Genomic DNA, 56470 nt, shown 5'->3' on the forward strand with positions numbered 1-56470 from the left:
GACGCGTCGACGAGCACCTTCAGCGCCGGCTCGGTGGCGTCGGCGAACGTGTTGCCCGCCTCACCGCCCCAGTCGCGCAGCGGCTGCAGCATCGGCAGCCCGGCCGCCTTGTAGGTGACGTACTGGGTGGTGCCGGCCACGTCTTCGCTGGACACGACGGTGGTGCCGTCGGTCGCGATGACGTAGTGCTTACAGCTCGGTTTGTCCCCGCCGCACGGCTCCACTGCCTCGGCGGGCAGCGCGGTGCGGTCCTGCTTCCGGTAGCGGTAGGCATAGGCGATGATCGAGTTCAGCAGGCCCGCAGGGTTGGTGACATACAGCGGGACGCTGGAGTTCCAGGCGTACTCGTAGCCGACGTCGATCATCTGGGCGCCGGTGTCGGTCGGGGTGGGCACCGGGTTGACGCCGACCAGCGCGAAGAACGGCAACCTTGCCGCGTAACCCCCGTTGGGGCGGTCAACGTTGTTGTCGAGGATCCAGACCGTGTCCTGCAGCATCGCCTGATCGGCCGGGTCGTCACTGCCGGCCAGGTATGAGATGACCCAACTCGCGTTCCCGGCGCCCCGACCCGAACTGAGGACTAGATTGCGCTCCCCGGTGTTGTTGTGCAGGGCGTTGTAGATGTTGAGCGGGCCCTCCCAGAACTCCACGAGCCGGAACGGCGCGATGACCACATCCTGACCGAACTGCTGGCCCCACGCGCTGTCCATGATGCCGAAGAAACCGGAGATGCCGTCGGCATTCCAGTTGGTGGCACTGCCCGGGGTGATGACGGCCTTGAGCGCAACCTGCTGCGCCGAGACGTGCGGCTCCGCAGCGACACCGGTGACGGCCACCGAGCCGGTCGTCGCTCCGACGGTCACCACCGCGACCGTGCCCACCATTGCCGGCGCGACTGCTCGCTTGACCGACGTCGACATCTTGGCCAGCCGCGTCGACCTGCGGTGCTTTGCCATGCTCTCCCCCGTTACCGCGTCGTGACGGTCCGTCGGAGCAGAAAATTACCGCATCCGTCGAGACCTCGGGGTGCACATGGCCCGTTGCCTGCTGAAGGGACGGCGCTAGTCGAGGGTGACCTCGGTGAGCTTGCCCGTGGCGACGTCGAATACGAAGCCGCGCAATGATTCGTGCTTCGTCACGAATGGGCTGGCCTCGATCCTGCGCAGCGACTGGCGGACGTCCTCCTGGACGTCGGGGAAGGCCTCGGCCGCCCATTCCGGCTTGAGGCCGATCTCGTCCTGGATGGCCCGCTTGAAATCGTCGTCGGTGAAAGTCACCATGCCGCAGTCGGTGTGGTGGATGAGGATGATTTCCTTGGTGCCGAGCAGCCGCTGGCTGATCGCGAGCGAGCGGATCTCGTCGTCGGTCACCACGCCACCTGCGTTGCGGATGACGTGCGCCTCGCCGTCGCCGAGCCCCAGCATCCGGTACACATCCAGCCGGGCATCCATGCAGGCGACGACGGCGACGTGCTTACTCGGCGGGAGCGGCAGCGGGCCGGTGAACGACTTCGCGTACTCCTCGTTGTTCTTCAGGTAGTCGTCGGTCACGGACACGGGGACCTCCTCGAATTCGCTGCGCACGCCACGCGGCTCCGAAGATAACAACACCCCGGCGGCCGGCCACGAGTCCGGATCAGCGCGATCGCAGGTCGTAGACCGTGGTCCCGCCGACGTCCGTGGCGGTGAAGTTCTGCTGCACCCAATCGGTGATCTCGGTGCCGCTGCCGCCCCGATGCCCGGGCGGGCCGCCGCGCTCGGAGGCGATGAAGTACCCGACCTCGCCGTCGGCGACGTACTGCTGGAACTGGGTCAGCGTCGGGGCGTCGTCGCCGCCGCTGAATCCGCCGATCGCCATGACGGCCGCACCGGCGGTCAACTCCAGGTCGCCCGCCACGTGCGATCCGACAGTCGCAGCGGCCCAACGGCTGTCGGTGTTGCGCAACAGTTCCCGCAGCTGTTCGTCGTCCGCGACCGCACCCCCGCCTGGGCCGAGGCCGAACCCTCCGTCGGGGCCATCCCCCGCCATTGCCGGTCCTGAGGTGGCCATCGGGCCGGTGCCGGGATGCGCGATGGTGGCCACGGTGTAGGCGCCCGTTCCGGCGAGCCCGAACAGTGCGCCGGCCACGACCACGCCCGCACCTGCCCTGCCGAGCCGGTGCACGCCGACAGCCATGACCGCGGCCGCGACGATCGCTCCGGCCAGCACGATCCAGCGCAGCGCCGGGTACCAGTCCGGGTTGCGCTGCAACAGGATGACTGCCCACACGCCGGTGACCGCGAGCATGGCGGCCAGCACCACCCGCGGGCCGGCGAACCGCCTGCCACACCACAGCTCGCGCACTGCGATACCCACCAGCGCGGCGACAGCGGGTGCGAGCGCGACGGTGTAGTAGGGGTGGACGATGCCGTCCATGAAGCTGAAGACGGCGCCGGTCACCAGGAGCCACCCGCCCCACAGCAGCAGGCTGGCCCGGACGCGACCGGTGCGCGGGGTGGTGCGGGTGAACCAGAGTCCGGCGGCAAGGCCGACCAGCGCGGCGGGCAGTAGCCAGGATGCCTCGGTCCCCATCGACAGGCCGAACAGCCTGCCGACGCCGGGATCGCCGCCGAAAAACAGCTTGGCGCCGCCGAATTCGGGTCCCGGCCCGCCGCCCCCCGGTCCCTCACCGCCGACGACACGTTCGATCCCGTTGTACCCCAACGCCAGTTGCAGCAGGCTGTTGTCGGTGGAGCCGCCGATGTATGGCCGCGAGTCGGCGGGCCAGAATTCGACCAGCGCGATGTACCACCCGGCGGACACCACCATTGTCGCGGCGCCGACGAGCAGGGCGCGGATGCGCTGCCACAGGCCGACCGGGGCGGCAACCAGGAAGGCCAGCCCGAGACCGGGCACGATCAGCATCGCCTGCAGCATCTTGGTCAGGAACGCGAACCCGAGCACGCACCCGGCAACCGCGACCCATCGGGTGCTGCCCGTTTCGATCGCCCTGACGACGCAGTAGGCGGCGACGATCAGCAGCAGGACCAGCAGCGCGTCGGGGTTGTTGTAGCGGAACATCGACGCCGCCACGGGCGTCAGGGCCAGCACCGAGCCCGCGATCAGACCCGCCGCGGGCCCGCTGCACCGACGGACCGCCGCGTACAGCATCCCCACCGCGCCGACACCCATCAGCGCCTGCGGCAACAACATGGTGAACGGGCTGAATCCGAACAGCCGTGCCGACAACGTCATCACCCACAGCGCCGCCGGTGGTTTGTCCACCGTGATGGCGTTGCCGGAGTCGAACGAACCGAACAGCCACGCCTTGAGGTCCTGTATTCCCGCCTGCACCGCGGCGGCGTAATAGCTGTTGGCCCAGCCGGCGGAGCCGAGGCCCCACAGGTAGAGCGCCGCGGTGGCGGTGAGCAACGCCAGTACCGCCGGGCGTACCCAGCGCGGCTGCGTGCCGTCGCCCAGCAGGAGCCGGGTCACCCAGTTGGTGCCGCGTCCGGGCCGATCGGCCGTCCCCGGTTCGTCCGGGCGCGAATCGACGATGAGGGTCATATCTCGAGTCTCCGAATCAGATTCGTCGGCGATGGTCAGCGGGACCGGCGGGGATGGAACACCCAGCCGCGCAACAACACGAAGCGCACGACGGTGGCGAACAGGTTGGCCAGCACCAGCACACCGAGTTCCAGCGCACGGTGCGGCTCGACGCCCGCTACGCCGGACAGGCCGTGTAACACGGCCAGGGCTCCGCTGGTGATGGCCAGGGCGATCGCGAACACGATCAGGCCTTCGACGTGGTGGCGTGCCAGGCCACGGCGGCCCCCCACGCCGAAGGTGAACCGGCGGTTGGCGGCGGTGTTGCCGATCGCCGTGGTCAGCAGGGCGATCAGGTTCGCGGCCTGGGCGCCGACCCCCGCCCGCAGCAGCATGAACAGCAGCACATAGGCGACCGTGGACACCACACCGACGGTGCCGAACCGAACCGCCTGCCGCAGCAACGAGTCCGGTGCTGTCGTGCGCGCCGAACCCAGCTGCGCCGCAATCGTGTTGACCGGTATCGATCCGCTCGCGAAGCCGCGGAGCAGCCGCCCGATGCCCTTGAGGTCGGCGGTTGCGGTGGCGACGAGGTCGACGGTGCTACCCGGGTCGTCGACCCAGTCCACCGGAACCTCGTGGATCCGCAATCCACTGCGTTCGGCCAGCACCAAAAGCTCGGTGTCGAAGAACCATCCGGTGTCGGTGACGTGAGGTAGCAGCTGGCCTGCAACGTCGCCGCGGATCGCCTTGAATCCGCACTGGGCATCGGAGAAGCCGGCCGCCAGAGCAGATTTCAGAATCAGGTTGTAGCACCGCGAGATGAACTCGCGTTTGGCGCCGCGAATCACCCGCGAGCCACGGCCGAGCCGGGTCCCGATGGCCACGTCGGAGTGCCCCGAGATCAACGGTGCGACCAGCGGGGCCAGGGCCGACAGGCCGGTGGACAGGTCGACGTCCATATATGCCAGTACCGGCGCATCCGAGGCGGACCACACCGCATGCAGGGCGCGGCCGCGACCCTTCTCGTCCAGCCGGACCACCTGGACGTCGCTCAACTCGGCGGCCAGCTGTGCGGCGATGCGCGGGGTCGCGTCGGTGCTGGCGTTGTCGGCGATCGTGATTCGCGCCGGGAACGGAAACTGTTCGCTCAGGTGCGCGTGCAGCCTGCGGACCGAATCCGCGAGTGCGGCCTGCTCGTTGAAGACCGGAATGACGACATCGAGTACCGGCACACCGGCGGCCTCGGCGGCGCGGGCGACGTTGGGCCGCGATGCGAACTGGGCTCTGCCTTCAGTATTCCCGAGATTCGCAGTGTTCCCGAGATGTTGCGGGCGCCCCCAGTCGGGTGGAGCGGCGATGTCTGTCATGACATCCATGGTTGGCCCGCCGGGTGTGTCCTTGTTCTGCAACGGCTATGCACCGGCTATGAATTCGCCGCGGCGGCGGTCAGGTCGTAGATGACGACGCCGTCGACACTCATCGGGCGGTAGTGACCTTCGACCCATTCGGCGATGCGCGACGCTTCCTCACTGCCACCCGCGCCGCCGTGGTGACCGAACATCAGGTGGCCACGGATGAAATAGTGGATCTGCTTGCCCTGCACCAGATCCTTGAACCCGTCGAGTGTCGGGGCCGGATCGGTGCCGTTGAAACCGCCCAGTGCCATGACCGGGGCGCCGCTTGCCAATTGGTAGCCGGCGGCGTTGTTGGACCCGACCACCGCGGCGGCCCAGGTGAAGTCGTCCGCGTCGGCGGCCAGCGCCGCAATGAGCGTGGGCCCGGGCGTCGGCGCGGCGAGCAGCCCGCCGGGTCCGGAGAACATCGCGCCGCGCGACGGGCCGACCGACGGGATCGACCCGGTGTGCGCAGACGCCGCCGTCGCCAGCGAGAAGGCCGCCGGCGCGCACAGGCACGCCGCAACGGCCAGCACCGCTACGCCGCGTGCCACCGCGGCGGGCAGCCGTGCCACCACCACCAGCAATGCCGCGGCGCCCACACCCGCGACGGCCACCATCGCGGGCAGCCAGGGCAGCCAGTCGTCATGGCGGGCCAGCAGCACCACCGCGAGGATCGCGGTGACCAGCACCGTCCCGGACAGCGCTGTCGCCGCCCTGATATCGAATCTCCTGCGCCACAACAAAGGTGCGCCGATGCCTATCAGCGCGGCGATCGCGGGCGCGAGGGCCACGGTGTAGTAGGCGTGCGCGATCCCGTTCATGAAGCTGAAGACCGCACCGGTGACGACCAGCCACCCGCCCCACACGATCAATGCCGCCCTGGTCGGATCCGTGCGGGGCGCGCGGCGGGTGATCAGCAGGCCCGAAGCCAGGCAGATCAGCGCGGCGGGCAACAGCCATCCGATGTCGGCGCCCATCCCGTAGCCCAACAGCCTGCCCCATCCGGCATCGAAATTCATGTTGCCCAGCCCGCCGGGCTCGTCACCGGTGAGCCGGCCAACGCCGTTGTACGCCAACGCGAGCTCGACGATGCTGTTGTGCTGCGAGCCCCCGATGTACGGTCGCGACGCCTCCGGCCACACCTCGGCCAGCACCAGATACCACCCGCCGGCGAATACCATGACGGCCCCGGCCATCAGAGCATCGGCCGCGCGGCGCCGCAGCGGGCGCTGCCCGGCCACGAGATGGGCGGCGACGAACCCGGGCAGCACAAGGAAGGCCTGCATCATCTTGGCCAGGAAGCCGAACCCCACCGCCACCCCGGCACCGATCAACCACCAACGGCTGCTGTCCTTTTCGCAGGCCCGCTGCACGCAGTAGGCCGCCGCGACCAGCAACAGCACCAGCAGCGCGTCGGGATTGTTGAATCGGAAGATCAGCGCCGCCACGGGTGTCAGCGCGAACACCGCACCCGCCAGCATCGCCCCTCCCGGCCCGCTCACGCGGCGCACCGCGGCGTAGAGCACCGCGACCGCGGCAACCCCTTCGATGGCCTGCGGCACCAGCACACTCCACGGGTTGAGGCCGAACACCCGGACCGAGGCGGTGATGACCCACAGCGCCGCCGGGGTCTTGTCGACCGTGATGGCGTTGCCAGCGTCGCTGGAGCCGAACAGCATCGCGGTCCAGTTGTCCGCACCCGCCTGCGCAGCCGCCGAATAGAAGGCGTTGGCCCAGCCGCTGGCCGAGAGATTCCACAGGTACAGCGCAGCGGTCGCGGTGAGCAGCACCGCCAGCGAAAACCGTTCGAGCATGGCGCGACTCACCGGCACGGCAGGTGTCGTCGCCGCGCGGACGGATTCTCGAAGGGCCACCGCGGTCACGGGCTCGATCATCGCCGCGGCGGCTAGGGGCGGGATTTGTTCGTGCTGTGTCTTGGCTGTGAGTGCTCGCTACGGGAGTTCGACGACGAACTCCGTGCGGCCGGGAACGCTGTGGACGGCGATGGTGCCGCGATGCGCCTTGACCACCGCGGCGACGATGGCCAAGCCCAGGCCGGTGCTGCCACCTTTGCGGGAGCGCGATGTGTCGCCGCGGGCGAACCGCTCGAAGATCTCCGGCTGCAACCACCGCGGTATGCCGGGGCCATCGTCGGCGACCGTCAGCGCCGCTCCCCCGCCGTCGCGCACGGCCAGCGACGTCGTCACCGACGTCCCCGCCGGGGTGTGAACGCGCGCGTTGGCCAGCAGGTTCGCCAGCACCTGATGCAACCGGGCTTCGTCGCCGTCGATCATCACCGGCTCGTCGGGCAGGTCCAGCAGCCAGGCGTGGTCGGGGCTGGCGATGTGCGCGTCGCTGACGGCGTCGACCGCCAGGCGGGACAGGTCGACGGAGTCGCTCTGCAACGGTCTGCCGGTGTCGAGGCGGGCCAATAGCAGCATGTCCTCGACCAACTGGGTCATCCGTTCGGTCTCCGACTCGACCCGGCTCATCGCGTGCGCGACGTCGTCGGGCAGCTCCCGCTGTTTACGCTGCGCCAGTTCGGTGTAGCCGCGGATCGCGGCCAGCGGCGTGCGCAGTTCGTGGCTGGCGTCGGCGACGAACTGCCTGATCCGTGTTTCGCTGGCATGCCGGGCCGACAGCGCATCGGCGATGCGGTCCAGCATCCGATTGAGCGAGGTGCCGAGCTGGCCCACCTCGGTGTGCGCGCTGGCGGGGTCGACGTCGACGATCGGCGACGGCAGCCGCACCTCGCCGCGATCGAGTTCGAGGTCGGCGATCTGCCGGGCCGCCGCGGAAGCCCGTGACAGCGGCGCGAGTTGGCGACGCACGATCACGATGCCGACGGTCGCGGCCGCGACGAGCGCGACCGCTGCCACGACGATGAAGATGACCAGTACCCACCACAACGTGTCGTCGACATCGGCGGTCGGCAGTCCCGTCACGACCGTCTCGCCGGGCACCCGCGTGTGCCCGGCGATGACCCGGTAGCGGCCCAGGCCGTCCAGTTCGACGGTGGACGGGTGCGCGGACGGTGTGATGGCGGCGAGTTGAGCCGCGGCCGCTGCGCTGACCGCGGCCCGCGAGCCGTCGGCGGTGATCACCCCGGCCGTGAGCGGGACGCCATGCGCGACAACGGCACCCACGGTGCGCGTGGCCTGCCCGGGCGCGTTGAGAAACGCCGGGCCCGGCCCGCCATCACGGATGACGACCCTCGGCGGTCCCCCCGGCGGGGGCCGGTCGTCGCCGGGCGGTGACGGGAATCGTGGCACCGGCGCCATCACGGACGGAGGCAGTGGCGGGGGGCCGAAATCGAACAGCGCCACCGACCGCCTGCCCGCCTCGGCCAGCTGGTCGTCGAGCTGATTGATCAGGAAACGTTGGAGGGCGAGTTCGGTTCCCACGCCGATCGCGGCGCACACCACCGCGAGCAGCGTCACCTGCGTGGCGAGCAGCCGGGCCCGCAACGACCACGTACGCGGATGCCGGATGCCCGGCCGGGTGCTCCCAGCCCGCCCGTCAGCGGGCCGGTTTGAGGACATACCCGGCACCGCGCAAGGTGTGGATCATCGGTTCGCGGCCGCTGTCGATTTTCTTACGCAGGTAGGACACGTAGAGCTCGACGATGTTGGACCGGCCGCCGAAGTCGTAACTCCACACCCGATCGAGGATCTGCGCCTTGCTGAGCACCCGTTTGGAGTTGCGCATCATGAACCGCAGCAGCTCGAATTCCGTCGCGGTGAGCGTGATGAGGTCACCACCCCTGGTGACCTCGTGGCTGTCCTCGTCGAGCACCAGGTCCCCGACGACGATCTTGGCGCCGCCGCTCTCGGTGGTGACACCGGTGCGCCGCAACAGTGCGCGCAGCCGCAGCACCACCTCCTCGAGGCTGAACGGCTTGGCCACGTAGTCGTCTCCGCCCGCGGTCAGGCCGGCGATGCGGTCCTCGACGGAGTCCTTGGCGGTCAACAGCAGCAGCGGCAGCCCGGGGATCTGTTCGCGCAGCTTGTGCAGCACGTCCAGGCCGCTCATATCGGGCAGCATCACGTCGAGCACCACGACGTCGGGAGGGGTCTGCTTGGCCAGCGCGATCGCCGTCGTGCCGTCGCCCGCGGTGACGATCTCCCAGCCCTCATAGCGCAGCGCCATCGACACCAGCTCGGCCAGTACCGGCTCGTCATCGACGACCAACACGTTGATGGGTTTACCGTCGGCCCTGCGCATCACGGCGCGGCCCGACTCGTTCTCGTGGACGGAGTTCGCGATGGGCACGACACCATTATTCGCCCCGGCGATGGGCGGTGGCTGTGGGATTTCTATGCGCCCGCTGTGAGACATGTTTCGTCATCGCACGTCGGCTCGCATCGCCCTTCATTGCCCCTAATCGGCCCCTCATCGGCGCTGAACGGCCGCACAGCCCACGCACATGTCCGCGCTGCACAGTGTGTGCTGTGACGACATCCGAGCAGCAGCACAACACAGGCCCGTCCCCGAAACCGGTCTGGGGTTCACCGCAGCCCTCGCCGCAGCGCTGGGGCCTGCGGCAGACCGCCGCCGCCGTCGGTGTCGCGGCGGTCATCGCCGCGCTGGGCGGTGCGGCGATCTACGCCGCCGCCGACGGCTCCCGCGCGATGGGCGGGCCCGGCCAGCCCTTCGGGCCGGGCCATGCCGCACCGGGCGGGCCGGGTCAGATGGGCCCTGGCGGGCCGGGTCAAATTGGCCCTGGCGGGCCGGCGCCCGCGCCGATGATGTTCGGGGCGGGACCCGACACGCCTTCGGTGCACGGGGAGTTCGTCGTCACCGACGCCAGCGGCGGATACACGACGGTCGTGACCCAGACGGGCGCCGTGACCGCGCTGTCGACAACGTCGGTCACGGTGCGAAGCGCGGACGGCTACGTCGAGACCTACGCGATGCCCGCCGGGTCGCCCAGCGCCCCGTTCGCGGTCGGTGACCAGGTCATCGTCCGCGCCACCCGGGACGGCCAGACACCGACCATCACGAGCATCGCCACCCCCGAGCCCGCACCGGGGCAGCGCTGAGACCGGGGCACGGATCAGTGCTTGCCGTAAAAGGTCGCCTTCACCGTCGGTGATGCGACCGCGATCGGGATGACGCTGGGCGGCGTCGTCGTCGTCGCGGTCGCGCCCAGCGTCATCCCGGCGCCTTCCACGCTGACGGTCCCGTCGGTGGCCTGCTCGTGCGTCGCCACGGTGACGGCGCCCATGACCACCAAGGCGGCACCGCCGATCAATGCGGCGAGCGCTCTGGAACGGGTGCGGGTGGTTGCGTCGCTCATGCCTGGATCTCCATCCGGTTGTGACGGTGGCCCGTCACAACGGTGAGACAGACCGGGTTTGATTCAGGCGATAGTGAACGATGCCAACCTTCGGGCACCCTGGACGGCAGGTGGGAATCACCCGGCGTGACGGACGAGATCGTCCTTACTCGGCCGCTTGTTCCTCGGACGGCAGCGGCGCCGGGCCCTTGATCGCCGGAACCGCCATCTGCGTCGCCTCGACGGTCGCAGGCGCCGTGGTCGTGGTGGCCGACGAACCGATGTTCATCACATTCGACTTGGCCATCAACGCCGGATCCGACTGCTGCTCCTGGGCCAGCGCGACGCCGAACACACTCATCGACAGCACCGCACTGCCGCCGACCCCGGCGAGGATCAGCTTGACGTTCTTCTTGATATTCGTGGCCATGGTGTTTGTGATCCTGGTGTTTGTGATCCTGGTGTTTGAAATCGTGGTGTTTGTTGACATCGTGGACAGCCTCCAATTTCCGGTCGCTGTTCGTGTTTCTCGGACAAAACCGCAGGTAACTTCAGGGAACGCCGCGAATCTGTGAACGTTCTGAACCACCGTTGAGAGTTGACTTGCCGAAGCGCCTGCGGCGCGCCCAGCCCGTCCGGCGGCTCCATGTGCGGCGATCTCTTAACCTGTGCGCATGTCAGGTGCGACGGCGGCGACCCAATGATCCGCTTCCTCGCGCGCCGGCTGCTCAATTACGCCGTCCTGCTGGCGCTGGCGTCCTTCCTGACGTTCACCCTGGCTTCGGCGACGTTCTCCCCTCTCGACAGCCTCGAGCAGCGCAATCCCCGGCCACCGCAGGCGGCGATCGACGCCAAGGCGGCCGAGTTGGACCTGGACAAGCCCATTCCCCTTCGCTACGCCCATTGGCTGGGCGGCGCCGTCCGCGGTGACTTCGGCACCACGATCACCGGTCAGCCGGTTTCCGAGCAGCTGTGGCGGCGCATCGGGGTGAGTATGCGGCTGGTGGTCCTCGGTGCGGTGCTCGGCACCGTGATCGGCGTGGTGGTGGGCGCATGGAGTGCCGTCAGGCAGTATCGGCTCGCCGATCGGGTGATCACGCTGTTGTCGTTGCTGGTGCTCAGCGCCCCGACGTTCGTCATCGCCAACCTGCTGATCCTGGCCGCGCTGAACGTCAACTCGGTGCTGGGGGTTCGGCTGTTCGAGTACACCGGCGAGACCTCGCCGGACGTGGCAGGCGGCGCGTCGGGGTTCGGGCACGAGTTCGTCGACCGCGTGCAACACCTGATCCTGCCGACGCTGACGCTGGCGCTGGGATCGATCGCCGGATACAGCCGCTACCAACGCAATGCGATGCTCGACGTGCTCGGGCAGGACTTCATCCGCACCGCGCGGGCCAAGGGACTCACCCGGCGCCAGGCCCTGTTCAAGCACGGTCTGCGGACGGCACTGATCCCGATGGCCACCCTGTTCGCCTACAGCGTCGGCGGACTGGTCACCGGGGCGGTGTTCACCGAGAAGATCTTCGGCTGGCACGGCATCGGTGAATGGTTCGTGCAGGGCATCGCCGCCCAGGACACCAACATCGTCGTTGCCATCACGGTGTTCACCGGCGCGGCCATCCTGTTCGCGGGGTTGCTGTCCGACGTCATCTACGCCGCTCTCGACCCCCGGGTCAGGGCGCGATGAGTGAACCCGTGACGGTCAGGTCGGGAGTGGACGTGCACACCTTCGCGTCGCGGCGCACGCTGGTGTTCCGCAGGTTCCTGCGCAACCGGCCCGCTGTGGTGTCGCTGATCCTGCTGGTGGTGATGTTCGTCGGCTGCTACGCGCTGCCGCCGGTGTTGCCGTACGACTACACCGATCTGGACTACACCGCCCTGCAACAACCGCCCAGCACCGGGCATTGGTTCGGCACCAACTCGCTGGGTCAGGACCTGCTTGCCCAGACGCTGCGTGGCATGCAGAAGTCGCTGCTGATCGGGGTCTGCGTGGCGTTCATCTCCACGACCATCGCCGCGGCCGTCGGGGCGATCGCCGGCTACTTCGGCGGCTGGCGTGACCGCGCGCTGATGTGGATCGTCGACCTGATGCTCGTGGTGCCCGGCTTCCTGCTGATCGCGATCGTCACACCCCGCACCAAACAGTCCGGAACTGTGTTCTGGTTGATCCTGCTGCTGGCCGGATTCAGCTGGATGATCAGTTCCCGCATCGTGCGCGGTATGACGATGAGTCTGCGCGATCGCGAGTTCGTGGTGGCGGCGCGGTACATGGGCGTGAGCAACACGCGAATCATCGTGCGCCACATCGTGCCCAACGTCGCCTCGATACTCATCATCGACACCGCGCTCAACGTCGGAATCGCGGTGCTCGCCGAAACCAGTTTGAGCTTCCTCGGTTTCGGTGTGCAGCGCCCCGACGTGTCGCTGGGCACACTCATCGCCGACGGCACCCCGTCGGTGGCCACGTTTCCGTGGGTGTTCCTCTTTCCTGCCGGTGTGCTGGTGCTGATCGTGTTGTGCGCCAACCTCGTCGGCGACGGGCTTCGCGACGCACTCGATCCCGGGGCGAGGCCGCTGAGGAAGGCGCGCAGATGAGTCTGCTCGCGGTCTCGGGCCTCACGGTGAGCTTTCCGACCGACACCGAACGGGTGGCGGCGGTGCGCGGCATGGACTTTCACGTCGACACCGGCGAGGTGGTCGCGCTGGTCGGCGAATCCGGCGCAGGCAAGTCGGCCACCGCGATGGCGGTGGCCGGGCTGCTGCCGGAGTTCGCGGAGGTGTCCGGGTCGGTGCGGTTGCACGGGCGGGAACTGCTCGGGCTCTCCGACAGGGAGATGTCCGGGATTCGCGGCGCGACGATCGGGACGGTCTTCCAGGACCCGATGTCGGCGCTCACCCCGGTCTATACCGTCGGCGACCAGATCGCCGAGGCCCTGGAAATCCACCAGCGGGACCTTGGCAAACGGGCTGGCAAACCGGCTGGCAAACGGGCTGGCAAACGGTCCGCCCAGGCGCGGGCGGTCGAGTTGCTCGAACTGGTCGGCATCGCCCAGCCGGAGCGGCGGGCCCGGTCGTTCCCGCACGAGTTGTCCGGCGGCGAGCGCCAGCGTGTCGTCATCGCCATCGCCATCGCCAACGATCCCGACCTGCTGATCTGCGACGAGCCGACCACCGCGCTCGACGTCACGGTGCAGGCGCAGATCCTCGACGTGCTGCGCACCGCCCGCGACGTGACCGGTGCGGGGGTGCTGATCATCACCCACGACCTCGGCGTGGTCGCCGAGTTCGCGGACCGCGCCCTGGTCATGTACGCGGGCGCGGCGGTGGAGACAGCGCCGGTCACCGGCCTTTACCGCGACCGCAGGATGCCCTATACGGTCGGACTGCTCGGCTCGGTGCCGCGTCTGGACGCCCGCCAGGGCTCGCGGCTGGTGCCGATCCCCGGCGCACCGCCGTCGCTGGCCGCGCTGTCCCCCGGCTGCCCGTTCGCCCCGCGCTGCCCGCTGGTGATCGACGAATGCCGTTCGGCCGAACCGGAATTGGTGGATGTGGCGGCCGACCACACTGCCGCGTGCATCCGCACCGACGAGGTCGCGGGCCGCAGCGCCGCCGACATCTACGGGGTGTCCACGGAACCTGCCCGGTCCGCCCCGCCCGCCGACGCGCCGGTGGTGCTGCGGGTGCGCGATCTGGTCAAGACGTACCGGCTGATGAAGGGTGTGGTGTTCCGCAGGCAGGTCGGCGAGGTACGCGCCGTCGACTCGATCAGCTTCGAGCTGCACGAGGGCCGCACACTGGGCATCGTCGGCGAGTCCGGTTCGGGCAAGTCGACGACCCTGCATCAGGTGCTCGAACTCGCGGCGCCGCAGTCGGGTTCGATCGAGGTGCTCGGCGCCGACGTTGCGACGCTGGACAGCCGCGCCAAGCGGGCGCTGCGCGGTGACCTGCAGGTGGTGTTCCAGGATCCGGTCGCCTCGCTGGACCCGCGCCTTCCGGTGTTCGACGTGCTCGCCGAACCCCTGCTGGCCAACGGCCACGTCCGGACCGACATCACCGGGCGGGTGGCCGAGCTGCTGACCCTCGTCGGGCTGCGGCACCAGGACGCCGCCCGCTATCCCGGCGAGTTCTCCGGTGGGCAGAAGCAGCGCATCGGCATCGCGCGAGCGCTGGCCCTGCGACCCAGGATCCTGGCGCTCGACGAACCCGTGTCCGCGCTCGACGTCTCCATCCAGGCGGGCATCATCAACCTGCTGCTCGACCTGCAGGAGCGCTTCGGGCTGTCCTATCTGTTCGTCTCGCACGACCTTTCGGTGGTCCGGCACCTCGCCCACGATGTGGCGGTCATGTACAAGGGCTCGATCGTCGAGCAGGGCAAGGCCGACGAGGTGTTCACACAGCCGCGCCACGAGTACACCCGCAGGCTGCTGGCCGCGGTCCCCCAGCCGTGACTTCGGTGTTGCGTCGCGGCTCCCCACCCGACGGCCGACTCGGCGTTAGAGTCTCTCCGCATGACGATGCGACGCCTCGCCGCGGCCGGCCTGATCGCCGTGCTCGCACTCGCCGGCTGCTCGGCCGGCAATCAGGAGGTCCCATCCGCCGGCGGTACCGCGCAGGTCGGGACCACCAACGACATCAACCCGCAGGACCCGGCCAACCTGCAGCAGGGGGGCAATCTGCGGCTCGCGTTGCCGGCGTTTCCCGACAACTTCAACACGCTGCATCTCGACGGCAACGAGGGAACGTTGAAGGCGATGCTGCGGGCGACGCTGCCGCGCGCCTTCCGCGTCGCCCCTGACGGATCGACGACGGTCAACACCGACTACTTCACCGATGTCGAGTTGACCGGCACCGACCCTCAGCAAATCACCTACACCATCAACCCGGCGGCGGTGTGGTCCGACGGCACCCCGATCACATGGGAGGACCTGGCCTCGCAGATCAACGCCACCAGCGGCAAGGATCCCGCGTACATCATCGCCAGCTCCGCGGGCAGCGAACGGGTGGGGTCGGTCACCCGCGGCGTCGACGACCGCCAGGCCGTCATCACCTTCGCCAAGCCGTACACCGACTGGCAGGGCATGTTCGCGGGCAACGAAGTGCTGCAGCCCAAGTCGATGACGCAGAACCCGGAGATCTTCAACACCGGGCAGCTCAACGGTCCCGGACCGTCCGCGGGGCCGTTCGTCGTTTCGGGGCTGGACCGGACCGCGCAGCGCATCGTGCTGACCCGCAACCCGAAGTGGTGGGGCACCACGCCACTGCTGGACAGCATCACCTACTCCGTGTTGGACGACGCGGCGCGGGTGCCCGCGCTTCAGAATGATGCGCTGGACGCGACCGGCGTCGCGACCCTCGACGAGTTGACGATCGCGCGCAATACCCCCGGCATCTCGATCCGGCGCACACCCTCGGCGTCGTGGTATCACCTCACGTTCAACGGCGCACCCGGCTCGATCCTCGAAGACAAGGCGCTGCGCCTTGCGGTCGCAAAGGGCATTAACCGGCAGGCCATCGTCGACGTCAGCCAGCGAGGGCTCACCGACAATCCGGTCCCGCTGAACAATCACATCTTCGTCGCCGGACAGCAGGGCTACCAGGACAACAGCGCCGTCGTGGCCTTCGACCCCGAAAAGGCCGCGGCCGAACTCGATGCGCTCGGCTGGCGGCTCAACGGCCAGTTCCGCGAAAAGGACGGCCGCCAGCTGGTGATCCGCAACGTGCTCTACGAATCGCTGCCGACGCGGCAGATCGGCCAGGTCGCGCAGGAGAACCTGGCCAAGATCGGGGTGAAGCTGGAACTGGAGGCCAAGCCGGGCACCGGGTTCTTCAAGGACTGGGTCACCGTCGGGAACTTCGACATCACCCAGTTCGCGTGGTCGGGTGACGCGTTCTCCCTGTGCTGCCTGACCCAGATCTATACCACCAACGCGCAGAGCAACTTCGGCAAGATCAGCAGCCCGGAGATCGACGCCAAGGTGGACGAGGTGCTCGACGAACTGGATCCCGAGAAGGCGCGCGCGCTGGCAAACGAGGTCGACAAGCTGATCTGGGCCGAGGGTTTCAGCTTGCCGCTGTTCCAGACGCCGGGCAATGTGGCGGTGCGCAGCACCCTGGCCAACTTCGGGCCCGCCGGGCTGGGCGATCTGGACTACACCAAGATCGGCTTCATGAAGCCGTGACGCGGTTGAGCATGCGGGGAATGGCCGAGGGCAATGCCGACTCGACCGCGGCGGCCGCCGAAATCGCCGTTACCAGAACGCGAATGGCCGCACTGCCCGGCAGGGTGTCGAGTTCGGATGCGACGTCGGGCAGGCGATGGGCGGTGCCGGTGCGCACCGCGTCGATCACCGCGAACGCCGCCTTCTCCCTGGTGTCCAGCGCGCTGTGCCCGGCGGTGGGCAGCCGCAGCAACACTGCGTCGGGAATCAGCGCGGCGACGCGCTCGGCCACCGCTGTCGGAGTGGTGAGGTCCCTGCCGCCGGAGATGACCACGGTCGGCCAGGCGAACCGCGGCATCTCGGCGAGCAGATCGTAGGGTTCGGCCTCGAAAGCCGTCTCGTGCTGCGCCATGTCGTGCACGGCCAAGGCGGGGTCGAGCGGTAGCCCGTCCGGCACGCCGGCATAGTCCAACTCGCGGAAGGCAATTCGGGACACCAGATCGGCCTCGTTGCGGTACGGCACCGTACGCAGCGACATCGCGTCGAGGCGGCGAAGCCCCCACCACAACAACATCCGCCGCCGCAGCAGCAGGTCGACCTGCCTGCCGAGTAATCGGGCCCCGCCGTAGCCGTACACCATGGTGGCGGTGTGGCCGGCGGCGCTGCCCAGCACACCCTCGTCCACCAGGCGGCGGATCTTGGGCGCCAGTTCGGCGGTCTGGGGGTCGTCACCCTCCAACAGCGCACCGCGAATCGCCATGCGCACCGCATCGATGTCGTCACTGGACAGCAGCGGCGAATCGAGCACCATAGCGCGCACCCGGCCCGGGTGCCGCACCCCGACGCCGGCGGCGACATAGCTGCCGTAGGACGTGCCGTAGATGTCCGCGGTGCCGACTCCGGCGTCGTCGAGGACGGCGGCAACGTCGTTGACGACCTGATCGAGGGTGAGCGCTTCGGGCGGCAGGTCGGCGCCGGAGTCGGTGTGGCGGGACAACCCGACGCCGCGGTGCTCGACCATGATCACGTCAACACCCTTGGCAACACCCTTGGCACCGGCTCGGCGCCGCATTCCGCGGTACTGCTGGATCGACGCCACGCCAGGGCCGCCCGGAATGATCACCACCGGGTGGGTGGTTTGCGGGCCGCTGCGCACATAGAACAGGTCGAACCGCTCGTCCGCGCCAGGGGTGATCGGGCGACGCACCGACCGCACGCCGGGCAACCCCACGAGCTTGTCGTGTATGCGCTTGTTCGCTGTCATCGCCCTACATTGTGCCCGCCGGTTGAGTGCCGCCGTGATGACCGGATTGCGCTGTGACGCAGGTCTCCCGACGTAGACGACCGCATGGGGACCCTCGAAATTAGGCTTACCTAAGCTAAACAGGAGGTAGTGCATGCGGCGCATCCGGGTCGCCATCATCGGTGCGGGTCCGGCGGGTATCTACGCCGCCGACGTCCTCACCAAGGAGTACGACGGTGCGCGGGTCGACATCTTCGACCAGCTGCCCGCCCCGTACGGACTGGTGCGCGACGGGGTCGCGCCGGACCATCCGCGCATCAAGGAGATCATCAAGGCGCTGCAGCGAGTGCTGAGTCGCGACGAGATCAGGTTCATCGGCAACGTCCGCTATGGGTTCGACATCAAACTGTCCTGCGGCACTTCTACGACGCCGTCGTCTTCTGCACCGGCGCGAGGTCCGACCGCGCGCTGGAGATACCCGGGATCGATCTGCCGGGCAGCCATGGCGCCGCCGACTTCGTCTCGTGGTACGACGGTCACCCCGATGCGCCGAGGGACTGGCCACTGACGGCCAAGAACGTCGCGGTGCTCGGAGCGGGCAACGTGGCGCTCGACATAGCCAGGATGCTGGCAAAACCCGCCGTCGAGCAACTCACCACCGAGATCCCGGGCAACGTGTACCGCGGCCTTACGCTCAACGAGGCCACCGACGTACACGTCTTCGCCCGCCGTGGCCCCGCTCAGATCAAGTTCACCCCGATGGAGTTTCGCGAACTCTCTCATTCCCCGAGTGTCGACGTCATCGTGCACCCCCGAGGGTTTCGAGATCGACGCGGCAAGCCAGCGGGAGATCAACTCCAACAAGTCGACACGGCTGGTGGTCGACACCCTGATGCGGTACCTGCAGCGCGAACCCACCGGTGCGCCACACCGCATCCACATCCACCTGTGCCAGGCCCCCGTCGCCATCCTCGGAGCCGACCGCGTCACGGGGTTGCGGACCGAGCGCACCGAGCTCATGGGCGACGGAAATGTCCGCAGCACTGGCGAATTCACCGAATGGCCGGTGCAGGCGGTGTACCGGGCGGTCGGGTATCTGTCCTCGCACCTGGCGGGACCTGCCGTTCGATCACCACGCCGGCGTGGTCCCCAGCGACGGCGGACGCGTCCTCGACATCGACGGCGTCATCATCGAAGCCACCTACGTCAGCGGGTGGGTCAAGCGCGGCCCCGTCGGACTGATCGGGCACACCAAATCCGACGCGGCGGAGACGATCGCGAACCTGCTGGACGACCTGCCGAACATTCCGCCGCCGGAGGACGGGAACCCCGACGCGATCCTGGCGCACCTGTCGAGCAACGGCGTCGACTACACCAGCTGGCGGGAATGGCAGCGCCTCGACGCGCACGAGATCGCGCTCGGTGAAGCGCAGGGCCGCGAACGCAGGGTCGTCCCCCGCGAGGAGATGATCGCCGCCGGCCGGGACGAGTGATCGGTCGCGGGGTCTGGCTTCCGTTCGCGGAGTGGGTTTTCCGTTCGCGAGCGTGCGTATTCTTCCGCCCTACACGGCGTGTCGCGCAACAAACACGCACGCTCGCGAGCGCGGGGCGGGTCAGGCCGTCAGCACGACATGGTGGGCCGCGCCGACCCCGGCGTAGCGCTGCGGACTGCACGTCAGCACGATGACCTGGCCGTCGCCGCCGACCATGTCGAACACCGCGCCCATCCTGATCAACCGGTCCGGATCGGTGAAGCCCAGCGCATCGTCGATCACGATGGGAACTCCGTCCTCCTTGGCGACCAGCGCCGCCCCCGCCAGCCGCGCCACGATGCCCAACTGCTCCTTGGCGCCGCCGGACAGCGAATCGTAGGGGACGGTGCGACCCGCCAACGTGCGGGTGCAGATCCGCAGTCTGCTGTCGACCTCCACCTCGAAGGTGTCGCCGAACACGATGCGGCCCAACCGTTCCACCTCGCCGCGGAACGGCTCGGCGTACCGTGCACGGGTGGCGTCACGATGCCTCACCACCACCTCGCGGAGCATTTCGGCCGCCCTGGCCCGGCGCTGCACCCGCTGGTGCTCCGATTCGGCGTGTTCGCGTTCGGTCTCTGCGGCATCGAGCTGGCCCTTGCGACCCTGAGTGCCGTACACCTTGAGCTGAGTGCTCGCCTCGCGCAACGCCTCTGCGGTTTCGTCGTGGCGGGCGGCGACCGCGTCGACACGGCGCACGGCGTGGTCCAGCGCTGCGGCCACCGTGTCGGGGGCTGCCGCCGCCAACTGACCGCCGAGTTCGGCGATGCGTGCGGTGGCACGGCGGTTCTCGTCCCCGTCGGCCTGCGCGGTGACGGCCAGCTGATCGTCGCTGACGGCGTCGCGCCGAACCGCGAGGCGGTCCACGCAGGCGGTCAGTTCCGCGCGGGCGACCGCCAGCTTCTCGCGCAGAACACTGGCGTGTGTCGTGCTCTCCCCCAGCCGGTTCGCGGCGGCAGCGGCGACCTTGCGATGCGTCTCGGCGTCGGTCAGCGCCTGGCGGTGGGCGCTCACCGCGGCGTCCAGTTCGGCGCGGGCGGCGGCGGGATCCGCGGGTCCGGTGGCCCCGATCTCGAAGAGAGCGCCATCGCCGGGACTATCGCCGGGAACGTCGCCGGGGAGGTCGCGAGCCAGCTCGACCAGCCGCGCCCGCAGCTGCTCGACGGTGTCCTCGGCTACGAGGGCGACGAGCGTGGCCCTGGTGCGGTCCCGGGCCGCCGCCAGCTCGCGGCGGCGCCCGTCGACGGCACGCGCGGCGGCGACGTCGGACACCCGTCCCGCCTCCAGCGCCGTGGTCAGGATCTGTTGCGCCGCCTGCAGTTCGGCACGCCTGTCCAGTGCAGGTACGCCCGGAAGCACCCGCGCGGTCAGCACGCCGGGCAGCTCGACATCCATGGGCGCGGCCGTGCTGTCCGACCACACCGTGCCCGCAGTCAGCGGGAGCGACTCACCTGCGATGCGCACCTCGACGTCAGCGGAGGCGATAAGTTCGATCCGCACCGACGCCGCGTCGAGCCGGCCGGTTGCGCGCTCCACGGCCGCCGCGGCATCCTCGATCGCGCGCATCGACGCGTCGGTGAGCGCGATGCCCGCCAACTCGGTCTCGGCGCGTTCCAGCTCGCGGCGGGCCCCGTCGATCTTGGCGAGCCTGCCCACCAGCCGGTCGGCCTCGTCTCGCAGCGCCAGCCGCTCCACGTGCAGGCGCGCCGCGTCGACCCGGGCCTGGCCCGATTCCACGGTCGCGCGCGCGGATTCGGCGATCGCGTCGGCTTCCCCGTGCACCTCCCGTGCGGTCGCTTCCGCCTCCGCGGCTTCCGCCGCGGTCGCCGCCAGCGCGGACACCGCCACGGTGCGCTCCTCGATGTCGGCACGAAGTCGGCGCCGCTCGGTCAGCGCCGCGACCGCCGCGGCGTGCTTGGCCGCGGCGGCCGCGGCGACGACCTCGGCCTCCTTGAGCTGACCGGTCAGCTGCGCCACGACTTCGGCGTCCGCCCGGGCCCCGGCGAGCAGAAGCCGGACCTCATCGCGCTCGCCGGTCAGCACGGCCAATTCGGCGGTGAGCACCGAATGCCTGCGGACCGCGTCGTCCACCTCGGAGACGAGGGTGGCGCAGCGGGCCACCTCGTCGTCGGCGTTCCGCAATCGCCTGACCGCCGCCGCCCACTCCCCTGTCGGCCTGCCGGTGGGTGTGAAGTATCGCTGGTACTCGGCATCGATGCGATCGATCAGCAGCGGTTCGGCCCCCGACAACTGGGCCGCCTGCCCGGCGGCGACGTCCAGGGCCCGCGACAGCGCGTCTGATCCGGACAGGTCGACCGCCGCAGTGGGGGCGGACTGCAGGACCCGCTGCGCATGCCACAGGTCGACGTCCACGGTCTCGGCCAGGATCGCGCGCACCCGGTCGTGGGCCTCGTCGCCGCTCAGCTCGTGACGGCGAGGAGCCAACACCGTCAGGTGGGTCTCGAAGCGCTTGTGGAACCGCTTGCGGTAGATGAATCGATAAGCGCCGGTGGAGATTTCAGCGGTGATCTCGGAGCCGACGTCGGCGTGCGTCGGCTTGACCTGCTTCACCTCCTTCTTCGTCGACCTGTCCCTGGCGTCGAACAGCAGGTCAAGGGCTTCGATCATCGACGACTTGCCGATCTCGTTGGCGCCGCTGATCACCACGACGCCACGGTCGGGAAACTCGATCTCGCGGTGGGAGATGCCGCGGTAGTTGGTGAGGGTCAGCCGGTGGAGTTTCACGCGACGCCCCTGTCCGGGCGTCTGTCCGGGCCCCTGTCCTCGACGCGGTCCGTCCTGCCGTCGCCCCTCTCCACCAGGCGTAGCAGCAGCGCCAGCGCGGCACGGGCGTCGTCGGCATCCTCGCCATCGGAGCGGGCGGTGCGGACGAGTTCGTCGACCGCCGAAGCGGCGAACCCACCGATTCCCAGGTCGTCGAATTCGCCGTCGGCCGGGATGACAGCGATGTCGGTGTGGCGGCCCCATGAGGTCAACGCACCGAACAGCCGCGCGTAGCGATCGATGCATGCGTCCAGCGTCGCCTTGTCGGTGACGGTCAGCGATCCGCTCAGGGCCAGCCGCACCACGGTGCGCTCCTTGTGCGGCAGACAGTCGAGATTCACGTCCAGGTCGGCGACGTCGCGGCTGCCGTCGACATCCCGGCGCAACGTGATGAACCGCCACAAACCGACCTTGCGAGCATCGACACCGACCGCGCGGCACGGGTCGGCCTCGTCGATGTCCACCACCAGCACGTGACCCGGGTCGGGTTCGACGTCGTCGTAGTTGGTCACTTCCGGTGACCCGGAATACCAGACCCGTCCGGTCGACCCCACCTCGGTGCGAGAATGCTTGTCCCCCAACGCCACATAATGGATCGCCCCGCGCGCCAGGGCCGCCTCGACCCGGGCCAGGCCGATGAGCGATGGCTTGTTCTGATCGGGATCGAGCACGTCCACGCCCCCGTGGGCGACGACGATCCGGGTCACGCCGTCGGCGGGGAGGTCATCGATGGCATCGCCGAGGAGATCACGGGTGGGCGCCTTGGACCGCCACGGCGCCGCCACCAGCTGCACACCGGGCCGAACCTCGCAGATGCCCGCGCTGTCGAGAACCCGGATGTTGTCGGGGCATTCGGCCAGGAACAACGCGCTGGTGTACACCGAGGACGCGTCGAGCGGGTCGTGGTTGCCGGGCAGGAGGTAGACAGGAACGCCGATGCCGCGGATGGCCTCCAGCGCCGTGCTGACGTCGCGGGGGGCGAGTTGGTTGTGCTCGAACACGTCACCGGACACCACGACGAACTCGGCGCCGACCTCGGCGGCCAGCGGCCCGAGGCGGGCCACGGCGTCGCGGCGTGCGGCCGAATACCGCGGCTGCGCTTCACCGTTGAGGAAGTGCCGGGTCATGCCGAGCTGCCAGTCGGCGGTGTGGATGAATCGCATGTCGGCCCCTTCCTCTCGTGTCTCTCGTGTCTCTCGTGTCCTGGTGGTCGGGCAAGGCGAGTGTAGGTCGGGGCGCCGACAAGACCTGGGAAGCGCCTCGGCCCGCCGAAACGCGATTGCCCCCGATGGCCATGGCCTAGCGTGAACCCCGTGAGCGACGACTACCGGACCCTGTTGTTGATGCGGCACGCCAAATCCGACTACCCGCCGGGGGTTGTCGATCACGAACGGCCGCTCGCGCCGCGAGGCATCAGGGAGGCGGGCCTGGCGGGCGACTGGCTACGCGTGCATATGGCCCCGATCGACGCCGTGATGTGCTCGACGGCGACGCGAACCCGCCAGACGCTGGCACGCACAGGCATAGAGGCCCCCACCGAGTTCGTCGACCGCCTCTACGACGCCACCCCGGGCACCGTCCTCGACGAGATCAATGCCGTGCCGTCACGATTCGACCCCGGCGTGCGCACGCTGCTGGTGATCGGTCACGAGCCGGCCATGTCGAATGTGGCGCTCGGCCTGGCCGACGCGGAGAGCAGCGACAGGACGGCGGCCGACGACATCCTGGCCAAGTACCCCACCTCGGCGATCGCCGTGCTGCGCACCGCGGAGCCGTGGGCCGAGCTCACCGTCAACAGCGCCGCACTGGTCGCCTTCCATGTACCTCGATAATCCCGCCGAGCAGACGCAAAAGCACCCCAAATCCCTGGCTTTCAGGGCAGTTTGCGTCTGCTCGCAAGGGGAACTGGCACAAGTCAGGAGCTGGTGGCCAGCGTCAGCTCCATCAGCTTGATCGCCATCCCGCAGCCGTCGATGCCCGGCGCCTGGGGATTGACCCACCAGCCCACGACACCGGCCGCGTCGCTGGCCACCCCGCACGCCCCGTTCGGGTCGTTCGGGCGCATCACGATCGACGGGACGCCGGCGATCGACCGGTTCTCGATCTGGTATTCGAGCCGCTGCGCCGTCTCGCGTTCGTTGTCCAGGCTGCCCTGCTCGAACCAAAACCGGGTGATATCGACCAGCCCGGCCGGATTGGCCGCCTGCCAGCGGCACACGGCGCCCACGAACGTGCTCTGGATGTCGAGCGGGTCGGCGCCGACGGTCTCGGCGAGGATGTCCTCGGTGAGGACCTCACACTCCTTGAGCAGGTTCGGGTACTGGCGCTCGGAGTCGTCGTTGCGCGGCACGTCCCCGGAACCCGCCAGCGCGGGCGTGCCCTCGACGGTGCGGGTACACCCCACCAACCCGAGCAGCGCCGTCACGACGGTCAGTGCCGCGGCCGTGCCCGTGACCAGGCGGCGGCCGGGTCTGAGGCTGTTTCGATGGCCGGACCGAACGCGGGTCATTTCGAGTTCACGATCGACTGGCGGGTGAGCTCGGTGGCCACATCGCACGGGTTGGGGAACGGTTTCTGCACGTAGCTGACCGACCATTCGATGAAGTCGTCGTCGAACTGAATGCCGATCTCGCACAGGTTGGCGCCCAGCGTCGGATCCTCACCGATGGCGATGAAGCCGCTGTGGCCTTCGATGGTGATGTCCTCCACGCTCGCCCGGGAAAGCTGCTCGGTCTTGCGTTCCCGCCCGATTGGGCTGCCCCGGAACCAGGTGAACGAGAAGTGCGGGCCCAGGATGCTGCCGCCGACGAGCCACTGGCAACCGACCGATGTCGTAGCGGTGTTCATCAGCCCGTTGACCTCGGTCAGTTGCCCGACCACCTGATCGCTGATGCCGCCGCACTGCGGGAAGAACGGCCCGTGCGTGATGTTCTGCGGGGCAGGCGTGGTCGGCGCGGTGCCGGGCCCCGGCGAGTCTGAACTCGAGCACGCGGCAAACACCGGGGCGATCGCTGCGGCCAGCGCGGCGACGGCCCTTATATTGCGGGTGTTGCGGGGCATGCGGCTCGCGCACGTGCTTGCGGTCACGCCATGCACTGTAGCGGCAGCGCTACGGTGCAACCACCGACATGCCGATTGACCTGCGATTTCGATATCGTCTACGCCCCCGTGGGTCACATCGAAGCTGTCGGGGGTGTATGCGACAGTAGCGGAATGCTGGTGGCACTGCTGCGGGAATTCGTGCGGCCATATCGTTGGCTGCTCGCCGTCGTGGCGGTATTGCAGGTGATCAGCACACTGGCCTCGCTGTACCTGCCGACCATCAACGCCGCCATCATCGATGACGGTGTGGCGCAGGGCGATACCGCCACCATCGTCGAACTGGGCATGCTGATGCTTGCGGTGACCGCCGTGCAGGTGCTGTGCGCAGTCGGTGCCGTCTACTTCGGCTCACGCGCGGGCATGGGATTCGGCCACGACCTTCGCGCCGCGATCTTTCACCACGTCACGGGCTTCTCCGCCGAGGAGGCGGCCCGCTTCGGCGCCCCGTCCCTGCTCACCCGCACCACCAACGACGTCGGCCAGATCCAGCTGCTGGTGCAGCTGACCTGCACGGTGCTCGTCACCGCGCCGATCATGTCGGTCGGCGGCATCGCGATGGCGGTGCATCAGGACGCAGGGCTGTCGTGGCTGCTTCTCGTCAGCGTGCCCGTCCTCGCGGTGTCGAACTATTGGCTGGTGTCGCATCTGCTACCCGTCTTCCGCGACATGCAACGACTCATCGACAACGTCAACCGGGTGATGCGCGACCAGCTTTCCGGTATCCGGGTCATCCGCGCGTTCGCCAGGGAACCCGTCGAGATCGCCCGCTTCGACCGGGCCAACAGGAAGCTGTCCGACACCGCGTTGACGGCGGGACGCTGGCAGGCGCTGCTGCTACCGGTGACCACGCTGGTGATCAACGTGTCAAGCGTCGCGCTGATCTGGTTCGGCGGCGTGCGCATCGACGCCGGCCACATGCAGGTGGGATCGCTGATCGCCTTCCTGTCCTACTTCATGCAGATCCTGATGGCCGTGTTGATGGCCACCTTCATGCTGATCATCTTCCCCAGGGCGTCGGTATGCGCCGAACGCATCACCGAGGTGCTGCAGACCACCCCGGCGATCGGCAGCCCGGCCCGCCCGGTGCGGCCCGAGCGGGTCACGGGGATGGTCCGCCTCGACGCGGTCGGCTTCAGCTATCCCGGCGCGGATCGCCCCGTCCTGCAGGATGTTTCGCTTACGGCGCGACCGGGCACCACCACCGCGGTGGTCGGCTCGACAGGGTCGGGAAAGTCCACGTTGATCGCGCTGATCTCGCGGTTGTACGACGCGACCGCGGGGTCGGTCCGGGTGGACGGCGTCGACGTCCGTGACTACGAGCCCGACGAACTCTGGTCGAAGATCGGGCTGGTACCCCAGCGCGGCTACCTGTTCACCGGCACCGTCGCCGACAATCTGCGCTACGGAAAGGCCGACGCCAGCGAGGACGAGATGTGGCAGGCGCTGCGCACCGCTGCCGCCGACGACTTCGTGGCGGCTCACCCCGACGGTCTGACCATGCGCGTTGCCCAGGGCGGCATGAACTTCTCCGGCGGCCAGCGCCAACGGCTGGCCATCGCCCGCGCGGTGATCCGCAGGCCCGCGATCTTCCTGTTCGACGACGCCTTCTCCGCGCTCGACGTGCACACCGACGCGCGGGTGCGCGCAGCGTTGAGTGACATCACCGCCGACGCCACCGTCATCATCGTCGCCCAGCGCATCAGCACCATCGCGCGCGCCGAGCAGATCATCGTCATCGACGACGGCGCTGTCGTCGGCACCGGAACCCACGACGACCTCATCGCCGACTGCCCGGCCTACGCCGAACTGGCCGACTCCCAGGCGATCGGGGCCGGCGTCGGCGGGCCCCGGGGGGATCGGGCATGACCGGGGATCGGGCATGACCACACCCATCGGCCGGCCGATTCACAACATGCTGCAGGCGCCCCCCGAACAGACCCGCGATTTCACGAGGACGGCGCTGCGGCTGCTCAAGCAGCTCACCCCCCAGCGCGGACTGACAGTGCTGGTGATCCTGCTCGGCGTCGGCGGCATCGCGATCGGCGTCATCGGCCCGAGGATCCTCGGCCATGCGACGGATCTGCTGTTCAACGGGGTCATCGGCAGGCAGCTGCCCGTGGGCCAGACCAAGGAACAGGCGATCGACGCGGCGCGGGCGCGCGGCGACACCACCTTCGCCGATCTGCTCTCCGGTATGAACGTGGTACCGGGGCGCGGTGTGGACTTCGGCGCCGTCGGACGCACCCTGCTGCTGGCGCTCGTGTTGTATCTGATTGCCGCCCTGCTGGTTTGGCTGCAGGCCCGGATACTCAACGTCACGGTGCAGCGCACCCTGGTCACCCTGCGTTCCAACGTCGAGGCCAAGGTGCACCGGCTGCCGCTGTCGTACTTCGACGCGCGCCAGCGCGGGGAGGTGCTGTCGCGGGTCACCAACGACATCGACAACGTCGCCACGTCGCTGGCGATGACGATCGGCCAGCTGCTCGGCTCGGTGCTCACCGTGGTCGCAGTGCTGGTGATGATGTTGACCATCTCGCCGCTGCTCACCCTGATCACGGTGGCCACGGTGCCGGTGTCACTTCTGGTCACGCGCTGGATCGCCCGCCGTTCGCAGCGGTTGTTCGTCGCGCAGTGGCGCAACACCGGCAGGCTCAACGCCCACATCGAGGAAACCTACAGCGGCTTCACGGTCGTCAAGACGTTCGGCCATCGAGCCCGCGCCGAGGAGACGTTCCGCGACCTCAACGCCGAGGTGTACCAGACCAGCTTTGGCGCGCAGTTCTTTTCGGGGCTGGTGGCACCGGCAACGGCGTTCGTCGGCAATCTCAGCTACGTCGCGGTGGCGGTGGTGGGCGGACTGAAGGTTGCCACCGGCCAGATCACCCTCGGCAGCATCCAGGCGTTCATCCAATACGTCCGCCAGTTCAACCAGCCCCTAACCCAGGTGGCATCGATGTACAACACGCTGCAGTCCGGGATCGCCAGCGCGGAGCGCGTTTTCGAGCTGCTCGACGCGCGGGAGATGACACCGGACGCCCCGGCGGCGCTCCCGCCCCCCAGCCCGTCCTCCAGCCCGTCCAACCCGGGCGGGATGGTGGAGTTCGACCGGGTGTGGTTCGGCTACCGGCCGGGATCACCGGTCATCGAGGATCTGTCGTTCGTCGCCGAACCGGGCAGCACGGTGGCGATCGTCGGACCCACCGGCGCGGGCAAGACCACGCTGGTGAATCTGCTGATGCGGTTCTACGACACCGATGCGGGCCGCATTCTCGTCGACGGCGTGGACATCACGACGGTGAGCCGCCAGTCGTTGCGATCGCGAATCGGCATGGTGCTGCAGGACACCTGGCTGTTCGGCGGGACGATCTACGAGAACATCGCCTACGGGCGTCCGGATGCCGGTAGGGATGAGGTGATCGCGGCGGCACGGGCGGCATACGTGGACCGCTTCGTGCACAGCCTTCCCGACGGGTACGAGACCCAGGTGCACGACGACGGCGGGGCCATCAGCGCCGGCGAGAAGCAGCTCATCACGATCGCCCGCGCCTTCCTCGCCCGCCCGCAGCTGCTCGTCCTCGACGAGGCCACCAGCTCGGTGGACACCCGCACCGAGCTGCTGATCCAGCAAGCCACCAGCGAATTACGGCGTGACCGAACGAGTTTCATCATCGCCCACCGGTTGTCGACGATCCGCGACGCCGACGTGATCCTGGTGATGGAAGCGGGGCGGATCGTCGAACGCGGCAGCCACGCCGAGTTGATGGCACAGCGTGGCAAATATTGGGCGATGACGCGGGTGTGACTACAGGTCGGGACCCTCGGCGCGCAGATCGTCGACCGTGGCCATCGCCTCGCGCAGCTTGGCCAGCCACTCCTCGGTGTGTTCACCGACCAGTCGCACCGACCAAGCCAGCGCGTCGGAACGCGAGCGGGCCACCCCCGCGTCGACGAGCGTGTCGAGCACCTGCCGTTCGGGCTGGCGCAGCCGGGTCATCACCGGAACCGCGATGTGGGTGAACAGGATCCGCTCATGCGCGTCGCCCGCGCCCACATCGACGCCCCAGGACACCTTGCGCCCGTACCGGCTTTCAGCCTCGTCGGCGATGCGCATGCGCTCGGGCCTGGTCTCCTCACGGAAGCGTGCGGCCCGGCCTGACGTGCGCGCCTCGCTTTCGCCGCCCTCGGGCTCGGGCAACCGGCCGATGACGGTGATCTCCTCACGATCGACGACGACCTCGGGGTCGCCGGCGAACCAGTTGTCGGGCAGTCGTCCGGCGAACCAGTCGGGGGCGTCGCCCGCCTCGGGTTGATTGGCCTGTTGCCAGCCGCCGGAGCGCCTGTGCATGTGATGATGTCGCATGATTACATGCTTACACTGTTACAGCGTTGGTGGGTATGCGTTCACCCAGGGCGAACGAGCTCCTTATCATCGATCCGCGGGTGCGCCGGACCCGCTTCGGAATTCCGCGGCAATCCGTGGCAATGTGGTGGCCGTGCGCAGTGCGATCGTCATCGTCATCGGCGTCTTTGGCGTCTTACTCGCGGCATCGGGGCTGGTGTGGACACTTCAGGGCGTCGGCGTGCTGGGCGGCAGCCCGATGAGCAACACCACCACCTGGTCGATCATCGGCCCGATCACCGTGGTGGTCGGGCTGGCGATCGCCTATCGCGCCTGGCGTGCGCGCAGGCGCCGGGGTTAGGCGCGTCGTCAGCGCTTGAGCAGCAGGGCCGCGCCGCCCCCGAGCACCAGCGCCACCAGGATCAGCGCGGCCCAGCCGGTGCCGAACAACCACCAGACGGCGCCGAGTGCCACCAGGGCAGGCGACGCGACGAAGAGCACCATGCCGGGGTGCTGCTTGATGACGTCGGAGGCGCTCCGCGCCCTGACCCGGTCGATTTCCTTTGCCATGAACCCAGGATGCCAGGCCAGCGGACCGTCGCGCGCCGGCCTGCGGCACGATGATCGATATGCAACCTGCCACTGACGCCCCGGGATACCGGGCGTTGGTGGTCGACGACGAGGTTCCGCTGGCCGGCATCGTCGCCAGCTACCTGGAGCGGGAGCGCTTCGAGGTCTGTATCGCCCACAACGGCGACGATGCGCTGGCCAGGGCGCGCGAGATCGATCCCGACGTTGTCGTTCTCGACCTGGCGTTGCCCGGCATCGACGGTCTGGAGGTGTGCCGGCGGCTGCGTACGTTCTCCGACGCCTACGTCGTGATGCTCACCGCGCGGGACACCGAACTCGACACCGTCGTCGGGCTGTCGGTGGGCGCCGACGACTACATGACGAAACCCTTCAGCCCACGCGAGCTGGTGGCGCGGATCCGGGCCATGCTGCGGCGGCCGCGATCGATCCCGGCGTCCAGCGGTGCCGTGCCGGCAGAGGCGCCACCCGCTCGGGTATTCGGTGCGCTGCGCATCGACGTGGCGGGCCGTCAGGTGTCGATCGGCCCCGAGCCGATTCTGTTGACGCGCACCGAGTTCGACCTGCTGGTGGCGTTGTCCTCGCGCCCGCGCGTGGTGCTGAGCCGGCGACAACTGGTCGCGGCGGTGTGGGCGGACTGGGTCGGTAACGAGCAGGTCGTCGACGTGCACATCGGTCACCTGCGCCGCAAGCTCGGCGACGACGCCGCCAACCCGCGCTACGTGGTGACGGTGCGCGGCGTCGGCTATCGGATGGGCACCGGGCAGTGAACGCGCCAGGAGGTCGATTCGGGACCGGGATCGCGACCCGGCTGTTGCTGGCTCAGATCGTGGTGCTGGTGGCCGGGGCGAGCGCGCTCTGGATCGTCGCCGCCGTCGTCGGCCCGCCGCTGTTTCGCGAGCACCTGCAGCGCGCGGGGGTGGCCGAGCGGTCGGGTGAGCAGGTCCACGCGGAAGAGGCCTACCGGTACGCGACGGCGATCTCGATCGGCGTCGCGCTGGCCATCTCCGCCGCCGCGGCGCTGGTCGTGACCTGGTACTTCAGCCGGCGGGTGGCTCGATCGGTGCGCGAGGCGGCGTCCGCAGCGGAGTCGGTGGCCGAAGGCCGATACGACTCGCGGGTGTCGCCTCCCGGCCTCGGCGATGACTTCGATTCGCTGGCAAGGGCTTTCAACCAGATGGCCGACCGTCTCGAATCGGTGGAGTCATCTCGGCGCAGGCTCTTCGGCGATCTGGCGCATGAGATCCGGACGCCGGTGTCCGTCCTCACCGCCTACATCGAGGCCGTCGAGGATGGGGTGAAAACGCTCGACCCCGAGACGGCGGCGATGCTGCGCGACCAGATGCGAAGGCTCGTGCGCTTTTCCGGCGACCTGTCGGCGCTGGCGCAGGCAGAGGAGGCGCACGTGTCGATCGCCGCGTTGCCGGTCGACGCGGACATGGTGATCGCGGCCGCGGTCGCCGCTGCGGCGGACCGCTTCGCGGCCAAGGGTGTGACGCTGGCCGCACATCCCGGCACCGCGCTCCCCCGACTCTGGGCGGATCCGCTGCGCCTGGGACAGGTGCTGGCCAATCTGCTCGATAATGCGTTGCGCCACACCAACGGCGGAGGCCGGGTCGACGTCGCGGCGCGCCGCGACCGCGACCACGTCACGATCACCGTGACCGACACGGGCGAGGGCATCCCCGCCGAGCACCTGCCGCATGTGTTCGAGCGCTTCTACCGTGCCGATGCCGCGCGGAACCGCGAACGCGGCGGGGCAGGCATCGGGCTGGCTATCGCCAAGGCACTGGTCGAGGCGCAGCGCGGCAGCATCACGGTCACCAGCGGCGGGCCGAGCGGGGCGACCTTCACCACTTTCACCATCACCCTGCCGATCGACCGGTGATCACAGCGTTTGCAGGATCTGCTTCATGGTGTCGATCTCGCGCTGCTGGGTCTCGATGATCGAATGCGCGAGTTCGATGGTCGCGGGGTACTGACCGTCGTCGATCTCGTTCTGCGCCATCGTGATCGCGCCCTCGTGGTGTTCGATCATCTGGTTCAGGAACAACTTCGTCGCATCGACGCCCTCCGCGTTCTGCAGCGCCGTCATATCCGCCTCGGACATCATTCCTGCCATGCCCGGCATGTCACCCATGTCACCCATGTCACCCATGCCACCGTGGCCGCCCATGTCGCCGCCCGGCATCGCGGGCATACCCCACTCCCGCAGCCAGCCCCGCATCTGCTCGATCTCGGGACCCTGCGCGGCCTTGATCTGGGTGGCCAGTTCGGTGACCCTCGGGTCGATCCCCTGCTTGGCCAGCAGCATGTCGCTCATCTCGATCGCCTGCTGGTGGTGGGGAATCATGTGCTGACTGAACATGGCATCGGCCATGTTGTGTGCATCGGCGGCCTGGGCTGTGGTCGCCGGCGCCGCCGTCGTCTGGGTTGTCTGACCCGATTGATCGGCGCTGGAATCACCGGCACCGCCACAGCCGACGAGCAAGGCCAGCGCCGCGAATGCGCCGACGCCTACCTGAACACTTCGCTTCGACCTCACAGTGGTATCTCCTCGTTTTGACATCCGATTCGAGCGTGCCGATCCGCGATATGCATCGGCTGGGCGTTTCATGAAGATCTGATGAACCTTTACCCATACCCCCTACGGGTATATAGTGGCGATCATGGCATTAGTTTTGCAGGTACAGGGAATGAGTTGTGGCCACTGCGTCGCCAGCATCACCTCCGCGGTGCGGCCTCTCCCCGGAGTCACCAGCGTTGAGGTCAACCTGGCCGGAGGTGTCGTCACGGTGGACGGCACCGCCGATGAGGCGGCCGTCGCCGCCGCGATCGAGGACTGCGGATACGACGTCGGCTGCGCGGCCTGAGGGGGCGACCAGCGAGAAGCGCAGCGGATCGCGCATCGACACCAGCGAGAAGCGCAGCACGAGAAGGAGGACCGTATGAGCACCCTCACGTTCTCAGTCGGCGGGATGACCTGTGCATCCTGCGCGGCGCGCATAGAGAAGAAGCTGAACCGGCTCGACGGAGTGACTGCGAGCGTCAACTTCGCGACCGAACAAGCCACGGTCGAGTTCCCCGAGACAGTCAGCCCTGAGGAGCTCGTCGCGACGGTGGAGTCGACGGGCTACACGGCGACACTGCCGACACCGCAGGCTGACCCCCATGACACCGATAACCCCGACAACCGGGGACCGGAGGAGGTCGCGTACTGGCGGCAGCGGCTGCTGATATCCGCGGCACTATCCGTGCCGGTGGTGGCGTTGTCGATGATCCCGGCGCTGCAGTTCACCAACTGGCAGTGGCTGATCCTGACCCTGGCCTCACCGGTGGTGGTGTGGGGCGCGTGGCCGTTCCACCGGGCCGCGTGGACGAATCTGCGGCACGGCGCGGCGACGATGGACACACTGATCTCGGTCGGTGTCACCGCCGCCTACCTGTGGTCGCTGTGGGCGTTGTTCTTCACCCACGCCGGCATGCCGGGCATGAAGATGACCTTCAGCCTGCTGCCGACCGGCGGCGCGGAGCCGCACATCTATCTGGAAGTCGCCGCGGCGGTCACGACGTTCATCATCGCGGGCCGCTACTTCGAGGCGCGTGCGAAGCGCCAATCGGGTGCGGCATTGCGGGCACTGCTCGACATGGGGGCCAAGGACGTCACGGTATTGCGTGGCGGCCTGGACGGCCCCGAAACCCGCATTCCGGTCGCACAATTGACGGTCGGCGACGTGTTCGTGGTGCGGCCCGGCGAGAAGATCGCCACCGACGGGGTGGTGGTCGACGGGGCATCGGCCATCGATGTCTCGATGCTCACCGGCGAGCCGGTACCCGCGGAGGTCGGGCCGGGCGACGAGGTGGTGGGTGCGACGGTCAACGTCGGCGGGCGGGTGCGGGTTCGGGCGACGCACGTCGGCGCCGATACCCAGCTGGCACAGATGGCGCGTCTGGTCGCCGAAGCCCAAAGCGGCAAGGCCGAGGTGCAGCGACTGGCCGACCGGGTGTCGGCGGTGTTCGTGCCGATCGTGATCGCCTTGTCCCTGGCGACCCTGGCAGGTTGGCTGCTGGCCGGCGCGGCGGTCAGCACCGCCTTCACGGCCGCCGTCGCCGTCTTGATCATCGCCTGCCCGTGCGCGCTCGGGCTGGCAACGCCGACGGCGTTGCTGGTCGGCACCGGGCGGGGCGCGCAACTCGGCATCCTCATCAAGGGTCCGCAGATCCTGGAATCCACCCAGCGCGTCGACACGATCGTGCTGGACAAGACCGGAACGGTGACCACCGGGCAGATGGCGGTGGCGGCGGTGCACACCGTCGAGGAGGCCGACAGCGACACGCTGCGGCTGGCCGGGGCGCTTGAGCACGCCTCCGAGCATCCGGTCGCCCGGGCGATCGCCCGCGAGGCTGCCGAGGCAGGCCCGCTGCCCGATGTGGCCGGCTTCCAGAACCACAGCGGCCATGGGGTTTCCGGCGTCGTCGAGGGCCACGCCGTGGTCGCCGGACGGCTCGCCTGGCTACGCGGCGAATGGTCCCTGACCGCGCCGGGGGCGCTGCTCCGCGCCGCCGATACCGCGCAGGCGCGTGGCCAGACACCCGTGTGGGTTGCCGTCGACGGCGCTGTTCGTGGCGTCATCGTGGTTGCCGACACCATCAAGGAATCGGCACGCGGCGCTGTGGTGGGACTTCGGGATCTGGGTCTGACGCCGGTGCTGTTGACCGGCGACAACGCGAGAGCCGCTAACGCGGTCGCAGGCCAGATCGGAATCGACGAGGTCATCGCCGAGGTGCTGCCCTCGGACAAGCTGGACGTCATCAAGCGGTTGCAGGACGAAGGGAAAGTGGTCGCGATGGTGGGCGACGGCGTCAACGACGCCGCCGCGCTGGCACAGGCCGATCTCGGACTGGCCATGGGTACCGGTACCGACGTGGCGATCGAGGCCTCCGATCTGACGCTGGTGACCGGCGACCTGCGTGCCGTACCCGATGCCATCCGGCTGTCCCGGGCCACGTTGCGCACCATCAAGGGAAACCTGTTCTGGGCCTTCGCCTATAACGTCGCGGCGCTGCCGTTGGCCGCCGCCGGACTGCTCAACCCGCTGATCGCCGGGGCCGCAATGGCTTTCAGCTCGGTGTTCGTCGTCAGCAACAGCCTTCGGCTGCGCGGGTTCACTCCGTCGCGCTAACCTCCGCCTCCCCGCGGGTTCGTCGCCACCTTCGGCCGAGCGTGCGCATTTGCACGGCCCGAGCGGCGTGTCGGCGTACAGACTCGCACGCTTGCGGGCAAGGGGTGAGGTTTGGGGGTGGGCGTCAGCGGCCGTGCGTGGCGAAGAACTGCCCGCCCGCCAGCGACGCGTCGAATGGGGAACCCCACCCCGGCCAGGTGTGCGCGCCACCGTCGATCTGCACAAAGACAACCTCGGTTCCGCCGCCGCAGCCGGCGGCGGCGAACTGGTGCACACCCATGGCCGGGGAACTCTCGCTGGGTGCCGGGCATCCGTCGACGTCGCGCCAGCGCTGCGCCAACGCGGGTGCGCTGACGATGTCGCTGAGCCCGCCGCGGCCGACCATCAGCCCGCCCCCGAATGGCACGACCGGATCGGTGGTGCCGTGCATCTGCAGCACCGAGACCGGCTGCGCCGGGTTGCAGGCGAATGCGCTACCCAGGGTTCCCGCGACCGGCACGATGGCTGCCACCAGGTCGGCCCGCTCGCAGGCCAGCCGGTTGACCATGAATGCACCGGCCGACATCCCGGTGGCGAACACCCGGCCCGGTTGGATGGCGTACTCCTCCATGAGCCGTCCGGCCAGCGCGCTCAGGAATCCGACGTCGTCGACGCCCTGTCGGTCCGGCACCGAGGCACCGCGGCCGTCGGCCCAGCTCAGGTCGATCCCGTCGGGATAGGCGACGACGAAGCCGTGCGCGTCGGCGACCCCGTTGTACCCCGTGGCCGCCGCCTGTGCGCCTCCGTTGCCGCCTGCGCCGTGCAGGTTGAGTACCAGACCCGACGGACGATCGAGCCCGGCGGGAACGTGCAGGTAGTAGGTCCGCTGCAGTCCCCCAACGCTGATCGCGCCCGGACCGTCCACTCCGGCGAAGGCATTGGCGCGGAACCCGGCAAACGGGCTGAGGCACATCAACGCGGTCATGATGGTGGCAAGCCGGGCGATGCGCGCAGCGGGCATCAGGCAAGTATCCACACGCTGCGGCGGTACACGGGTTGTTTCATCACACACGATTTCCGGCATGGCGTTGTCGTGGGTTCCATCGACACCGGGCCACGCATCGCTGACGATCGCTGAGACAGCTCAACAATCCGCGACGGCGGCGACAGGCCGGGCCGTTGCGACGGAAGAAGGTCGGCGATGCAGACACTCATTGATTCCAGTCCACTACCCCACCTGTGGAAATCGGCACTGGCCGCGGGCATTTTGACCGCGATCCTCGGCATCCTCATCCTGGTGTGGCCGACTGTGAGCCTCGTCGTCGCGGCGGCCGTCTTCGGCGCCTACCTGCTCGTGACGGGCATCGCGCAGGTGGTATCCGCGTTCGCTCTTCCGGTGTCGTCCGCCGGCGGGCGGATACTGCTGTTCCTCAGCGGGGCGGCATCGGTGGTCCTCGCCGTACTGTGCTTTCGCAGCCTTGCCGATTCGATTCTGCTGCTGGCGATTTGGGTCGGAATCGGGTTCATCTTTCGCGGAGTAGCCGAGGCCGTGGCCGCGATCAGTGACCCGTCGCTGCCCTCGCGCGGGTGGGTGGGGTTCTCCGGCGTCATCGCTGTGCTGGCCGGGTTGGTGATGCTGGCCTACCCGTTCCCGTCGTTACAGGTTCTCGTGCTGGTCGCCGGCGTGTGGTTCATCGTCCTGGGTGTCGTCGAGGTGGTCGCCGCTCTTCGGATCCGTTCGGCCGCGACGGCCGTTGAACGCGCCGGCGCACCCCGAACATGACCTCGGCGGAAGCCCGCTCGGACGACACCGCGGCGGAGCTCCACGACGATGCGCTCAGCACGTTCACCATGGAATCGAGGGTCGACAAGACGCCTGTATTCGTCCGCCGGTGGAATCCGCCGTGCGGCATCGATACCCGGGCGGTCGTGCAGATCACCCACGGCATGGCCGAACACAGCGGCCGCTATAACCGCTTGGCCCGGTTTCTGGCGGCCCAGGGTTATGTGGTGTACGGCCCCGACCTGCGCGGGCACGGACAAACCGCCGGTGCGGCCGGGCTCGGGCGGGCGGGCGTGACGGCATGGCAGGACATGTGCGACGACATCGCACACCTCTGCGAGGTCGTCCGCGCCGCCCACCCCGGCCTGCCGCTGGTCGCGTTCGGTCACAGCATGGGCTCAGCGCTGACCCAATGGCTCATCCAGCACCATGGTGACGCGCTGGCCGGCGCCATCCTGTGCGGGACGATGGGATCGGTTCCCGGCCTGACCGACGACGCATACCGAGCCGCGGTAAACAAGTTGAGCGCCGCCGCCACCGGGCCGGAAGCCGACACACCGAGCGGCTATTTCGGCGCGATCGTAACGGCGTTCAACGCCCCGTTCATCGGGGGCATCGCACATCCCACGGGTTCGGAATGGCAAACCTCGGACCCCGAGGAGCTGCGCCGCTTCACCGCGGACCCGTTGTGCGGACACCCGTTCTCCAACGCCATGGCGTACTCGGTAATCACCGGTATGCACGGTCTGTGGCTCCCGCAGAACGAAGCGCTCGTCCCAGCCGACTTGCCGATCCTGGTCATCGCGGGAACCGAGGATCCGGTGGGTGCCAACACCGTCGCCGTCCGTGAACTCATCACCCGCTACCTCCACCGAGGTCACCGCGCGCTGGCGTACCGGTTCTATGCCGGTGCGCGTCACGAGATCCTCAACGAGCCGGTCAAAGCCGTCGTTCACCGCGACATCGGTCTTTTCATCGCGCGGACGATCGGCTCCTGAACTTCACTGCCCGAACTGCCCGGTAAGACCATCATCATGTGGGGCTGCAGCCGCGGCATCGGCTTGGCGATCGCCCTGCGCTCCGCTGCCGACGGCGCCGACGTGGCCATGATCGCCAAGACCGATCGCCCCCACCCCGAACTGGACGGGACGATTCACGCCGCGGCACAACAGATCAACGAGGCGGGCGGACGGGTGCTGCCCATCATCGGCGACGTCCTGGCACGTATCGGCGTCGACGACCTGTCGCGGTATCGGCACGCGGACAACGCCCACGATCTACAGCCCGACCTGTTCCTGTGAGTGAGGGAGACCCTTGTCGAAACCGCGCGCGGGCCGGTCGCGGTCAAAAGTGGTGGTCCACCTCGAATGCCAGACACAGCTCGGCGAGTTGGCGCGGGACGCTGAGGGATCGGCCCGTCCGCTCCTCGATGCGCCGCAATCGATAGCGCACGGTGTTGGGATGGCAGAACAGCGCCGAAGCCGTCCGCTGGATCGAGCCGTCGTTGCCGACCCAGGCGCGGAAGGTGCCGACCAGCGTGTCACGTTCCTCGGCGGGCAAGTCGTTGAACGAACCGAAGGTGATCTCCGCGAGTTTGCGCGTCACCTCCGGTGCGCTGACCGCGGCCACCGTCAGCACCGAATCCTCGAATACGGTGACGTTGTCGTCGTCACGACGAGTGGCGCCCATGGCGACTCGCGCGTAACGCAACGCCCTTGCGGCATCGGCGAGATCGTCGAACGGGGGGCTGATGCCGACGGCGGTATCGGTCAATCGCCGGAACAGTTCCAGCATCCTGGTCATGGCCGTCTGCGAGGCGACGTGCACGATCCCCATCTGTAGGTCCGGTAGCAGTCGCCACGCCGAGAACACGTCAAGGCTGCGCAACAGCGGCTCGACGCCCGGAAGGGCCTGTCGGCCCAGCGCGGGAAGCGCCGCCGCGACGATCGCGTACGGGCCGTGCCCGGGCAGACGCAGCATCTGGGCGACGTCCCACAGGCTGTAGTCGGCCGACAGCCGGCCCTCGAACAGCGCCTCGGCCAACGCGGATCGCTCGGCTTCGTCCTCGATCGCCTGATGCATCGCCTGCTGCCGGAAGGCACCGGTCATCGCCTCGGTATAGCGGTCCTGGGCATTCCAGAACCGGGAGGTTGCCACGATGAGCGCGGCGCCACTGACGCGGGGATGTTCGCCGGCGAATTCGATCATGGTGTCCCACACGACATGAGAGGCGACGCGGAACGCATCCATCACCGCCGGCAATGGCGCACCCGCCGCCGCACGCTTGTGGCCCGTGGCGACCGCGGGGGACGTGTCGAACCCCGCGCCGACCTCCAGGCCCTGGAAGACGAACTTGAGATTCTCCGCCGTGGCTGACACCAGCTCGTCGTCGCTGACCACATCGGTCTTCTTGTAGAAGTCCACTTCGGCGCGAATGGCCGCGGCGACCCGTCGCGCGAGTTCGTCCACCCGCGCACTCAGCAGAGCGCCGATTTCGAGGACCTGAGCGTCCACGTCTGCGCGTGCCATAACCATCAGCCTAAGCGCGGTACGCCCGTTGAACGGTTCCGATTGTTTCCCCTGACAACGCCACCGCGGACGTGTTGTCAGCCACACCATCGACCCCGGCCCCGCAGCCGGCGCAGTATCGACACGTACCGCGGCGCCATCGACGCGAGCCGAAAGTGCACTCCTTCAAGGGAAATCGGAGATCGACATGATCACGGACCCACTACAGCGATCGGTCTACGATGCGATCGCCGACGCGCTACCGTTCCCGATCGATCCCGGCAAGGCCACCGTCGAACCCGGTATCGCCTATTCGCCGAGCCCGATCAAGATCCACGATTACGCGGCGGGCGCCATGGCCGCGTTCGGCTCTGTCGTGGAACACATCGGCACGATGCGCGGGCTGCCCGAACAAACTATGACGCTCAACCGCCGCCATTGTGGACTGGCGCTCAATTCCGGCCAGATGCATTTTCTCAATGGCTACGGAACTCTGATGGACACCTGGCCGATCGGTCCGGACAACGGAACCTACCGCACCGCGGACGATCGCTACGTCACGATGATCGGTTTGCATCCGCATCTTCGCGACGCGCTGCTGGACTTCCTGGGTTGCGCGAACACCGCCGAGGCGATCGCCGCAGTCGTCGCGACCAGGACCGCTCAACGACTCGAAGACGACGCGGCCGCCGCGGGCCTGCCGCTGGTGATCGTGCGCAGCCCCGATGAGTGGCTGGCGCTCCCGCAAGGGGAGCAGACCGCCCGGCGTGCTGCGGTGGAGATCGACGCGCACGGGGGTGGGGGCAACCGCCGGTTGGGACCCGCTGCCCACCGGCCGCTGGAGGGCTTGCGGGTGCTGGAATTGACCCACCTCGTGGCCGGCCCCACCGTCGGTCGCCTGCTGGCGGAACAGGGTGCCGAGGTGGTCAAAGTCCAACCCCCGGTGGGTGATTGGGTGCTGCCCTTGTGGCTGGACGTCAGCTGGGGCAAGCACAACATCGCCCTGGACATCAAGAGTCGCGTCGGACGGGCCCGGTTCGCCGAACTGCTCGCCGACGCCGACGTGCTGGTGTCCAGTCAGCGTCCCGGCAGCCTGGCCAGGCTCGGCTTCGACGACAGCGGCCTCAAGACGATCAACCCGGATCTCGTGGTCACCCAGGTGTCCTGCTACTCGCAGGCCACCCCGTGGCATCTGCGCCCGGGATTCGAGCAGATCGCCCAGGCGGTCACCGGGGTGATGCACGTCCACTCCGAACGGCTTGGCGCCCCGACGGTGGTGACCGTCCTCATGAACGACTATCTCACCGGATATCTCGGCGCGATCGGCACGGTAGCGGCGCTCGCCGAACGCGAACGCAGCGGCGGGTACTGGAAGGTGGCCGCGTCGTTGACGCGCTGTGCGACGCTGGCGCTTTCGGTGGTCGAGCCACAGGACGGCGAAGAATACGCCCCGGTGAGCATGGCGGATCTCGTCCAGTTCGCGGTCGATCAGGACAGCCCGTCCGGGGTGTTCACCAGGCTGGCTCCGCCGGTGGCGTTCAGCCACACCCCCTCATTCGCATACCATCCCACCAACTGGCCAGGCACGTCACCGGACACCATCGGATGGTCCGACGACCTGCCCGCCGACATCGGGGAAGTGCGGCACTACCCATCGAAGATGGCGCGCAGCAACGCCATCCGCAATTTGGTGCCATGCTTCGGAATCGAGGACCGTGGGGACGGCGGCGGTGGACTCAGCCTGGCCTCACCGCTGCTGGCGAAAATGGTTGAAGAATCCCGCAAGTGAGTGGTACGTCGGCCGGATAGCGCGAAAGACTCGTCGTGACAATCCATCTCGATACACCCACCGACCTGTTGGGCAGGGCGGGCGAGCGGCTGGGCACGACCGAGTGGAAGCAGATCACCCAGCCGCAGGTGGACGTCTTCGCCGAGCTGACCGGGGACCGCCAATGGATTCACATCGACCGGCAACGCGCCGCGCAAGGCCCGTTTCGCGGAACCATCGCCCACGATTTCCTGACCCTGGCGATGGCGCCGGCCGTGATCGCGGAGGTCCTGCAGATCCGCGAGATGACCGCGGCCCTCAACTACGGGCTGAACACGGTGCGGTTCCCGGTTCCGCTGCGGGTGGGAATGCGGATCCGGGCCGAAGTCGTCGTCATGCGCGCCCAGCAGAAGGTTGCCGGAGTCGAGGTGGTATTCGCCCTCACCTACCAGATCGAGGGCGGCGATCGACCGGCGTGTGTCGCCGACGTCATCGTGCTCTACCCGTGAACGTGCGCACGGGCGGCGAGTGATCGACAGCAGCACCCGCCCGAGCGTGCGCACTTGTACGCAGATACCGGCGTTTCGATGTACAGACGCGCACGCCCGCGGTAAGGGGATTTCAGTCGGCGGAACGGCGGGCGCGGAACAGTCGCACAGAGTCCTTGATGCCCTTCAGATGCCGCGAGCCGGCGTACGACCACGCGAATCCGTCCGCCTCGCCGACGGCGTCACGCGCGGATTCGGACAGCAGCACCGAACCCGGCCTGGCCACCGCGCCCACGCGACTGGCGAGGTTGACCGTCCCGCCGAACCAGTCCCCCGCCCTGCTCACCGCCATCCCCGTGGCCATGCCGACCCGGAGCCGGGGAAAGCCGTCATCGGAGTCGGCGGCCTCCACCAGCTCCAGCACCGCGTCCAACAACGCCGCCGGATCGGTGCTGACCAGCATCACCTCGTCACCGATGGTCTTGATGAAACGTACCGGCGGGTCCGCCACGTCACGCGCCAGATCGGCCAGCCGAGTGGCCAGCTGCTCGAGATCCTCCGGCGGCACCACCTCCCCGAGCCGGGTGAAGCCGACGAGATCGGCGAACGCAACGGTGATGAGCCGCGCACCGGGCAGCACCACCCCCTCGGCACGCTCGGACGCGCTGATCGCCTCGGTCTCCATCGCATGACGCAACTGCACCAGCAGCATGCTCTGGATCATCGGCCCGAGTAGCGGCGAGGCTTCGCGGACCAACGCCTCGGAACCCCTGGCGATCTCCAACTCCGTCATCCCCGGACGGGCGACCGCAGCCAGCGCGGCGTAGCGCATCACCTCCGCGGCGCGCGCCAACCCCTCCGCGAGCACCCTGGTGATCAGCACGATTTCATCTGGTGCGATGCCGATGTCGATAAACCGCCTGGCAAATCCGGCGGCCTCCGCGTCGGCCCGCAACAGCACTTCGGCATCCGGGTCGTCCACCGCTGCCAGGCCCATCGCACGCTGCAATCGCTGCAATAGATCGAGTTCGATACCGGTCTCGTCGCTGACCTGACGTGCGGCGACACGCGCCCCGCCGCCTCCGATCACCCGCCGGGAGGCCAACAGCATCGGCGACGCCTCACCGCGGATCTCCTCTTCGGTGAAGCCGCGCTCCGACAACCAATCGATCAGCTCCGCGCGCTCGACGCGGGCGTCGCCCTCGAGTCCATCGAGCAACTCGGACGATTCGAAACGCTGGCTTGCTGACTCGTCGGCCACCGAGTCACGGTATACCGCGGGCCGCCACGACCGCCGGTGCCGTCGAACCCGCGAGCAGCAACGCCATATCCGCGGGATACTGCACGTTCACGGCCGTCGTCTCCGCGAACCGGTAGGGCTTGCCCGCGACCAGCCCCACCAGCTGCTTACGCAGCCGCGACATCTCGGCGCGGACCGTGACCACCCGCGACCGGTCGCCGTAGAGATCCTCGGCCAGTTCCGGCGCAGACCGGCCGTGCCGGTGCAGGGACAGCACGAGCAGGATCTCGGCGTGCCGGGTCGAGATCCGCTGCCGCCAGCAGCCGAAGTCGCCGACCATGTCCAGCGTCGGTTCGGCGCTGTCGCGAAGGTCGAGTGTCACCCGCGATTGGGCGGGACCCGGCTGGGTGTCATCGGCGATCCGGACCAGCCAGCCACCGGGTAGCGACTCGACGTCGCAGCTGCCGAGCGAAGGTATCCAGGCCCGGCCGGGCACCCCCTTCTCCGGCAACAGGATTCGGTTATGCGGCGGCAGAGAATCCACCGCAGCCACCCAGCCGTCCGAATCGACGGCCAGCGCGGGACCACCGATCCTGGCGAGGATCGGCGCGGCGACGGTGCGCAGCCGGTTGAGCGTCCGGTCGTGCGCCTCCCGCAGCTGCGATTCCGCCAGGCGGGCGACCAGGTCGACCAGCGCGACGGTGGTCGGGTGCACCGTCGACGCCGGACCCGACACATCGACCACGCCGATCACGTGGCCGGTGCGGGGGTCCCGGATCGGTGCCCCCGCACAGGTCCACGAGTGGTGGCTGCGCAGGAAATGCTCGGCGGAGAAGATCTGCACCGCTTGGTGGGACACCAGCGCCGTGCCGATGGCGTTGGTCCCCACCGCGTTCTCGCTCCACGCGGCGCCTTCCACGAACCCGAGCCGGTCGGCGTGGCTGAGCAGGCGGGGAGATCCCGAGCGCCATAGGACCCGTCCGCGCGCATCGGCGATCACCAGGATGTTGCGGCCGTCATCGATCACCGACTCCAGCCCGCGCGAGACGTCGTCGAGCACCGACAGCAGCCCGGAGGACTGACGCAACATGTCCAGCGCGCTGCTGTCGACGTCGGGCGGTGAGTGGTGTTCGGGGTCGATGCCCTTGCCGAGCAGTCGTTTCCAGGACTCGGCAACCACGTCGCGGGGCCGGGCCGGCGCCCGGGTCCCCGCCATGGTCGCGTCGTACACCTCGGAGAGCAGCATCGCGTAGGAGCGCGGATCGTCACCGGCGGCGACTGCGGGCTCGGGAGCGGTCATCGTGTCACCACCTCCCCGATCGACCCGTCCCGGAACGAGCCCGGGTCCGTCTCGATTGTGCTCCTCGTCACACCCGGCCGCCAGCCGGGGTCACCGGTAGACCAGGCCTCCGTCGATCATGACGGCCTGGCCGGTCATGTAGTCCGCGTCGGGTCCGGCCAGGTAGGCGACGAATCCGGCGACGTCTTCGGGGGTCTCCGGGCGGCCGAGCGCGATGCCGCCCGCGTACTTCTCGAAGGTCTCTCCCTCCGCGGCGCCGGTGAGCTCGGCGAACTTCTTGTCGATCTCCACCCACATGTCGGTGCCGACGATACCGGGGCAGTACGCGTTGACGGTGATGCCGTCGGAGGCGTACTCCTTGGCCGCCGCCTGCGTCAGGGCGCGCACCGCGAACTTGCTCGCGCTGTACACGCCGAGCATCGCGAACCCGTCGTGGCCGGCGATGGATGACGCGTTGATGATCTTGCCGGGACGGCCGAGTTCCTTGAACTTCGCGGCGGCGGCCTGGATGCCCCACAACACGCCGTCGACATTGATGGCCCAGACCTTGGCGGCCTGCTCGGGCGTGGTGTCGGCGATCGCCTCGACCAACGCGATGCCCGCGTTGTTGACCATGATGTCGAAGCCGCCCAATGCGTTCGCCGCATGCTCGACCGCACCGAACACCTGATCGCGGTCACTCACATCCGCGACCAATGTGGTTGCCTTGGAGCCGATTTCACTGATTTCGTCGGCGACGGAGCTGATGCCGTCCTGCCGCACGTCGACCAGCGCGATGTCGGCGCCGTCTCGGGCGAGCCGCAGCGCGATCCCCCGTCCGATGCCGCGTCCGCCGCCGGTGACCAACGCGACCTTGCCCGTCAATGAACTCATGTTGTCAACCTCCGCTTTACTGAACTGCCGGGTCGACGAGCACCTTCATCTTGGTGCCCGCGTGCAACGCCTCGAATCCTTCTTCGATGACGTCGTCGATGGGGATCCGGGTGACCCACCCGGTGGTGTCATAGGTGCCCTGGGACATCAACGCGATGACCGCCTCGAAATCGGCTCCGGTGTAGCACAGCGAGCCCTGAATCCGTGACTCGTTCATCACCAGGTTGAGAAGCGGTGTCTCCAAAGGCTTCTCGTAGATCGCCACGCTGATCATCGGTTTGCGGGAACCTACGCTTTCCAGTGCCGTCCTGACCGCGGGAGCCACGCCGGCCGCGTCGAACACCGCGTCGGCCTTGACGCCGTCGGTGTGGTCGGCGATGAAGGCGGGAACGTCGATCTGGGTCGGATCCAGCGTGCGGGCGCCGAGCGCCTCGATCGACGCACGGCGGGTGGGCGACGGCTCCACGACGAAGATGTCGTCAAGTCCGTTGCCCCGCAAGGCGAACCACAGCCCGATACCGATCGGGCCTGCACCGAACACCATGGCCGTGTCCCCCGGGCTGACATCGCCCAGCGTCACGGCGTGATAGGCCACCGACATCGGCTCGACCAGGGCGCCCAGTTCCAGCGAGACGTTGTCGGGCAGCTTGTGCAGCATGTCGGCGGGCACGACGGTGTACTCGGCCATACCGCCGTCGGACATCAGGCCGTGGAAGGCGATCTTCTGACACACGTTGTAGTTGCCCGCGCGGCACGGGGAGCATTGCCCGCACTTGTAGACGGGCTCGATGCTGACCCGGTCTCCCTCGGCATAGCCGCTCACACCTGTGCCGACGTCGGTGATGGTGCCGGAGAACTCGTGACCGATCGTCAGCGGCATCGCCCGCCCGGTGAGCGGATGCGGCTCGGTCGGCACGAAGATCGGTCCGGCGTAGTACTCGTGCAGGTCGGTCCCGCAGATTCCGTTGAATCCGACCTTGACCTTGACGGTGCCTTCGGTGGGCTGGGGTTCCGGCACGTCATCGACTTCGATCTTGTTCGGCCCGTAGTACACAGCTGCTTTCATAACCCAGTTCTATGTGATCGCAACCACAGTTGGACAGGGTTGCAGGGGGTTGCACCACCTTTGGTGGCCGCACCGCCGCCGCGTCGGGCGTTGCAGCGGGTTGCAACGGTTGTGCCCGGTGTTACCCATGGTGTGCCCTGTCTCACATGACACAGACCATTGATGCACCGATCACGACCCGATCCCCACAGGAGCGTGTCGACGCCTGGCTGGCCGATTTCGAGGCCGCGTTGGCCGACCGCGACGTCGACCGCGTCGTCGGCAAGTTCGCCGTCGACAGCTTCTGGCGCGACCTCGTCGCATTCACCTGGAACCTCAAGACCGTCGAGGGCCGCGACGGCATCGCCGACATGCTGACGTGGCGGCTGGCCGACACCGACCCGTCGGGATTCCGGACCCGCGAAACCCCGACCGAGGATCTGTCCGGGGAGCAGCCGGTGACGTCGGCCTTCATCGAGTTCGAGACCGCCGCCGGGCGCGGGGTCGGTCACCTGCGCCTCAAGGGCGACGAGGGGTGGACGCTGTTGACGACCCTGCAGGAGCTCAAGGGGCACGAGGAACGCAAGGGGCCGACCCGCGTGCTGGGCGCCGTGCACGGCTCCGATCCCGACCCGCGGTCATGGGCCGAGAAGCGCGCCGAGGAGGAGGCCTCGCTCGGCCGCACCGTGCAGCCGTACGTGCTGGTGATCGGGGGTGGACAGGGCGGCATCGCCCTCGGCGCGCGGCTACGCCAGCTCGGCGTGCCCGCGATCGTCGTCGACAAGCACGAACGGCCGGGCGACCAGTGGCGCAAGCGCTACAAGTCGCTGTGCCTGCACGACCCCGTCTGGTACGACCACCTGCCGTATCTGCCGTTCCCCACCAACTGGCCGGTGTTCGCGCCGAAGGACAAGATCGGCGACTGGCTGGAGTTCTACACCCGCGTCATGGAGGTGCCGTATTGGTCGAAGACGACCTGCCTGTCCGCGTCGTTCGACGAGGACGCCAAGACCTGGACGGTCGAACTCGACCGCGACGGGGAACGGCTGACATTGCACCCCACCCAGTTGGTGCTGGCCACCGGCATGTCCGGCAAACCCAGCGTGCCCACACTGGCCGGTCAGGATGCGTTCCGCGGCGACCAGCACCATTCCAGCGCGCATCCGGGCCCCGATGCCTATGTCGGCAAGAAGGCCGTGGTGATCGGCTCCAACAATTCGGCGCACGATATCTGCAAGGCGCTCTTCGAGAACGGCGTGGACGTCACGATGGTGCAGCGTTCGTCGACGCACATCGTGAAGTCGGACTCGTTGATGGAGATCGGTCTCGGTGGGTTGTATTCAGAGCGGGCGGTGGCGTCCGGGATGACGACGGAGAAGGCGGACCTGACGTTCGCGTCGCTGCCGTACCGGATCATGCACGAGTTCCAGATCCCGGTCTACGACGCGATCCGCGAGCGCGACAAGGACTTCTACGCGCGGCTGGCGGCGGCGGGCTTCGACCTGGATTGGGGTGACGACGGTTCGGGTCTCTTCATGAAGTACCTGCGCCGCGGGTCGGGCTATTACATCGACGTCGGGGCATGCGAGTTGGTGGCCGACGGGTCGATCAAGCTGGCCCACGGTGGGGTCTCCCATCTCACCGAGGATTCGGTGGTGCTGGCCGACGGCACCGTGCTGCCCGCGGACGTGGTGGTGTACGCGACGGGCTTCGGGTCGATGAACGGCTGGGCGGCCGATCTGATGGGACAGGACGTCGCCGACAAGGTCGGTAAGGTGTGGGGGCTCGGCAGCGACACCGCCAAGGATCCCGGGCCGTGGGAGGGTGAGCAGCGCAATATGTGGAAACCCACCCAGCAGCCCAACCTGTGGTTTCACGGCGGCAACCTGCACCAGTCGCGGCACTACTCGCTGTATCTGGCGCTGCAGCTCAAGGCCCGGCACGAGGGCATCCCGACGCCGGTGTACGGGCTGCAGGAGGTCCATCATCTGACGTGACGCTGACCGGCACCCAGGACCTGTTGACGGGCCTGCCGCCGATCATCGGCGGCAGGCCGCGGCTGCTGATCCTCGGCAACATGCCGAGTGTCTCGTCTTTGGGCGCCGGGCAGTACTACGCCAACCCCCGCAACGGCTTCTGGCGGATCACCGGTGCGATATTCGGATTCGACCCCGGCGCACCCTATCCCGTTCGCGTCGACGCGCTGATCGCCGGCGGCGTCGCGGTGTGGGATGTGCTGTACGCATGCAGGAGGGTGGGCAGCCTGGACTCCGCGGTGGAACGGAACAGCATGGTGGCCAACGACTTCGGCGCATTCTTCGCCGGCAACCCGTCGATCGTGCGGGTCTACTTCAACGGCGCCGCTGCGGAAGCCAACTACCGCAGGCTGGTGCGGACCGACTGGCCCGCGACGTTTCTGCGCCTACCCTCGACGAGTCCGGCGAACACCATCCCGTTGGCGGCCAAGCTGGATGCATGGCAGGCGGTCGAGTAGGCCGGCCGCGTCCGCGTTAGCCGCGTCAGCCGCGAGCGTGCGCGGTCGTACACGACACGCCGCGCAACGGCGTACGAATGCGCACGCTCGCGGCGGAGAGGGGGCTGGTAGCGAGGGGCTGGTAGAGAGAGGGGGCTGGGTGGAGAGTGGGGAGGGGGCCGGGTCAGGACAGGGGCGGGCGGCGGTGTGCCCACGGGCGCACCTGTTCGAGCTGGGCGCTCAGCGACAGCAGGGTGGCCTCGTCAAAAGGCCTGCCCACCAATTGGATCGACAACGGCACGCGATTGCGGTCCAGCCCCCACGGCACCACCGCCGCGGGCTGTCCTGTCGCATTGAATGCCGCCTGGAACGGCACCCTGGCTGACACCATTGTCAGCGTGGAGACACCGCCCAGTCGGCGGTACGCCCCAATACGCGACGGGCCTGCGGCCGTCCCCGGCGTGATCACCACGTCGACGTCATCGAAGATCGATTGCACACGCGCGCGGATCGCCGGTTCGGCGGCGCGGATCGCGGCGATCCGGCGATCCGAGATCAAGCCGCCGATGCGGGCGAACCCGCGCGTACGCGAGTCCAGCCGCTGCGGATGCGGCAGCGCGCGGACGTCATCGTACGCGCCGCGAAACATCCGTGGCAGCACATGCCCGTAGACCAGCGACCGCGGATAGTCCGGATCACGCCGGCACACCCGGTGGCCCAGGTCCCGCAGCACCGCCTCTGCCTCGTCGATGGCGGCCCGCTGGTCGCGGCCCACCCTCGCAATCAACGTTGGAGGAACCTTGGTGCTCAACGCGATTCGCAATCGGCCCGGGTCGCGCGAGGCGGCGCTGACGAAGCCGGGGGCGGCGGTGCCATCGGCCGTGACATCGGCCGTGACATCGGCCGTGACATCGAGGAACAGCGCGGCGTCCTCGACCGTCCGCGCGATCGGGCCGTTGACCGCCAACCCGCACCAGGCGTCGTCGTGCGGTGCGATGGGCACCCGGTCGCGCTGCGGCTTGAACCCGAACAGCCCGCACCACGTCGATGGGATCCGGATCGAGCCGGCCCCATCTGAGCCCAGCGCCATCCCGGCCATACCCGCGGCGACGGCCACCGCGCTGCCGCCGCTGCTTCCGCCCGGCGTGAAGTCGGCATTCCAGGGATTTCGGGTGGCGCCGAAGGTGATGGTCTCGGTGAACGACCACAGCATCATCTCCGGCACCGCTGTCTTGCCGACGATCACCGCACCCGCCGCGCGCAACCGGCGCACCGCCTCGGCGTCCCGCGTTGCCGCCGGGCCGTGGGCGGCACTGCCGCACGTCGTCACCTCGCCGGCCACGTCGATGTCGTCCTTGATCGCGATCGGCACCCCCAGCAGCGGCAGCCGCTCCCCCGCGTCGATACGGGCCTGCGCGGCGGCGGCCGCCGCACGCGCCGAATCCGCCAGCACCACGCGAAAGGCCCGCAGTTCGCGATCCAGACGTGCGATGCGGTTCAGGTAGAGCTCGAGCAGGTCGGGGGCGGTGACGGAGCCTGCGGCAAGAAGCCGGGCCTGCTCGGCGGCGCCCGCGAACGCAACGTCGTCCACGGGACGCATTCTCCCCCCGCTCTTGCCGCAGCGGGGGCGGACCGGGCAACCGCACGATCGCCTCGGCCCCCGCGACGCGGGTGCCGCAGGGCCGAGCGGTCAACCGGTTACCGTGGCGGGATGTCGTGCGTGTTCTGCGCCATCGCCGCCGGTGACGCACCGGCGATCCGCATCTATGAGGACGAGGCGTTGCTGGCAATCCTCGACATCCGGCCGTTCACCCGCGGCCACACCCTGGTGATCCCGAAGGCGCACACCGTGGACCTGACCGACACCCCGCCGGAGACGGTCGCGGCGATGACGGCGATCGGCCAGCGGATCGCAAGGGCGGCACGGCGTTCCGGCCTGCACGCCGATGGCAACAACATCGCGATCAACGACGGCAAGGCCGCCTTCCAGAGCGTGTTCCACGTCCACCTGCACGTGGTGCCGCGGCGCAACGGCGACAAGTTGTCGTTCGCCAAGGGCATGGTCGTGCGGCGTGATCCCGATCGGGAGGAGTCGGGCCGGCTGCTGCGCGAGGCGCTGTCGCGGATCTAGCGGTCCGCGCGGCTCAGGACAGCGCTCAGAACAGTTCCTTGGCGAGCAGTTCCAGCGTGGCGTTGCGGGCCGGCGCGGTCGCCGGTTCGGTGCCCCGGTAGGCCGAACCCACCGGGTTCACCATCACCTCGTCGACGCCGAACTCGTCGGCCAGCGCGCGCAGCTGATCGGCCGCCTCGGCGGGGTTGCCCACGACGGCCTTGGCCCTGGCCACGTCGGCGACGGCCTGTTCACGCGGGGTGAGCGCGGTGGCCTGTGCGTCCTCGACGATGTCGAGCGCGTGCAGCGGCTTGCCGGTGCGCAGCCACGCCATCATCTGCAGGTGCGGCAGGAGGAGGGCCTCGGCCTCTTCGCGGGTCGGCGCCACCGACGCGTTGACCGTCAGGAACGTCACCGGCTCGGCGGCCAGCACACTCGGCACGAACTCCGAGCGGTAGACCTCCAACGCCTCCGCGGTGCCCTGCCCGGAGAAGTGGTGCGCGAACACGTAGGGCAGGCCCTTGGCGGCGGCCAGGTGGGCCGAGTACATCGACGAGCCGAGCAGCCACAGCCTCGGCTCCGACACCGCGGCCGGCGTGGCCTTGAGAATGTAGTTGTCCCGCATCAGGTCTCGCGGCAACGGGACGCGCACCCCGTTGGCGCTCATCAACGCCACCACGTCGTCGAGGTATTGCGGGAACGCTTCGATGTCGCGGTCGTCGCGACCCGCGGCCCCACGCAGCGCCAGGGACGTCACCGGGTCAGACCCCGGCGCCCGCCCGATGCCCAGGTCGATCCGGCCCGGGTGGGCGGCCTCCAGCAGCGCGAACTGCTCGGCCACCGCCAGCGGGGCGTGGTTGGGCAGCATCACACCGCCCGATCCCAGCCGCACCCGCGATGTCAGCGCAGCCAGGTGTGCGATCAGCACCGGCGGACTGGTGGCGGCCACCGCGGGCATGTTGTGGTGTTCTGCCACCCAGAACCGGGTGTAGCCGAGTCCGTCGGCGACCTGCGCCAGGTCGGTGGTCGCGGCCAGCGCATCCGAGGTGGACTGGTCGGTGCGCACCGGGACGAGGTCGAGGACGGAGAGCCGCATGGCTAGCTCAACGCGTCGAACCGCGGGGATAGTCCCGCGGCTACTCGTCGCAGCCGTGATCCAGCAGGAACGCGTCGTAGGCGGCGGCGATGTCGTCGGCCTCGGCATCGGGATGCTCGCGGGCGACCCGGTCGATGGCCGCTGTCGTCGCGGGCCCGAGGTCGCTTTCCGGGGCAGGCGCCTGGCCCTGGGTGATCGCGAGGTTCAGCTGCTCCTGGAACACCGTCCGCAGCTTGGACAGTGACGATTCGGTACGCACCTCATCAACTCCCCGGCGCCGACGCCCGGCGGCCCGGGCAGGTGAGGTGGCCCGGGTTGGCACCGGCCGGTGATCCATTTGCCCACCGTGGATCCAGTATCCGCACTGGCGCAGCCTCGAACCCCCCGGAAAATGGGGTGAGCGGAACGGTCATGGGGAGCATCGTCGCATTCCACGGCCGAAATCGCCGTGCGACCCGAGGTCACCGGAAACCAGCGGAATGCCCGTGAGCACCCGAAACCGGCCGCGATTCTCATTTTTGCCGTGATGGATTCGATGGGGTGCCGCCTATGCGTCGTGGCCGACAGAAGCTGTCGCCGAGCGGCGTCGTTCACAGTCCGGCGAGCACCCGGGCCCGGTCGAAGATGTCATCGAGCATCTGCGGGGTCAACCTTCCGGTGAAGGTGTTCTGCTGGCTGGGATGGTAAGAACCGATCAGCGTCACGCCGCGGTCCAGACCGGCGCTGGCACCGTGCCCGAACACCGGCGCACGGCCCCGGACGGCACCGCCGCCGACCCGACCCATCGTCAGGGCCGCTTTCCAGGCGAACCCGCCGAGCGCGACGACGACCCGTACGTCGGCGGCGGTGAGGCGCCACTCGGCGGCCAGCCACGGCGCGCAGGTTCGGCGCTCGTCGGGGGTGGGGGCGTTGCCCGGAGGTGCGCAGCGCACCGCCGCGACCACCCGGGCCGACGGGAATGACAACCCGTCACCGGCATCCACCGACGTCGCCTGATTGGCCAGCCCCGCCCGGTACATGGATGCGATCAGGAAGTCCGCGGACCGGTCGCCGGTGAACACCCGACCCGTTCGGTTGCCGCCGTGCGCGGCGGGCGCCAGGCCGACGACGAGGACGCGTGGGCGCGCCGCGCCCCACCCCGTCACCGGTCTGCCCCAATACGGCTGATCGGCGAACGAACGCCGTTTGTCGACGGCGACCTCCTCACGCCACTGCACCAGCCGGGGGCACGCGCGACACACGGACACCTCGGCATCGAGCCGATCCACAGCGTCGACGGCCCCGGCCCGCTCGACGACCTGGGCAGCCGTCGACGCCACCACCGTGTCGGGTGTGGCGGGGTCACCGGGCCAGCCGGTGCCGGGCCGCACCGGCGAGCCGAACAGCGCGCCGGTGCGCGGATGGGGCAGCTCCATGTCCCCACTGTGTCGGACCTCCCGAAAGAACTGGGTCCGACCGCACAAGAATGTGTCGGAACGCGCAAAACGCGTCGCGTCGGCCCTGGCCGCACTGTTACATTCGGCGCGATTCCCATGGGCGACAATCAGCGCGCATCAAGGCGCGGACCGGTGCTACTCATCCTGTTCGCCGCGCTCATGGCGGGTGCGGGCAACGGCATCTCCATGATCGCGTTCCCCTGGCTGGTTCTGCAGCGCAACGGCTCGGCGGTCGACGCCTCGATCGTGGCGATTGCGGGCACCCTGCCGCTGCTGCTCTCCACCGTGATCGCCGGCGCCGCAGTCGACTACCTGGGACGCCGACGGGTGTCGATGATCTCCGACGCGCTGTCCGCGGCGTCGGTGGCCGCGGTGCCCGTGCTGGCCCTGGCCATGGGGGTGCAGGCGATCAACGTCGCGGTGCTGGCACTGCTCGCCGCCTTCGGCGCCGCATTCGATCCGGCGGGAATGACGGCCCGCGAGACGATGCTGCCCGAGGCGGCCGGGCGCGCCGGCTGGACCCTCGACCACACCAACAGCGTGTACGAAGCCGTCTTCAACCTCGCCTACATCGTCGGCCCCGGCATCGGCGGCCTGCTCATCGCCACCCTCGGCGGGGTCAACACCATGTGGGTGACCGCGGCCGCCTTCGGCCTGTCGATTCTCGCGATCGGCGTGCTGCGGCTGGAGGGTGCGGGCCGGCCCGACCGCAGCAAGATCCCCGAGGGCGTCTGGGCCGGCATCGTCGAAGGGCTGCGGTTCGTCTGGAACACCCCGGTGTTGCGCACGCTGGCGTTCATCGACCTCGCCGCCACCGGCTTGTACATGCCCATGGAGAGCGTGCTGTTCCCGAAGTACTTCACCGAACGCAACGAGCCCGCGCACCTCGGCTGGGTGCTGATGGCGCTGAGCGTCGGCGGCCTGGTGGGCGCCCTTGGTTACGCCGTGCTGTCGAAGCGCATGAGCAGGCGCGCGGTGATGCTCACCGCGGTGCTCACACTCGGGGTCGTCATGACCGTCATCGCGTTCCTGCCGCCGCTGCCGGTGATCCTGATCCTGTGCGCGATCCTCGGGCTGGTGTACGGGCCGATCGCGCCGATCTACAACTACGTGATGCAGACCCGCGCGCCGCAGCATCTCCGCGGCCGGGTGGTCGGCGTGATGGGATCACTGGCCTACGCGGCGGGCCCACTGGGCCTGGTGCTGGCGGGCCCGCTCGCCGACACCGCCGGGCTGCACGCGACGTTCCTGGCGTTATCGGTGCCGATGCTTCTGCTCGGCGTGGCCGCCGTCTGCCTCCCGGCCCTGCGCGATCTGGACCGGGCGCCGACCGTCGCCGCCGACCCGACCCCGTCAGACGGCTGAGGTGCGCACCCGCGGCGGCGCGATGACCTCGGCCAGCCGGCGCACCTGATCCGACTGGCCGGCGATGTGAAGCCGGCCGGCCGCGACCATCTCCGCCGCCTGGTCGGGGTCGATCGCGACGGCAAGCACGTCGGCCTGCCCCGTCAACGTCACGTCGGCGGCGACGTCGTCGGCGACGGCCTCGACGCCGTCGGACGTGATCCGGATGGTCGCACCGCCCTCCGGGGCGGCAAATCGTAACACCAGGTCCGGCCCCGACCGGTCCGGCCGCACGTAGGCACGCACAGCCCTGACCAGCCAGTCGGGCCGGAAGATGTCACCCGAATCGCGGTTCGCGAGCAGATGGCGGCCCCACCGGGCGAACTCGTTGAGGACATCCTCAAGTGCCACGCCGTCGGCAGTGAGTTCGTACACATTGCCGGTCGCGGGCTTGGGCAGGCCGCGTTTGCGAACCAGCCCGTTTCGTTCCAGATCGCGAAGCCGCCCGGCGAGCATGTCGGTGGCGATCGGCGCCAGCCCGGAATGCAGGTCGACGTAGCGCTTCGGTCCCGTGAGCAGATCGCGAACGATGAGCAGCGTCCAGCGGTCACCGACCAGATCGAGGCTTTTGGCGATGGCGCAGTGCTGTCCATACGAGCGGGATGCCATCCGGTCAGTTTAACTGCGACTTGGTTCCAACAAGTTCAATCTTGCGATTTCCAAGTGCGCACAAACGCGCCGCCGGGCACTTGGCGACGTCAGGCCACCCAGTAGGCCTGCGCCTTGATCGATTTGCGCGGGATCGGGAAGGGCGAAGCTGCTGCCGAGGACCGTCGCCTCGATCGTGTCCCCGGGCTGCGCGGCCTGTGCCCACCGCGACGCCACACCGCCGTGCAGGGCGAACTCGATGTCGACCCTGTCCGCGCCAGAATTCGGATTGACCAGGGTGTAGCCGCGTTGGTGCAGCCGTGCAGGAGCATTCACCTCGGCATCGTCGGCAAACCAGAGGCGGATACACGTCGTCGGGTGCGGCGCGCGGTCGGCCAGCAGTCCGCCCGCGGAGAAACTCAACCGCAGGTAATGCGCACTGATCTCGCGCCGCCCGGTCACGGTCAGCCGGTACTCCCCCGCCCGTAGCAATCTGAGCACCGCTCCGGAAAAGCCCCGCGACACGATTTTCTCGGTCATCCGCCCACCTCCATCACTACTTAGGGCAGCATAACCTTACTTGAACGGTCGGGTTTACCCCCGTACCCGGGTGAACCGGTGCAGCAGCCAGGCCAGCGGGATCGTGACGATCAGGGTGGCGACGAGCAGATTCGCGGGCGAACCGGTGTAGATCGGGTAGCCCAGGATGTCGACCATCACCAACTCCATGGTGATCAGGTGGATCAGGAAGATCTCGTAGGAGATCTCGCCGAGGAACACCATCGGCCGGCTGGCCAGGAACCGGGAATACCAGCCGCGGTTTCCGAGCGCGAGCGGCGCCACCAGCAGCGTCGAGATCACCAGGTAGAAGGCCGTCTTGGCCAATGCCTCATGCAGTTCGGCGGGCGAGGTGGTGGGCGCGCCCGCGATCGGGGTGGACACGATGAAGAAGCAGATCACCGCCAGCGGGATGCACACCAGCGCGTACGCACGGACCCCCATCGGCTGCAGCACCGCCAATGCCATCCCGCCGACGAACCACGCGATGTAGGTCGGCAGCCACAGCCGCGCACTGTCGGGCAGAAATCCGGTGGTGTGCACGAGGACCAGCCACAGCGGTGAGATCGCCGCGACCGCCGTGAGCCCCGCCAGCAGCAGGCCGGGCCGCCAGGCGCGTCGGCACAGCACCACCAGCAGCACATAGGCCAGCGCAGGCAGCACGATGTAGAACGCGACCTCGACCGCCA

The 56470-nt window shown here is 68.7% G+C and carries 51 protein-coding genes and 3 pseudogenes (2 of these 54 running past the window's edge); 24 read left to right on the forward strand and 30 right to left on the reverse strand.

The window, feature by feature from the left end; all coding sequences use genetic code 11:
• The 7 genes from ADBZ6K_RS15325 to ADBZ6K_RS15355 form a co-directional block, all read right to left on the reverse strand.
• On the reverse strand, nucleotides 1–956 hold the 5' portion of the coding sequence (locus ADBZ6K_RS15325; protein ID WP_526348105.1) for a PE-PPE domain-containing protein. It extends 556 nt beyond the left edge of the window; only the first 956 of its 1512 coding nucleotides appear in the window; it begins with the start codon at nucleotides 954–956; its stop codon lies beyond the left edge, outside the window.
• 105 nt (nucleotides 957–1061) lie between these two features.
• Nucleotides 1062–1556: a beta-class carbonic anhydrase gene (locus tag ADBZ6K_RS15330; RefSeq protein ID WP_526348107.1), complete on the reverse strand. Its 495-nt coding sequence runs from the start codon at nucleotides 1554–1556 to the stop codon at nucleotides 1062–1064.
• A gap of 79 nt (nucleotides 1557–1635) precedes the next feature.
• Nucleotides 1636–3546 carry an ArnT family glycosyltransferase gene (locus ADBZ6K_RS15335; RefSeq protein WP_526348109.1) on the reverse strand — a complete coding sequence of 637 codons (1911 nt, stop codon included), beginning with the start codon at nucleotides 3544–3546 and terminating at the stop codon, nucleotides 1636–1638.
• A gap of 35 nt (nucleotides 3547–3581) precedes the next feature.
• Nucleotides 3582–4895 (reverse strand): bifunctional glycosyltransferase family 2/GtrA family protein, encoded by a 1314-nt coding sequence (locus ADBZ6K_RS15340; RefSeq protein ID WP_526348111.1) that lies wholly within the window; start codon nucleotides 4893–4895, stop codon nucleotides 3582–3584.
• Between the two features lie 56 nt (nucleotides 4896–4951).
• Nucleotides 4952–6739: an ArnT family glycosyltransferase gene (locus tag ADBZ6K_RS15345; protein WP_526348246.1), complete on the reverse strand. Its 1788-nt coding sequence runs from the start codon at nucleotides 6737–6739 to the stop codon at nucleotides 4952–4954.
• A 138-nt stretch (nucleotides 6740–6877) separates the two neighbouring features.
• Nucleotides 6878–8467 (reverse strand): sensor histidine kinase, encoded by a 1590-nt coding sequence (locus ADBZ6K_RS15350; RefSeq protein WP_526348113.1) that lies wholly within the window; start codon nucleotides 8465–8467, stop codon nucleotides 6878–6880.
• Entirely contained in the window at nucleotides 8445–9149 is a 705-nt protein-coding gene (locus ADBZ6K_RS15355; RefSeq protein WP_526348248.1) for a response regulator transcription factor, read from the reverse strand. Before ADBZ6K_RS15355 ends, ADBZ6K_RS15350 begins: the two co-directional genes overlap by 23 nt.
• A 227-nt stretch (nucleotides 9150–9376) precedes the next feature.
• Between ADBZ6K_RS15355 and ADBZ6K_RS15360 the strand changes: the two genes are divergently transcribed.
• Nucleotides 9377–9967 (forward strand): hypothetical protein, encoded by a 591-nt coding sequence (locus ADBZ6K_RS15360; protein ID WP_526348115.1) that lies wholly within the window; start codon nucleotides 9377–9379, stop codon nucleotides 9965–9967.
• A gap of 14 nt (nucleotides 9968–9981) precedes the next feature.
• On the opposite strand, the gene ADBZ6K_RS15365 is transcribed toward ADBZ6K_RS15360, so the two are convergent.
• Together ADBZ6K_RS15365 and ADBZ6K_RS15370 are read right to left on the reverse strand one after the other, a co-directional pair.
• A complete protein-coding gene (locus ADBZ6K_RS15365; protein ID WP_526348117.1) occupies nucleotides 9982–10224 on the reverse strand; it encodes a hypothetical protein in 243 nt (80 codons plus the stop codon).
• Between the two features lie 145 nt (nucleotides 10225–10369).
• Nucleotides 10370–10633 (reverse strand): hypothetical protein, encoded by a 264-nt coding sequence (locus ADBZ6K_RS15370; RefSeq protein ID WP_526348118.1) that lies wholly within the window; start codon nucleotides 10631–10633, stop codon nucleotides 10370–10372.
• On the opposite strand from ADBZ6K_RS15370, the gene ADBZ6K_RS15375 reads away from it, so the two are divergent.
• The 5 genes from ADBZ6K_RS15375 to oppA all read left to right on the forward strand — a co-directional run bounded on the left by ADBZ6K_RS15375 (nucleotide 10632) and on the right by oppA (nucleotide 16382).
• Nucleotides 10632–10778 (forward strand): hypothetical protein, encoded by a 147-nt coding sequence (locus ADBZ6K_RS15375; protein WP_526348120.1) that lies wholly within the window; start codon nucleotides 10632–10634, stop codon nucleotides 10776–10778. The two genes, ADBZ6K_RS15370 and ADBZ6K_RS15375, sit on opposite strands and share 2 nt — an antisense overlap.
• 125 nt (nucleotides 10779–10903) lie before the next feature.
• Nucleotides 10904–11890 (forward strand): oligopeptide ABC transporter permease OppB, encoded by a 987-nt coding sequence (oppB, locus tag ADBZ6K_RS15380; protein ID WP_526348122.1) that lies wholly within the window; start codon nucleotides 10904–10906, stop codon nucleotides 11888–11890.
• Nucleotides 11891–11922: 32 nt separating this feature from the next.
• Entirely contained in the window at nucleotides 11923–12798 is an 876-nt protein-coding gene (gene oppC / locus ADBZ6K_RS15385; protein ID WP_526348250.1) for an oligopeptide ABC transporter permease OppC, read from the forward strand.
• A complete protein-coding gene (gene oppD / locus ADBZ6K_RS15390; protein ID WP_526348124.1) occupies nucleotides 12795–14651 on the forward strand; it encodes an oligopeptide ABC transporter ATP-binding protein OppD in 1857 nt (618 codons plus the stop codon). Before oppC ends, oppD begins: the two co-directional genes overlap by 4 nt.
• Before the next feature lie 60 nt (nucleotides 14652–14711).
• Nucleotides 14712–16382 (forward strand): oligopeptide ABC transporter substrate-binding protein OppA, encoded by a 1671-nt coding sequence (gene oppA / locus ADBZ6K_RS15395; RefSeq protein WP_526348126.1) that lies wholly within the window; start codon nucleotides 14712–14714, stop codon nucleotides 16380–16382.
• Here oppA and ADBZ6K_RS15400 read toward each other — a convergent pair.
• Nucleotides 16369–17625 carry an alpha/beta fold hydrolase gene (locus ADBZ6K_RS15400; protein WP_526348128.1) on the reverse strand — a complete coding sequence of 419 codons (1257 nt, stop codon included), beginning with the start codon at nucleotides 17623–17625 and terminating at the stop codon, nucleotides 16369–16371. The two genes, oppA and ADBZ6K_RS15400, sit on opposite strands and share 14 nt — an antisense overlap.
• A 133-nt stretch (nucleotides 17626–17758) precedes the next feature.
• Here ADBZ6K_RS15400 and ADBZ6K_RS15405 point away from each other — a divergent pair.
• Nucleotides 17759–19097 (forward strand): annotated as a pseudogene (locus tag ADBZ6K_RS15405) (FAD-dependent oxidoreductase).
• A gap of 120 nt (nucleotides 19098–19217) precedes the next feature.
• Here the strand turns inward: ADBZ6K_RS15405 and ADBZ6K_RS15410 are convergent.
• Nucleotides 19218–21881: an AAA family ATPase gene (locus ADBZ6K_RS15410; RefSeq protein WP_526348130.1), complete on the reverse strand. Its 2664-nt coding sequence runs from the start codon at nucleotides 21879–21881 to the stop codon at nucleotides 19218–19220.
• The gene (locus ADBZ6K_RS15415) at nucleotides 21878–23083 is read right to left on the reverse strand and encodes a metallophosphoesterase family protein (RefSeq protein WP_526348132.1); all 1206 of its coding nucleotides are present in this window, start codon (nucleotides 23081–23083) and stop codon (nucleotides 21878–21880) included. The genes ADBZ6K_RS15410 and ADBZ6K_RS15415 overlap by 4 nt, the downstream gene beginning before the upstream one ends.
• 150 nt (nucleotides 23084–23233) lie before the next feature.
• Here ADBZ6K_RS15415 and ADBZ6K_RS15420 point away from each other — a divergent pair, with 150 nt between their 5' ends.
• Complete coding sequence (locus tag ADBZ6K_RS15420; RefSeq protein WP_526348134.1) at nucleotides 23234–23752, forward strand: SixA phosphatase family protein; 519 nt, start codon at nucleotides 23234–23236, stop codon at nucleotides 23750–23752.
• Between the two features lie 83 nt (nucleotides 23753–23835).
• Here the strand turns inward: ADBZ6K_RS15420 and ADBZ6K_RS15425 are convergent, their stop codons facing one another.
• Nucleotides 23836–24429: a DUF3558 family protein gene (locus tag ADBZ6K_RS15425; protein ID WP_526348136.1), complete on the reverse strand. Its 594-nt coding sequence runs from the start codon at nucleotides 24427–24429 to the stop codon at nucleotides 23836–23838.
• The gene (locus ADBZ6K_RS15430; protein ID WP_526348252.1) at nucleotides 24426–24980 is read right to left on the reverse strand and encodes a DUF3558 family protein; all 555 of its coding nucleotides are present in this window, start codon (nucleotides 24978–24980) and stop codon (nucleotides 24426–24428) included. The genes ADBZ6K_RS15425 and ADBZ6K_RS15430 overlap by 4 nt, the downstream gene beginning before the upstream one ends.
• Before the next feature lie 153 nt (nucleotides 24981–25133).
• Between ADBZ6K_RS15430 and ADBZ6K_RS15435 the strand changes: the two genes are divergently transcribed.
• Together ADBZ6K_RS15435 and ADBZ6K_RS15440 are read left to right on the forward strand one after the other, a co-directional pair.
• A complete protein-coding gene (locus tag ADBZ6K_RS15435) occupies nucleotides 25134–26888 on the forward strand; it encodes an ABC transporter ATP-binding protein (protein WP_526348138.1) in 1755 nt (584 codons plus the stop codon).
• Nucleotides 26889–26901: 13 nt separating this feature from the next.
• Nucleotides 26902–28824, forward strand: a complete 1923-nt coding sequence (locus tag ADBZ6K_RS15440; RefSeq protein ID WP_526348140.1) for an ABC transporter ATP-binding protein — start codon at nucleotides 26902–26904, stop codon at nucleotides 28822–28824.
• Here the strand turns inward: ADBZ6K_RS15440 and abmR are convergent, their stop codons facing one another.
• Nucleotides 28825–29382: an ATP-binding transcription factor AbmR gene (gene abmR / locus ADBZ6K_RS15445; protein WP_526348142.1), complete on the reverse strand. Its 558-nt coding sequence runs from the start codon at nucleotides 29380–29382 to the stop codon at nucleotides 28825–28827.
• A 133-nt stretch (nucleotides 29383–29515) separates the two neighbouring features.
• Here abmR and ADBZ6K_RS15450 point away from each other — a divergent pair, with 133 nt between their 5' ends.
• On the forward strand, nucleotides 29516–29722 hold the full coding sequence (locus ADBZ6K_RS15450; RefSeq protein ID WP_526348144.1) for a hypothetical protein: 207 nt from the start codon (nucleotides 29516–29518) through the stop codon (nucleotides 29720–29722).
• An 8-nt stretch (nucleotides 29723–29730) separates the two neighbouring features.
• Here ADBZ6K_RS15450 and ADBZ6K_RS15455 read toward each other — a convergent pair whose 3' ends face one another.
• Nucleotides 29731–29931 (reverse strand): hypothetical protein, encoded by a 201-nt coding sequence (locus ADBZ6K_RS15455; protein ID WP_526348146.1) that lies wholly within the window; start codon nucleotides 29929–29931, stop codon nucleotides 29731–29733.
• 50 nt (nucleotides 29932–29981) lie between these two features.
• Between ADBZ6K_RS15455 and ADBZ6K_RS15460 the strand changes: the two genes are divergently transcribed.
• Nucleotides 29982–30719 carry a response regulator gene (locus ADBZ6K_RS15460; protein ID WP_526348148.1) on the forward strand — a complete coding sequence of 246 codons (738 nt, stop codon included), beginning with the start codon at nucleotides 29982–29984 and terminating at the stop codon, nucleotides 30717–30719.
• On the forward strand, nucleotides 30716–31837 hold the full coding sequence (locus ADBZ6K_RS15465) for a sensor histidine kinase (protein ID WP_526348150.1): 1122 nt from the start codon (nucleotides 30716–30718) through the stop codon (nucleotides 31835–31837). Before ADBZ6K_RS15460 ends, ADBZ6K_RS15465 begins: the two co-directional genes overlap by 4 nt.
• Here ADBZ6K_RS15465 and ADBZ6K_RS15470 read toward each other — a convergent pair whose 3' ends face one another.
• Entirely contained in the window at nucleotides 31838–32494 is a 657-nt protein-coding gene (locus tag ADBZ6K_RS15470) for a DUF305 domain-containing protein (protein ID WP_526348152.1), read from the reverse strand. It lies immediately after the preceding gene.
• 124 nt (nucleotides 32495–32618) lie between these two features.
• Between ADBZ6K_RS15470 and ADBZ6K_RS15475 the strand changes: the two genes are divergently transcribed.
• Nucleotides 32619–32822, forward strand: coding sequence for a cation transporter (locus ADBZ6K_RS15475; protein WP_526348154.1), 204 nt, complete (start codon nucleotides 32619–32621; stop codon nucleotides 32820–32822).
• Between the two features lie 75 nt (nucleotides 32823–32897).
• Nucleotides 32898–35132 (forward strand): heavy metal translocating P-type ATPase, encoded by a 2235-nt coding sequence (locus tag ADBZ6K_RS15480; protein ID WP_526348158.1) that lies wholly within the window; start codon nucleotides 32898–32900, stop codon nucleotides 35130–35132.
• Nucleotides 35133–35256: 124 nt separating this feature from the next.
• Here ADBZ6K_RS15480 and ADBZ6K_RS15485 read toward each other — a convergent pair whose 3' ends face one another.
• Nucleotides 35257–36132: an extracellular catalytic domain type 1 short-chain-length polyhydroxyalkanoate depolymerase gene (locus ADBZ6K_RS15485; protein WP_526348161.1), complete on the reverse strand. Its 876-nt coding sequence runs from the start codon at nucleotides 36130–36132 to the stop codon at nucleotides 35257–35259.
• A gap of 180 nt (nucleotides 36133–36312) precedes the next feature.
• Here ADBZ6K_RS15485 and ADBZ6K_RS15490 point away from each other — a divergent pair, with 180 nt between their 5' ends.
• The 3 genes and pseudogenes from ADBZ6K_RS15490 to ADBZ6K_RS15500 form a co-directional block, all read left to right on the forward strand.
• Nucleotides 36313–36894 carry an HdeD family acid-resistance protein gene (locus ADBZ6K_RS15490; RefSeq protein ID WP_526348163.1) on the forward strand — a complete coding sequence of 194 codons (582 nt, stop codon included), beginning with the start codon at nucleotides 36313–36315 and terminating at the stop codon, nucleotides 36892–36894.
• Entirely contained in the window at nucleotides 36891–37892 is a 1002-nt protein-coding gene (locus ADBZ6K_RS15495) for an alpha/beta hydrolase (RefSeq protein ID WP_526348165.1), read from the forward strand. The genes ADBZ6K_RS15490 and ADBZ6K_RS15495 overlap by 4 nt, the downstream gene beginning before the upstream one ends.
• A 36-nt stretch (nucleotides 37893–37928) precedes the next feature.
• Nucleotides 37929–38132: pseudogene (locus ADBZ6K_RS15500) on the forward strand (hypothetical protein); the annotation flags it as partial.
• Nucleotides 38133–38238: 106 nt separating this feature from the next.
• Here ADBZ6K_RS15500 and ADBZ6K_RS15505 read toward each other — a convergent pair.
• A complete protein-coding gene (locus ADBZ6K_RS15505; RefSeq protein ID WP_526348167.1) occupies nucleotides 38239–39423 on the reverse strand; it encodes a PucR family transcriptional regulator in 1185 nt (394 codons plus the stop codon).
• A 187-nt stretch (nucleotides 39424–39610) separates the two neighbouring features.
• Here ADBZ6K_RS15505 and ADBZ6K_RS15510 point away from each other — a divergent pair, with 187 nt between their 5' ends.
• Nucleotides 39611–41191 (forward strand): CoA transferase, encoded by a 1581-nt coding sequence (locus ADBZ6K_RS15510; RefSeq protein ID WP_526348169.1) that lies wholly within the window; start codon nucleotides 39611–39613, stop codon nucleotides 41189–41191.
• Between the two features lie 35 nt (nucleotides 41192–41226).
• Nucleotides 41227–41679, forward strand: a complete 453-nt coding sequence (locus ADBZ6K_RS15515) for a MaoC family dehydratase (protein WP_526348171.1) — start codon at nucleotides 41227–41229, stop codon at nucleotides 41677–41679.
• Nucleotides 41680–41791: 112 nt separating this feature from the next.
• Here the strand turns inward: ADBZ6K_RS15515 and ADBZ6K_RS15520 are convergent, their stop codons facing one another.
• From ADBZ6K_RS15520 to ADBZ6K_RS15535, 4 genes are all read right to left on the reverse strand, one after another.
• Nucleotides 41792–42919, reverse strand: coding sequence for an adenylate/guanylate cyclase domain-containing protein (locus ADBZ6K_RS15520; protein WP_526348173.1), 1128 nt, complete (start codon nucleotides 42917–42919; stop codon nucleotides 41792–41794).
• Between the two features lie 4 nt (nucleotides 42920–42923).
• On the reverse strand, nucleotides 42924–44198 hold the full coding sequence (locus ADBZ6K_RS15525; RefSeq protein WP_526348175.1) for a GAF domain-containing protein: 1275 nt from the start codon (nucleotides 44196–44198) through the stop codon (nucleotides 42924–42926).
• A 90-nt stretch (nucleotides 44199–44288) separates the two neighbouring features.
• On the reverse strand, nucleotides 44289–45071 hold the full coding sequence (locus ADBZ6K_RS15530) for an acetoin reductase (protein WP_526348177.1): 783 nt from the start codon (nucleotides 45069–45071) through the stop codon (nucleotides 44289–44291).
• A gap of 16 nt (nucleotides 45072–45087) precedes the next feature.
• The gene (locus tag ADBZ6K_RS15535) at nucleotides 45088–46137 is read right to left on the reverse strand and encodes a 2,3-butanediol dehydrogenase (protein WP_526348179.1); all 1050 of its coding nucleotides are present in this window, start codon (nucleotides 46135–46137) and stop codon (nucleotides 45088–45090) included.
• A 146-nt stretch (nucleotides 46138–46283) separates the two neighbouring features.
• Here ADBZ6K_RS15535 and ADBZ6K_RS15540 point away from each other — a divergent pair, with 146 nt between their 5' ends.
• Both ADBZ6K_RS15540 and ADBZ6K_RS15545 read left to right on the forward strand, forming a co-directional pair.
• Entirely contained in the window at nucleotides 46284–48113 is a 1830-nt protein-coding gene (locus tag ADBZ6K_RS15540; RefSeq protein WP_526348181.1) for a flavin-containing monooxygenase, read from the forward strand.
• Entirely contained in the window at nucleotides 48110–48610 is a 501-nt protein-coding gene (locus ADBZ6K_RS15545; protein WP_526348183.1) for a DNA-deoxyinosine glycosylase, read from the forward strand. The genes ADBZ6K_RS15540 and ADBZ6K_RS15545 overlap by 4 nt, the downstream gene beginning before the upstream one ends.
• Nucleotides 48611–48773: 163 nt before the next feature.
• Here ADBZ6K_RS15545 and ADBZ6K_RS15550 read toward each other — a convergent pair whose 3' ends face one another.
• Nucleotides 48774–50180 (reverse strand): amidase, encoded by a 1407-nt coding sequence (locus ADBZ6K_RS15550; protein WP_526348185.1) that lies wholly within the window; start codon nucleotides 50178–50180, stop codon nucleotides 48774–48776.
• Between the two features lie 120 nt (nucleotides 50181–50300).
• Between ADBZ6K_RS15550 and ADBZ6K_RS15555 the strand changes: the two genes are divergently transcribed.
• A complete protein-coding gene (locus ADBZ6K_RS15555; protein WP_526348188.1) occupies nucleotides 50301–50720 on the forward strand; it encodes an HIT family protein in 420 nt (139 codons plus the stop codon).
• 25 nt (nucleotides 50721–50745) lie between these two features.
• On the opposite strand, the gene ADBZ6K_RS15560 is transcribed toward ADBZ6K_RS15555, so the two are convergent.
• The 3 genes from ADBZ6K_RS15560 to ADBZ6K_RS15570 all read right to left on the reverse strand — a co-directional run bounded on the left by ADBZ6K_RS15560 (nucleotide 50746) and on the right by ADBZ6K_RS15570 (nucleotide 53210).
• Nucleotides 50746–51795 (reverse strand): LLM class flavin-dependent oxidoreductase, encoded by a 1050-nt coding sequence (locus ADBZ6K_RS15560; RefSeq protein ID WP_526348190.1) that lies wholly within the window; start codon nucleotides 51793–51795, stop codon nucleotides 50746–50748.
• A 40-nt stretch (nucleotides 51796–51835) separates the two neighbouring features.
• Nucleotides 51836–52054 (reverse strand): hypothetical protein, encoded by a 219-nt coding sequence (locus ADBZ6K_RS15565; RefSeq protein WP_526348192.1) that lies wholly within the window; start codon nucleotides 52052–52054, stop codon nucleotides 51836–51838.
• Nucleotides 52055–52385: 331 nt separating this feature from the next.
• Nucleotides 52386–53210 (reverse strand): uracil-DNA glycosylase, encoded by an 825-nt coding sequence (locus ADBZ6K_RS15570; RefSeq protein WP_526348194.1) that lies wholly within the window; start codon nucleotides 53208–53210, stop codon nucleotides 52386–52388.
• 117 nt (nucleotides 53211–53327) lie between these two features.
• On the opposite strand from ADBZ6K_RS15570, the gene tap reads away from it, so the two are divergent.
• The gene (gene tap / locus ADBZ6K_RS15575; protein ID WP_526348196.1) at nucleotides 53328–54596 is read left to right on the forward strand and encodes a multidrug efflux MFS transporter Tap; all 1269 of its coding nucleotides are present in this window, start codon (nucleotides 53328–53330) and stop codon (nucleotides 54594–54596) included.
• Here the strand turns inward: tap and ADBZ6K_RS15580 are convergent.
• The 3 genes and pseudogenes from ADBZ6K_RS15580 to ADBZ6K_RS15590 all read right to left on the reverse strand — a co-directional run.
• Complete coding sequence (locus tag ADBZ6K_RS15580) at nucleotides 54585–55244, reverse strand: winged helix-turn-helix transcriptional regulator (RefSeq protein ID WP_526348198.1); 660 nt, start codon at nucleotides 55242–55244, stop codon at nucleotides 54585–54587. The two genes, tap and ADBZ6K_RS15580, sit on opposite strands and share 12 nt — an antisense overlap.
• A 126-nt stretch (nucleotides 55245–55370) precedes the next feature.
• Nucleotides 55371–55763: pseudogene (locus ADBZ6K_RS15585) on the reverse strand (siderophore-interacting protein); the annotation flags it as partial.
• A 54-nt stretch (nucleotides 55764–55817) separates the two neighbouring features.
• Nucleotides 55818–56470, reverse strand: the 3' portion of a protein-coding gene (locus ADBZ6K_RS15590; RefSeq protein WP_526348200.1) for an acyltransferase family protein. 502 nt of this gene lie beyond the right edge of the window; 653 of the gene's 1155 nt are visible here — the last part of the coding sequence; its start codon lies beyond the right edge, outside the window — the gene reads right to left on this strand; it ends in the stop codon at nucleotides 55818–55820.

Source organism: Mycobacterium sp. (assembly GCF_044223235.1).
Lineage (GTDB): Bacteria > Actinomycetota > Actinomycetes > Mycobacteriales > Mycobacteriaceae > Mycobacterium.

Excerpts from the sequence above, each read along its gene's own strand:
- ADBZ6K_RS15495 (WP_526348165.1), top strand. The coding sequence starts at position 36,891 with ATGACCTCGGCGGAAGCCCGCTCGGACGACACCGCGGCGGAGCTCCAC.
- ADBZ6K_RS15475 (WP_526348154.1), top strand. The coding sequence starts at position 32,619 with ATGGCATTAGTTTTGCAGGTACAGGGAATGAGTTGTGGCCACTGCGTC.
- ADBZ6K_RS15345 (WP_526348246.1), bottom strand. The coding sequence starts at position 6,739 with ATGCTCGAACGGTTTTCGCTGGCGGTGCTGCTCACCGCGACCGCTGCG.
- ADBZ6K_RS15555 (WP_526348188.1), top strand. The coding sequence starts at position 50,301 with ATGTCGTGCGTGTTCTGCGCCATCGCCGCCGGTGACGCACCGGCGATC.
- oppB (WP_526348122.1), top strand. The coding sequence starts at position 10,904 with ATGATCCGCTTCCTCGCGCGCCGGCTGCTCAATTACGCCGTCCTGCTG.
- oppD (WP_526348124.1), top strand. The coding sequence starts at position 12,795 with ATGAGTCTGCTCGCGGTCTCGGGCCTCACGGTGAGCTTTCCGACCGAC.
- ADBZ6K_RS15365 (WP_526348117.1), bottom strand. The coding sequence starts at position 10,224 with ATGAGCGACGCAACCACCCGCACCCGTTCCAGAGCGCTCGCCGCATTG.
- ADBZ6K_RS15505 (WP_526348167.1), bottom strand. The coding sequence starts at position 39,423 with ATGGCACGCGCAGACGTGGACGCTCAGGTCCTCGAAATCGGCGCTCTG.
- ADBZ6K_RS15480 (WP_526348158.1), top strand. The coding sequence starts at position 32,898 with ATGAGCACCCTCACGTTCTCAGTCGGCGGGATGACCTGTGCATCCTGC.
- oppA (WP_526348126.1), top strand. The coding sequence starts at position 14,712 with ATGACGATGCGACGCCTCGCCGCGGCCGGCCTGATCGCCGTGCTCGCA.
- abmR (WP_526348142.1), bottom strand. The coding sequence starts at position 29,382 with ATGCGACATCATCACATGCACAGGCGCTCCGGCGGCTGGCAACAGGCC.
- ADBZ6K_RS15340 (WP_526348111.1), bottom strand. The coding sequence starts at position 4,895 with ATGACAGACATCGCCGCTCCACCCGACTGGGGGCGCCCGCAACATCTC.
- ADBZ6K_RS15535 (WP_526348179.1), bottom strand. The coding sequence starts at position 46,137 with ATGAAAGCAGCTGTGTACTACGGGCCGAACAAGATCGAAGTCGATGAC.
- ADBZ6K_RS15350 (WP_526348113.1), bottom strand. The coding sequence starts at position 8,467 with ATGTCCTCAAACCGGCCCGCTGACGGGCGGGCTGGGAGCACCCGGCCG.
- ADBZ6K_RS15570 (WP_526348194.1), bottom strand. The coding sequence starts at position 53,210 with ATGGAGCTGCCCCATCCGCGCACCGGCGCGCTGTTCGGCTCGCCGGTG.
- ADBZ6K_RS15425 (WP_526348136.1), bottom strand. The coding sequence starts at position 24,429 with ATGACCCGCGTTCGGTCCGGCCATCGAAACAGCCTCAGACCCGGCCGC.
- ADBZ6K_RS15540 (WP_526348181.1), top strand. The coding sequence starts at position 46,284 with ATGACACAGACCATTGATGCACCGATCACGACCCGATCCCCACAGGAG.
- ADBZ6K_RS15415 (WP_526348132.1), bottom strand. The coding sequence starts at position 23,083 with ATGCGATTCATCCACACCGCCGACTGGCAGCTCGGCATGACCCGGCAC.
- ADBZ6K_RS15440 (WP_526348140.1), top strand. The coding sequence starts at position 26,902 with ATGACCACACCCATCGGCCGGCCGATTCACAACATGCTGCAGGCGCCC.
- ADBZ6K_RS15490 (WP_526348163.1), top strand. The coding sequence starts at position 36,313 with ATGCAGACACTCATTGATTCCAGTCCACTACCCCACCTGTGGAAATCG.
- ADBZ6K_RS15460 (WP_526348148.1), top strand. The coding sequence starts at position 29,982 with ATGATCGATATGCAACCTGCCACTGACGCCCCGGGATACCGGGCGTTG.
- ADBZ6K_RS15370 (WP_526348118.1), bottom strand. The coding sequence starts at position 10,633 with ATGGCCACGAATATCAAGAAGAACGTCAAGCTGATCCTCGCCGGGGTC.
- tap (WP_526348196.1), top strand. The coding sequence starts at position 53,328 with ATGGGCGACAATCAGCGCGCATCAAGGCGCGGACCGGTGCTACTCATC.
- ADBZ6K_RS15430 (WP_526348252.1), bottom strand. The coding sequence starts at position 24,980 with ATGCCCCGCAACACCCGCAATATAAGGGCCGTCGCCGCGCTGGCCGCA.
- ADBZ6K_RS15355 (WP_526348248.1), bottom strand. The coding sequence starts at position 9,149 with ATGCGCAGGGCCGACGGTAAACCCATCAACGTGTTGGTCGTCGATGAC.
- ADBZ6K_RS15485 (WP_526348161.1), bottom strand. The coding sequence starts at position 36,132 with ATGCCCGCTGCGCGCATCGCCCGGCTTGCCACCATCATGACCGCGTTG.
- ADBZ6K_RS15335 (WP_526348109.1), bottom strand. The coding sequence starts at position 3,546 with ATGACCCTCATCGTCGATTCGCGCCCGGACGAACCGGGGACGGCCGAT.
- ADBZ6K_RS15455 (WP_526348146.1), bottom strand. The coding sequence starts at position 29,931 with ATGGCAAAGGAAATCGACCGGGTCAGGGCGCGGAGCGCCTCCGACGTC.
- ADBZ6K_RS15525 (WP_526348175.1), bottom strand. The coding sequence starts at position 44,198 with ATGACCGCTCCCGAGCCCGCAGTCGCCGCCGGTGACGATCCGCGCTCC.
- ADBZ6K_RS15580 (WP_526348198.1), bottom strand. The coding sequence starts at position 55,244 with ATGGCATCCCGCTCGTATGGACAGCACTGCGCCATCGCCAAAAGCCTC.
- ADBZ6K_RS15375 (WP_526348120.1), top strand. The coding sequence starts at position 10,632 with ATGGTGTTTGTGATCCTGGTGTTTGTGATCCTGGTGTTTGAAATCGTG.
- ADBZ6K_RS15560 (WP_526348190.1), bottom strand. The coding sequence starts at position 51,795 with ATGCGGCTCTCCGTCCTCGACCTCGTCCCGGTGCGCACCGACCAGTCC.
- ADBZ6K_RS15400 (WP_526348128.1), bottom strand. The coding sequence starts at position 17,625 with ATGACAGCGAACAAGCGCATACACGACAAGCTCGTGGGGTTGCCCGGC.
- ADBZ6K_RS15435 (WP_526348138.1), top strand. The coding sequence starts at position 25,134 with ATGCTGGTGGCACTGCTGCGGGAATTCGTGCGGCCATATCGTTGGCTG.
- ADBZ6K_RS15510 (WP_526348169.1), top strand. The coding sequence starts at position 39,611 with ATGATCACGGACCCACTACAGCGATCGGTCTACGATGCGATCGCCGAC.
- ADBZ6K_RS15530 (WP_526348177.1), bottom strand. The coding sequence starts at position 45,071 with ATGAGTTCATTGACGGGCAAGGTCGCGTTGGTCACCGGCGGCGGACGC.